This window comes from Pseudomonas sp. B21-053 (assembly GCF_026016365.1).
GTDB lineage: Bacteria > Pseudomonadota > Gammaproteobacteria > Pseudomonadales > Pseudomonadaceae > Aquipseudomonas > Aquipseudomonas nunensis.
This window is the reverse complement of the sequence record NZ_CP087205.1, coordinates 3,384,958-3,442,628: the sequence shown is the minus strand read 5'-3', so window position 1 is coordinate 3,442,628 and position 57,671 is coordinate 3,384,958. Positions and strand designations below refer to the sequence as shown.

Below are 57,671 nucleotides of genomic sequence, written 5' to 3'. Positions count from 1 at the left end.
CTGGCGACCCAGGCGCGGATGCTGCGCCCCGAACTGCCGATCCTGTTTGCCAGCGGCTACGCCGAAAGCATCGACGTGCCGGCGGGCATGCAGGTGATTGGCAAACCGTTCTCGATTGACCAGTTGCGCGATAAAGTAAAACAAATGCTCAACCCGTAATACGCGCTTGAAGGCCTCTCCAGTAATATCACAGGAGGGGCTTTTATCATCAAAGACTATTAAACCCGCAACAACCAACCCTCGCTGATCAGCCCCCTCGAAACACATACTCACAGACACACACTTGCGACACTGTCGACATTAAAAGACCATAATCCTGCCAAAGAACATCAGCCTCTGTGCGCACTTAGACAAATGAGCGCCCCTCATCAGCCTTAATTCAAATTCCTGCCCTTATCAATCAAATGAAAGGATTCATTGATGCCACAAGTCACCTGTCACACGGTAAAAAAACTACAGCAAACAACCATTGACGCCGACCACATCGCCATTGAACTCAATCGACAATCGGCTGACCACGTGGATAAAGCCGCCGTCATCGAGGCTATTCAAACCTATTCAAAGTTTGGAATGAATTACCTCAAGGCTTACATCTCCTGCCATCCAGAATCCAGTTTCAGCCTGGCCTACGAACCCGCACAGAGCATGCTCGCCGAGACCATGCAGACCCGCGCGTTTATTGAGTTGCGACACCGCTATGACGTGGACTCCCGCCATGTCTTTGCCGTTTATGACGATGGTCTTTTATGCGCTTTGATTCCAAACTGGCACCCCGACGAAGGCAACTCTGAACTGGAGATCGATCTAAACCTCGACGCCGAAGAATTTTCCGACTTCAAGAATGATATGTATGCTATTGCCGGGCTCGCTGCTATGACAGGTGGCGCGGTTTATTCCAATAATTACGTTAAAGTCGAACAATGGCTTAAATTCCATGACTACTATGTTCCCAGCAACGAAGCTGAGACACTCAACTTATTCAAGTTCTTGTCCATGGCGCCCATTGAAAGTCCACCACTCGGAAACTATTGGGAATTACTCTCGCCCCCTGGGCCGCAGCCTTTCTCCCTGACGGATGCAAACAAGGCCAATATTCGCGAGGTAACCCTTGATCTGGTTAATGGCCCCAATAGATTGCTCCAAACATTAAGCCGAGGCTTGTTGCACTCGAAATCTGCTGACTACATTCGCAACAACGCCGATGCCCTGTTGCAAAAGATGGTGTCGAGCGAAGCAGCCCGGCAATGGTCCCAGGAATATCTTGATGCACTGGGTTGGTATGGCGCACATGAAGGTGAATCTGTCGATGTAGTGCACCTGGACCAGTTGTTGCTCACTGCCCTGCTGCTTGATCAAACAACCTTGATCGACACCCACCTCGCTGAAAAACACATCGCGGGCTATAACCTGTACTCGCCGGATAACGTAGAAAAGTCGCTCCAGAGGGTACGGATCGAGCTTGAGTACCACCTTGTTGCAACGCATCAGTACCCCGACACGCTTGCCCCCTTGATCGCTCACCTGCTATTGGCGGGCAATGCTCCCGAGTTTCTGGTCAAGGATGCGCCGTCTTCGCTGTTGCTGGGTACAGAGCAATGGGTCGACTTCCGGCAAGGCGTGTGTCTGGCAGAACTGAACGCCGCCGGTTCCAGCCGCGTGATGACCTTTCCACAACTCCAGATTCTCGGGCAGATTCAACCAGTCACGCCATCGCAGGAATCGATACACGGATTGATTGCCAGAGAAATCATCATGGACTGGGCCCTGTTGCACGGCGCGATTGATCAGAAAGACCTGGGGGCCCCGGAGAAAACCGCATTCGCAACGGCCCTGAAGGCATTCAGAAGAAACGCTGATCTGCTGGCAGAAGCGGCACAGACACTGGCGAGCCCCATGCCCACTCGCCGTGAAGCGGCTCTCAAAATGCTGCAACACGCCGCTCCCGCCCCTGATTTCCTGCAAAAGGAAGTGCTCTACCTCAAGAAGGGCCGCGGTGAGGACTTTTTCAACGAACCGTTGGCCATGTCCATGCTCGACCTGCATATGTCCAATGACCTTGGCACCCAAGAGTGGGATGTCAGGAAACCGCAGATCAGTGTTTACCAGCGATTCCCGAAACTGCTCTCCAATCTGGCTTCGCCACACGGCGTCTTTGATATCGAATTCAAGCGGGCACATAAACAGCATGAAAACGCAGTGGCCACCACGTTAAAACTGGCCATGGCCGCGCTGCCTCAGCACGACCGAAACAATTTTCAGCGCGGCAAGATCAACGTTTTCACTATTCGCCCTTCGGTTGTGAAGCAAGACAAACGACCGAACTTGCCTGTCCATCCAATCCTGGCCATGCTCCATCCGGACTTTTCAATTCTCCCGAGGCACCCGGACCCGGTAGAGAACCAACGCGACAAGGATGCCGCTACCGGACGATACGGGGTGTTGCTTGGCGTCGAAGTAGATAACCAGTTCTATTGCTACGAACTGTTCACCCTGTACGGGGAATGTCGCAAGAACCAGGAACTGGCAAAGCTGATCATCGACAACAATCTGCTGAACATGCCTTCACGGCTGGCATTCACCGGCAACCTCACCACTTACACTGCGCCGACGACTCTATATGAGTTGCCGCTGAACGTTGAAAGCTATACCCATGGCGTTCAACCGGAGAGCGGCAAGCACAGTAAAGGCGTCATAGAAAGACTGGGGTCGATAGCGGCACCTTCGGTGACGGAGCACTATGCCAGCAGTTATCAAAGTTTCTATTCCCCGCATATTCAGACAATCGCCGATTTTGTGGTGAAACACCGCCCCTTCGTGACCGGGCAAGAGCTGCATGCCGACGCGTGGGGCCAAACTAAATGGGAAGAAGCCATTCAGAAGTCCGACGACAGGCTGGCAACGCTCGTCAACATCATTGTCCCGTTCAAAGCCTGCATCGCGGACCTTTCCTCTGACGACGCTGATCGCAAGCTGGATGCCACCAGCAGTTGCTCGCTGGAAGTCGTAGGGTCGCTGTTCATGGTGGTTGGTGCCGCTGCCAAACTGGCCAGCATCGCGGCCAAATCTGCCTCCACCGCGGCAAAAGCCGCGAACCTGGCACGCGCCGCGTCCGCCTTGGTGATTTCGGCGGTGAACCCGCTGGATGGCGTCCCGGAACTGATCACAGGTGGTTTCAAACTGCTGGGCAAAGGCGCCTGGCGCTTGAGCAAGGCCGGCCAGGAATTGCTTGATTCAGGCACAGATCAACTGCGCAGGCTAATCAACAATCCAACCCGGGAGTTGATTGAAGCAACACGGCACATGGACATGTCGCGCGGCACCTGGAAGGCCATGGGTCAGTCGGGCGAGACCTCCGCATTGTGGGCCGTGCGCAACGTTGACGACTGGTACGCGCTGAACCTGCGGACCGGCAAGCCGTGGGGACCTCGGCTCACCGCGTTGCAACGCTCAAAAATGGCGCTGTCGCGGGTGTGGCTCAAGTTAATGCCGGACAGCTTTGCTTTCTCGTATGTCCGCAAAAGCCTTCCTATTGCACAACAAAAAATCGACACGGCGCTGGCCCAGCTTTTAACGCAAAGCGATCACGTGGAAATCAGGTCGCTACTCAAGTCTATCTTCGGCGACGACTCCACCGTCGCGGCCACTCTTGTCAGCGATGTTCTGACCAAGATGCGAAAAGACATGAGTCATGTCTCAATCAAAAACATCCACTTTGAAAAAATCCCGAACGAAGGCGCTTTAGCCGAGATGTACATCGACCGCTTTGCCAAATGGAAAGCCGGCAACTATCAGTCAGATGCTTTCAACAGCAAATTTATGACCATCTACACCGCCGAAATGAGTGATTACTTTCAAACGACGAAGTTTGATCGGGGCAGAATTGCCGATGGCATCGTGCATGAAATGTCGCACGGCTCGCAGCATACCGCGGACTTGATGTATGCAGGCCTGCGAACCGCAGGCGAGGTTGATGTAAACCCGTTGATGAACCTCGCTGCACATCCCTGGAACTCAGGCATCCCTCAAGCCGAGCTGGACCATTTCATGAAGATCAAGGCAAGCCTGCCGGGCGTGGTTTCCAGGCATCCTGCTTTGCTGAACGCTGATTCTTATGCCGTGGCGGTGTCTTTGTTGAATCAACGCTCAACCAATCCACCACTGTTTATCAAAAACCTGCTCGCCATGGAGCTAATGCGTGCCGGGGCCGGTACTGGACTCTTCAAAGGCTCCGTCATTGTGGATCTTTCTACGCTGGCTTAGATGCAACCGCGTTGACGGACGCCTTTGAGATGACCGTCCGGGCCGGAGGGGATCGAGCGAAAGACCGCCACGCCCGGTTGCTGTGGTTTAATTGCGGCCTTTTCGCCTGCCCCTCACTTGTCGCCAAGGAACACGTTCATGAGTCAGCCCCGCGCAACCAAAGTCCTGGTCATTGGTTACGTCTGGCCCGAACCCCGCTCTTCGGCGGCCAGTGGGCATGTGATGCAGATTCTCGAGACGTTTTTGCAGGAAGGCTGGGACATCACGTTCAGCAGCCCGGCGGGTGTCGGCGAGCACAAGGCCGACCTCGCCGCGCTGGGTATTCGTGAATGCGCTATCGAGCTGAATAACAGCAGTTTCGATGCTTTTATCAGCGAGTTGGCCCCGGATATCGTGCTGTTCGACCAGTTCATGATGGAAGAACAGTTCGGCTGGCGCGTGGAGAAATACTGCCCCGACGCGTTGCGCGTGCTTGAAACGTCCGACCTGCAAAGCCTGCGCCACGCCAGACACCAGCGGCTCAAGGACCGTTTGAAGGCCAGCAGCGACGAAAACGACTTCAGCGATCTGTTTGCTCCGGCATTGCGCGAGGAGTTCGAGTTGATGGCTGGCACGGACCTGGCCAAACGCGAGATTGCCGCGCTGTATCGCTGCGACCTGAGCCTGATGATTTCAGCGGTGGAAATCGAGTTGCTGGTCGACCAGTTCAATTTGCCACGGGACTTGCTGCACTGGTGCCCGTTAATGCCCGACATGCCAACAACTGCCCACACAGCGTTTGAGGATCGTGCGCACTTTCTCAGCATCGGCAACTTCCGCCACGCGCCGAACTGGGACGCGGTGCTCTGGATGAAAACCTCGGTCTGGCCGTTGATCCGTCAACAGTTGCCCGGTGCGCAACTGCATATTTATGGCGCCTACACCCCGCCCAAGGCCACGGCTCTGCACAATCCGGCACAGGGATTCCACATCATGAACTGGGCGGAGGATGCGTTGCAGGTGATGTCAGCCGCGCGAATCTGCCTGGCGCCGCTGCGGTTTGGCGCGGGGATCAAGGGCAAAATCGTCGACGCCATGCTCTGCGGCACACCCACGGTGACTACGCCGATTGGCGCTGAAGGCATGAGCGATGGGCTGCCGTGGCCGGGTGTTATTGCTGAATCGGCCGAAGCGCTTGCCACTGCTGCTGTTGCGCTGTATCGGGACAAGGCGTTATGGACCGAGGCTCAGCAGAATGGCGACCAGTTGCTCGCGGCCCAATACAGCCAGTCAGAGCACGGACCGGCCCTGACCGAGCGTTTGCAAACCTGTCGTCGCGAGCTGGCCGAACGGCGTCGCGACAACTTCACTGGGGCCATGCTTCGCCATCATGCGCATAAAAGTACGCAATATATGGCGCAGTGGATCGAGGCGAAAAATCGCCACAGCGAGTCATCCGCTTCTGATTCTCGCGGGTGATTTTTGACGTGAGATAGCTGGCTTAACGCTATGTTTATGTGGATGTTTCCGCACATTGATTAATCCATAGCCGTCTTCTAGGCTTTGGTCACGAATCAATCAAACCTCGCTCCCACGGATGGGGAGCCGAGCCACAGGCAGGAGCCTTGAACATGCCCAACAGCCCCACGTCCAATGTCGACAAGCAACGTTGGATGAGTAAAGTCCCCGACATTGACCGCTTGAAACTCACCGACCTTATCTGGCCCGGCACGCACAACTCGGGCATGGACAAGAAAGCCCGAAACTACGAGGTCGTCCTGGGCAACTGGACCACCTGCCAGAACGATTCGTTTGCCTGGCAACTGGCCAACGGGGCCCGCGCCTTCGATCTACGCCTGGGTTACCGCGCGGGCTCCCCCCTGGGCACGTTCTATTTTCATCACAACGGCTATCAATCCTTGCGGGTGCTCGGTGAACTGATCGACGCGGTGAATGACTTCCTGGATCGCAACCCGGATGAATTCATCATTCTCGACTTTCATCAGTTGCGCGACGGTAACCGGTACTTCGATTTTGCGCAGTTCAATGATTTGCTCACGCAAAGCCTCGGGGCGCGAGCCATCTCCCCCGAAGACGAAGACAAGACCCTCGGCGAACTCAAAGCCGCCAGCAGTAAAAAACGCGTGATTATCGCTGCCAGTGGCTCCGTGGAGCTGGACATTGACGTGTTCTGGATACGGGTTCCCCATCACTGGAGTGGCACGCGACTGACTGACATCAGCGAATTGCGCTCGCACATCGTCCGGACCCTGGAAGCGCCGCGCCGCGACGATTACTTCTGGTCACTGACCGCCACCAGCTACTCGTTTCTCGGTGGGCCGGTGGACATCAAGCAGCACATCAATGAATGGTTTCATTCATCGCTGGACTGGGTGACCCGCTGCAGCATCATCAGCACCGACTTTTTCGATGAGTCCGAGATCGTCGGTTATTGCTGGGTTGCCAACAGCATGAAGGCAGCGCCCAGGGTGTCTTGAGTCGAGATGCTGGCGCTTTCGGCCGTGAAAGAGGCATCATCAAGTCGCAAAAACAATAACAGTGCGGTGCCATGAGCCGATCAGCCAGAATTACCGATCCTTCCTACGAGTTGATGGACGATCACAACGGGTTGTCCATCATCTATCGCCAGCATGGTTTTCCCTGCCCGCTGGTGCGCTGGCATTTCCACAAGGAATACGAACTGCACCTGATCGTAGCCAGTTCCGGCAAGGTGTTCATCGGCGACTATATCGGCAACTTCTACCCGGAAAGCCTGTTCCTGACCGGCCCCAATCTGCCGCACAACTGGATCAGCCAGGTGGCCGAGGATGAAGTGGTGCCCAAGCGCGACATGCTGGTGAACTTCACCGACGAGTTGTTCGATAGCGGCCATCTTGTGTTTGCCGAACTAAAGACCCTGACACCGCTACTGGAACGTGCGAAGTACGGCATCGAGTTTCGCTGCAAGCGCACGATCCGCCAGGCCATGACCCTGATGCAGCGTATTGCCGACACCAAAGGTGTGACCCGGCTCGGGCATTTCTTCATTTTGCTTGAGTTGCTCGCGGCGTCCGACGATTTCCAGTTGCTGTCCGGTGCGACGACGGGGCAACTGGCGGATGAGCACAACGTTGACCGCACTAACCGGGCGGTGGACTACATTTTTGCTCACTACGCCCGCGAGCTGCCGCTGGAGGAAGTCGCCGAGCATCTGGGCATGAAGCCGACGTATTTCAGCCGGGTGTTCAAACAGGCCACCGGGCGCTGCTTTATCGAATTCGTCAATCGCCTGCGGATCAGCAAATCCTGCGAACTGCTGGCCGATGGCGACAAACCGGTAACCGATGTGTGTTTCGAGTCGGGCTTCAACAATATTTCCAACTTCAACCGGCGCTTTCAGCAGCTCAAGGGCATGACGCCGTCGCATTACCGGCGGCTGGCGGTGCAGCGGTTGACCGAGCAAAACCTCGGTTAGGCGTAAAAAAGATCAAAAGATCGCAGCCTTCGGCAGCTCCTACAGAGAAACGCGATCCCAGTAGGAGCTGCCGAAGGCTGCGATCTTTTGATTTTGGCCCTTCAAAACCAATACGGAATCCATACCGGCCAATCGCCAGATAACCGTCCCATACGCCTTCCCCTCCAAACACCAGTGCAAAAAAGTATCGATTCGAGTGTTACGGATGATTTGTCACGTCCTCAATTGAAGGCTGTAATCAGTGCACATTCTTCCTGCCGTCGGAAGACACAAAAACAATAACCGTCCTTCTGTCCCTCCCGGGCTCAGAAAAGGAGTGCACGATGCAACCTTCTGTAAAAGCTCTGCTTGCCCTCACCTGCATGACCCTCAGCAGCGTCAGCCTCGGCGCTCAGACCCTGACCATCGCCACCGTCAACAACAGCGACATGATCCGCATGCAAAAGCTCTCGAAAACGTTCGAGACCGAGCATCCGGACATCAAGCTCAATTGGGTGGTGCTCGAAGAAAACGTCCTGCGCCAACGCCTGACCACCGACATTGCCACCCAGGGCGGACAATTCGATGTGCTGACCATCGGCATGTACGAAGCTGCACTCTGGGGCGGTAAAGGCTGGCTGGAACCGATGAAGGACTTGCCGGCCAGTTACGCCCTCGACGACGTGTTCCCGTCGGTGCGTGAAGGTCTGTCGGTCAAGGGGTCGCTGTACGCCCTGCCGTTCTATGCGGAAAGCTCGATCACCTATTACCGCACCGACCTGTTCAAGGACGCCGGGCTGACCATGCCAGAGCATCCGACCTGGACCCAGATCAGCGAATTCGCCAGCAAACTCACCAACAAAGATAAAGAGCAGTACGGCATCTGCCTGCGCGGCAAGGCCGGTTGGGGCGAGAACATGGCGCTGATCACCACCGTCGCCAACTCCTTCGGCGCACGCTGGTTCGATGAGAAGTGGCAACCGGAATTCAACGGTCCAGAGTGGAAAAACGCCCTGAACTTCTACGTCAAGACCATGAAGGATTCAGGCCCACCGGGCGCCTCCAGCAACGGTTTCAACGAAAACCTGGCGCTGTTCAACAGCGGCAAGTGCGCGATCTGGGTCGATGCCAGCGTCGCCGGTTCGTTTGTGACCGACAAGACTCAAAGCAAGGTCAGCGAGCACGTCGGCTTCACTTACGCACCGCACGAAACCACCGACAAGGGCTCGGCCTGGTTGTACTCCTGGGCACTCGCAATTCCGACCAGCTCCAAAGCGAAGGACGCAGCAAAAACCTTCAGCGCCTGGGCCACTTCCAAGGAATACGGCGCACTGGTTGCCGAGAAAGACGGCATCGCCAACGTACCGCCTGGTACCCGGGCTTCGACCTACAGCGACGCGTACATGAAAGCCGCGCCGTTTGCCAAAGTGACCCTCGAGTCGCTGAAAGCTGCTGACCCGAGCAAGCCGAGCATCAAGCCTGTGCCTTACATCGGCATCCAGCTGGTGACCATTCCTGAATTCCAGGGCATCGGCACCCAGGTCGGCAAGTCGTTCTCGGCAGCGCTGATCGGCCAGACCACGGTCGATCAGGCCCTGGCCGCCGCCCAGCAAACCACCGAACGTGAGATGAAACGCGCCGGTTATCCCAAGTAACCCGCGCCCTCTGTAGGAGCGAGGCTTGCCCGCGAAAGCGGTGTGTCAGACAAGCCGCCTTCGCGGGCAAGCCTCGCTCCTACAGTTGATCTTCACCTGCCTGTTCCCAATCGGTTCTTTCGCCATGAATATTTCAACTGCCAAAGCTCAAATGGACATTCCCCAACCGGTGCGTAAAAGCCGGTTGTCCAACCCCGGCTGGTTTCTGGTCAGTCCTTCGGTAGCGATGTTGCTGCTCTGGATGATCGTGCCGCTGGGCATGACCCTGTACTTCTCGGTGATTCGCTACAACCTGCTCAACCCCGGCGAGAACGAGTTCGTGGGGCTGGAGAACTTCACCTATTTCCTGACCGACTCGGGCTTCCTGCCCGGCGCCACCAACACCTTGTTACTGGTGGGCAGCGTGTTGCTGATCAGCGTGGTGTGCGGCGTTTTGATCAGTGCGTTGCTGGAGGCCAGTGAGTTTCTCGGTCGCGGCATCGTGCGGGTGATGCTGATCTCGCCGTTCTTCATCATGCCCACCGTCGGTGCGCTGATCTGGAAGAACCTGATTTTCCATCCGGTGTCGGGGATTCTTGCTTACGTCTGGAAACTGTTCGGCGCGCAGCCGGTGGACTGGCTGGCCCATTACCCGCTGCTGTCGATCATCATCATTGTGTCCTGGCAATGGCTGCCTTTCGCGATCCTGATCCTGATGACCGCCATGCAGTCCCTCGACCAAGAACAGAAAGAAGCCGCACGCCTCGACGGTGCAGGCCCGGTCGCGATCTTCTGGCACCTGACCCTGCCGCACCTGGCACGGCCGATTGCAGTGGTAGTGATGATCGAAACGATTTTCCTGCTATCAGTGTTCGCCGAAATCTTCACCACCACCAACGGTGGCCCCGGCTACGCGTCGACCAACCTCGCCTACCTGATCTACAACCAGGCACTGGTGCAGTTCGACGTCGGCATGGCGTCCGCCGGTGGCTTGATCGCGGTGGTGATTGCCAACGTCGCGGCCATCGTGCTGGTGCGCATGATCGGCAAAAACCTGACAGACAAAGCCTGAGGCCCGCGCCATGACTCTTCAACAATCCCGCCGTCTGCAAAGCCTGCTGCTCGGCACCCTGGCCTGGGCCATCGCGATCCTGATCTTTTTCCCGATCTTCTGGATGGTGCTGACCAGTTTCAAAACCGAAATCGACGCGTTCGCCACGCCGCCGCAGTTCATCTTCACGCCGACGCTGGAGAACTACCTGCACATCAACGAGCGCAGCGACTACTTCAGCTTCGCCTGGAACTCGGTGGTGATTTCGTTCAGCGCTACCGCACTGTGCTTGCTGATCGCGGTGCCGGCGGCCTACTCGATGGCGTTCTACGAAACCAAGCGCACCAAAGGCACGCTGCTGTGGATGCTCTCCACCAAGATGCTGCCGCCGGTGGGCGTGCTGATGCCGATTTACCTGCTGGCCAAGAGTTTCGGCCTGCTCGATACCCGTATCGCGCTGATCGTCATCTACACGCTGATCAACCTGCCGATCGTGGTCTGGATGATTTACACCTACTTCAAGGACATCCCGAAAGACATCCTCGAAGCCGCGCGCCTCGACGGGGCAACCCTGTGGCAGGAAATGGTCCGGGTGCTGCTGCCAATCGCCAAGGGTGGCCTGGCGTCTACGGTGCTGCTGTCGCTGATCCTGTGCTGGAACGAAGCGTTCTGGTCCCTGAACCTGACCTCGTCCAAAGCCGCGCCGCTGACCGCATTGATCGCCTCGTACTCAAGCCCCGAAGGTCTGTTCTGGGCCAAGTTGTCGGCCGTATCGACCCTGGCGTGTGCGCCGATCCTGATCTTCGGCTGGATCAGCCAGAAACAACTGGTTCGCGGCCTGTCGTTTGGCGCTGTGAAATGAATTGCTCCCTGTAGGAGCACGGCTTGCCGGCGAAGGCGTCCGTCAAATCGCCTTCGCCGGCAAGCCTGGCTCCTACAAAAAGCGCGCCCGGCTCAACTGAATAAAAACATTTGGAGGCCCATCACCATGGCCAACCTGAAAATCAAGAATCTGCAAAAAGGCTTCGAAGGCTTTTCCATCATCAAGGGCATCGACCTGGAAGTGAACGACAAGGAATTCGTGGTCTTCGTCGGCCCGTCGGGCTGCGGCAAGTCCACCCTGCTGCGCCTGATCGCCGGCCTGGAAGAAGTCAGCGGCGGCACCATCGAACTCGATGGCCGCGACATCACCGAAGTCAGCCCGGCCAAGCGCGACCTGGCGATGGTGTTCCAGACCTACGCCCTGTACCCGCACATGACCGTGAAAAAGAACATGTCGTTCGCCCTCGACCTGGCCGGCGTACCGAAAGCCGAAGTCGAAAAGAAAGTCGGTGAAGCGGCGCGCATCCTCGAACTCGGGCCGATGCTGGAGCGTAAACCGAAGCAACTGTCTGGCGGCCAGCGTCAGCGCGTGGCCATCGGCCGGGCGATTGTGCGTAACCCGAAAATCTTCCTGTTCGACGAACCGCTGTCCAACCTCGACGCCGCCCTGCGGGTGCAAATGCGTCTGGAGCTGTTGCGTCTGCACAAAGAACTCAAAGCCACGATGATCTACGTGACCCACGATCAGGTCGAAGCCATGACCATGGCCGACAAAGTCGTGGTCCTGAACGGCGGCAAAGTTGAACAAGTGGGTTCTCCGCTGGACCTGTATCACCAGCCGGCCAACCTGTTTGTCGCCGGGTTCCTCGGCACGCCAAAAATGGGCTTCCTCAAAGGCAAGGTTACCCGCGTCGAAAGCCAGAGCGTAGAAGTGCAACTGGACGCCGGCACCCGCATCACCCTGCCATTGAGCGGTGCCAACCTGAGCGTCGGCGGCCCGGTGACCCTGGGGATTCGCCCGGAACACCTGAACCTCGCGCAACCCGGCGACTGCACCTTGCAGGTCACCGCCGACGTCAGCGAACGCCTGGGCAGCGACACCTTCTGCCACGTCGTGACCTCGTCCGGCGAAGCGCTGACCATGCGGGTTCGTGGCGATCTGGCCAGCCGTTATGGCGAGTCGCTGAGCCTGCACCTGGACGCCGAACACTGCCATTTATTCGATGCCGACGGCGTGGCGCTAACCCGCCCGCTGCGCGCCGCTGCCTGACGAGACTATGCGATGAAACTCAATAAACAGAACCTCAATCGCCTCGCGCCTGAGGTGGTGCTGCCCGCCTACGCCCTGAGCGATACGCGCCAAGGCATCGCCCACATCGGCGTCGGTGGTTTCCATCGGGCGCATCAGGCGTATTACACCGATGCGTTGATGAACACAGGCGAAGGCCTGGACTGGGCAATTTGCGGAGTCGGCCTGCGCGCCGAAGACCGCCGCGCACGGGACGATTTGAAGGAACAGGATTACCTGTTCACCCTGTTTGAATTGGGCGACAACGACGACGCCGAAGTGCGGGTGATCGGCTCGATTCGCGACATGTTGCTGGCCGAAGACGGCGCCGATGCGCTGATCGACAAGCTCGCCAGCCCCGAAATCCGCATCGTTTCGCTGACCATCACCGAGGGCGGCTACTGCATCGACGACAGCAACGGCGAGTTCATGGCTCACCTGCCGTTGATCCAGCACGACCTCGCGCACCCGGCAGCACCGAAAACCGTGTTCGGCTTTCTCTGCGCCGCGCTGGCCAAACGTCGCGCCGCCGGCACGCCAGCGTTCACCTTGATGTCCTGCGATAACCTGCCGCACAACGGCGCGGTGACTCGCAAAGCCTTGCTGGCCTTCGCCGCCCTGCGCGATGCTGATCTGCGGGACTGGATCGACCAGAACGTGAGTTTCCCTAACGCCATGGTCGACCGCATCACGCCGATGACCAGCACCGAACACAAGCTGCAATTGCACGACAAACACGCGGTCGACGATGCCTGGCCGGTGGTCTGTGAACCGTTTGTGCAATGGGTACTGGAAGACAAGTTCGTCAACGGTCGCCCAGCCTGGGAAAAGGTTGGCGTGCAGTTCACCAACGACGTCACGCCTTACGAAGAGATGAAGATCAAGTTGCTCAACGGCAGCCACTTGGCCCTGACATACCTGGGGTTTTTGAAGGGCTACCGTTTCGTCCACGAAACCATGAACGATCCGCTGTTCGTGCAGTACATGCGTGCTTACATGGACCTCGATGTCACGCCGCAACTGGCGTCGGTACCGGGCATTGACTTGACCGACTACAAGAACACCCTGGTGGCGCGGTTTTCCAACCAGGCGATTGCCGATCAACTGGAACGGGTGTGTTCGGACGGTTCGTCGAAGTTTCCGAAATTCACCGTGCCAACGATCAACCGCTTGATTGCCGATGGTCAGGAGACCAAGCGCGCGGCGTTGGTGGTGGCGGCCTGGGCCTTGTATTTGAAGGGCGTGGACGAGAATGGCGTGACCTACGCGATTCCCGATCCGCGGGCGACGTTCTGTCAGGCGCTGGTGGCGGATGATGCGTTGATCACCCAGCGGTTGCTGGAGGTTGAAGAGATTTTCGGCACCGCGATCCCGCGCTCGGCAGAGTTTGTTGCGGCGTTTGAATGGTGCTGCAACAGCTTGCGGGAAGTGGGGGTTACGCGGACATTGGAGCGGGTGTTGGCGTAAGTGCTGCGGTGAAATGACCGCCGTCTTCGCGGGCAAGCCTCGCTCCTACAGGTATGTCGCCGGCCTCCCGATCGACACCAAACCTGTAGGAGCGAGGCTTGCCCGCGAACAGCTTCACCCAGAACGACCTGACACACCAAGGATCAACCATGGCAAACCAACAACTATTCCTCGGCATCGATTGCGGCACCCAAGGCACCAAAGCCATCATCCTCGATGCCGTCAGCGGTCAGGTGCTGGGCCAGGGTGCCGCTGCTCACACCCTGATCAGCGGCGCCAACGGTCGGCGTGAGCAAGACACCAGCCAATGGCTGGACGCCTTCACCCTGGCCACCCGCCGCGCCCTGCTCGCGGCCAACGTCAACGGCCAGGACATCCTCGGCGTCGGCGTCTCCGGCCAGCAACACGGCTTGGTGCTGCTCGACGACCAAGGCCAGGTCCTGCGCCCGGCCAAGCTCTGGTGCGACACCGAATCCACCCCGGAAAACGATCGCCTGCTGGCCCATCTGGGCGGCGAACAAGGCTCGCTGGAACGCCTCGGCGTCGTCATCGCGCCGGGTTATACCGTGTCCAAACTGCTCTGGACCAAAGAACAACACCCGCAGATTTTCGCCCGCATCGCACGCATCCTGCTGCCCCACGACTTCCTCAACTATTGGCTGACCGGCCGCAGTTGCAGCGAATACGGTGATGCGTCGGGCACCGGTTATTTCAACGTGCGCACGCGCCAGTGGGACTTGCAACTGCTGCGCGACATCGACTCCACCGGACGCCTGCAAGCATCGCTGCCCGAGTTGATCGATGCGCACGAAGCGGTCGGCACGATCCTGCCGAGCATCGCTGAACACCTGGGCATCAACCCGCAAGCGCTGGTCTCCAGTGGCGGTGGCGACAACATGATGGGCGCCATCGGCACCGGCAATATCCAGCCCGGCGCGATCACCATGAGCCTCGGCTCCTCGGGCACGGTTTACGCCTACTCCGAACAGCCGAAAGTCAGTCCGGACGCCTCGGTCGCCACGTTCTGCTCCTCCAGCGGCGGCTGGCTGCCGTTGATCTGCACCATGAACCTGACCAACGCCACTGGCGTGATTCGCGAACTGTTCGAGCTAGACATCGAACAATTCAACAACCTGGTCGCCCATGCACCGATTGGTGCGGACGGCGTGTGCATGCTGCCGTTCCTCAACGGCGAACGCGTCCCTGCCCTGCCCCACGCCACCGGCAGCCTGCACGGCCTGACCATGACCAACATGACCCAGGCCAACCTGTGCCGCGCCGCCGTCGAGGGCACGACCTTCGGATTGCGTTACGGACTGGACCTGCTGCGCCAGAATGGCTTACAAAGCCGCAGCATTTGCTTGATCGGAGGCGGCTCGAAAAGTCCGGTGTGGCGCCAGATCGTCGCCGATATCATGAACACCCCGGTGATCTGCACCGAACAAAGTGAAGCCGCGGCCCTGGGCGCGGCGATTCAAGCGGCATGGTGCAAATCCTGGTCTAACGGCCACGAAAGCACCCTGGCGGATTTGTGCGAGCGTTGCGTGAAGCTCGATCTGGCCAGCGAAACCTTGCCGATCGCCGAGAATGTCGCGGCGGCGCAACAGGCCTACGAACGCAATCAACAACACGTCGCAACCCTTTAAAGAGCGAACAATTATGTATCTGGTGTGTGGCGAAGCGCTGTTCGATTTCTTCAGCGAAGACGATGCCAGCGGTCTGGCTTCAAAAGTGAATTTCAAGGCAATTGCCGGTGGCTCGCCGTTCAACGTGGCCGTGGGTCTGCGCCGTTTGGGCGTGGACGCGGCGCTGTTTGCCGGGTTGTCCACCGACTACCTCGGTCGTCGCTTGCAGCAAGTACTTCAGGACGAAGGTGTACGCCCGGATTACCTCGTCGACTTCGCCGCGCCAACCACGCTGGCGATGGTCGCGGTCGGGGCCAATGGCTCGCCGCACTACAGCTTCCGTGGCGAAGGCTGCGCGGATCGGCAGTTACGCCTTGAGCATTTGCCGGAACTGGGCCCTGAGGTGCGCGGTTTGCACATCGGTTCTTTTTCGCTGGTGGTGCAACCGATTGCCGACACGCTGCTGGCGTTGGTGGGCCGGGAAAGCGGCAAACGCCTGATCAGCCTTGATCCGAATGTGCGCCTTAATCCAGAGCCAAACATCGACTTGTGGCGTTCGCGGATTGCTGAACTGGTGGAATTGGCCGACCTGATCAAAGTCAGCGATGAGGACTTGAGCCTGCTGTACCCCGAACAGGATCCACAGCGGGTGATCGAAGGCTGGCTGCAGCATCGTTGCCAGTTGGTATTCCTGACCCGTGGCGGCGAAGGCGCGACGGTGTTCAGTCGGGCCCATGGCTCGTGGTCGGTGCCGGCGTGTTCGGTGAAGATTGCCGATACGGTTGGCGCCGGCGACACCTTTCAGGCCGCGCTGATTACCTGGTTGACCGAGCATCAGCTGGATTCGGTGGACGGTGTGCAAAGCCTGAGTCGTGAGCAGATCGACGCCATGCTCAAGTTCGCCGTACAAGCCGCAGCACTGACATGCAGCAAGACGGGGCCGGATTTGCCGTATCGCAAGCAGTTGGATTTGCGTTGAATGTGAGGGCCTCTTCGCGGGCAAGCCCGCTCCCACAATGGATTGTTGCCGAACACCAAACCTGTGTTCGCTGAAGATCCACTGTGGGAGCGGGCTTGCTCGCGAAGGCAATCTATCTCATACCGCCAACTCCAAAGCCATCACCCACAATCCCCCCGCCATGGCTTTGAGTCGGTAAACTGTCGCCCTTTTAAGCGCATGACAGGAAGACAGGCTTTTGAACCCAAGGCAAACGGCTGGACTGTTACTACTCACCACGCTGCTGGCCGGTTGCAGCACCTCGCCCCCACGCTCTCCCAATGATCTCTGCGAAATCTTCCGGGAAAAGAGCGACTGGTACGACGCCGCGCAAGTCACGCAAAAGCGCTGGGGCGTACCGATCCAAGTGCCGTTCGCGATCATGTATCAAGAGTCCGGCTACCGTTACGACGCCAAGACACCGCGCAAATACCTGCTCTGGATAATCCCGTGGGGCCGGGTGTCGACGGCGTCCGGCTACGCCCAGGCCAAGGATGAAGTCTGGTCCGACTATCAGAAAAGCACCGGCAGACACGGCGCCGACCGCGAGGACTTCGATGACGCCATCGACTTTGTCGGCTGGTACATGGACAAGACTGCCACCATCAATGGTGTTTACAAATATGACGCCTACGGCCAGTACCTGAATTACCACGAGGGTTGGGGTGGCTATCGTCAGAAAACCTATGCCAGCAAAGGCTGGTTAGTGGCGACGGCGGGCAAGGTGCAGGGGCGTTCTGATATGTATGCGCAGCAATATGCCGGGTGCAAAAACGATTTGGGTCGGGGATTCTGGAGCCGGTTCTGGCATTGGTTGTAAGGCAGCACTGCGAAGGCGTCGCCCTTCTAGCAGGTGACATTAGTCTGAAAATGACCGTTAGTTCTTCGGTGCAGCCTTGGTCCCGGGCAACCCGGAACCTGACGATATGCTGGTAAGCCCCCGCATTCACTGGCCGAAACCCCGCCCTTAGGGGTTTTCCCCAGGCAATAGGCAGTCAGCAGCTAAGGCATTTGCGCCTTGAACGTGCCCGGTTAATCCTGCACCATCCGCCCCAGCTTATTCAAAGGACGGAATTCAAGGCATGCTGGACGCGAACGCAACCCATATTACCCTCACGCTGGACGGTGTTTCCGCCGACCTGCAAGTGCTCAGTTTCGTCGGTCGCGAAGCCCTCAACCAGCCGTTCAGTTTCGACATCGAACTGGTCAGCGCCCGCCCCGACCTGAAACTCGAAGAGCTCCTGCACAAGCCTGGCTGCCTGACCTTCGGCGCCACCGGCAAAGGCATCATCCATGGCCTGGTCTATCGCATCGAGCAGGGCGATTCCGGCAAGAAGCTGACCCGCTACAGCATCAGCCTGGTGCCGCAACTCGCCTACCTGCGGCACAACCACGACCAGCAAATCTTCCAGCATCTGACGGTGCCGAAGATCATCGGCCAGGTCCTTGAAGCGCGGGGCATTCTGTCCGACGCCTACAGTTTTCAGCTCGGCGCGATCTACCCGGAACGCGATTACTGCGTGCAGTACGACGAATCCGACCTGCATTTCATCCAGCGCCTGTGCGAAGAAGAAGGCATCCACTTCCACTTCCAGCACTCGGCCAGCGGCCACAAACTGGTATTCGGCGACGACCAGACCGTATTCCGCAAGCTCGCGCCCGTGGCCTACCAGCAGGATTCCGGCATGGCCGCCGAGAAAACCGTGATCAAGCGCTTCAACCTGCGCCTGGAAACCCGCACCACTCGCGTCAGCCGCCGCGACTACGACTTCGAAAAACCACGCATCCTTCCTGAAGGCAGCGCCAAAAGCACCTTCGCCCCGGACCTCGAAGACTACGACTATCCCGGCCGCTTCACCGACCGTGAACGCGGCAAGCAACTGGCGACCCGCGCCCTTGAACGCCATCGCAGTGACTACAAACTCGCCGAAGGCAAAAGTGACGAACCAATCCTCGTCAGCGGCCACTTCCTGGCCCTGAGCGAACACCCGCGCGCCGAGTGGAACGACCTCTGGCTGCTGCTAGAAGTCGTCCACGAAGGCAAACAGCCACAAGTGCTCGGCGAAAACACCACCAGCGACGTCACCGATAACAAAGACGATTTCCACCAGGGCTACCGCAACCGCTTCCTCGCCACGCCGTGGGACGCGCACTTCCGCCCTGCCCTCGAACACCCGAAAGCAAAAATCCTCGGGAGCCAGACCGCCATCGTCACCGGCCCCAAAGGCGAAGAAATCCACACCGACCAGTACGGCCGCGTCAAAGTCCAGTTCCACTGGGACCGCGAAGGCCAGGCCGACGACAACACCACCTGCTGGCTACGCGTCGCCACCGGCTGGGCCGGTAATGCCTACGGCGGCATCGCCATCCCGCGCATCGGCATGGAAGTGCTGGTGTCGTTCATGGAAGGCGATCCAGATCAGCCGCTGGTCACCGGCTGCCTGTACCACAAGGAAAACGTCGTCCCCTACGACCTCCCGGCGAACAAGACCCGCAGCACCTTTAAAACCCTGAGTTCACCGGGCGGCAAGGGCTACAACGAATTCCGGATTGAAGACAAGAAAGGTGCAGAACAGATTTATCTGCACGCCCAGCGGGACTGGGATGAAAACATTGAGCATGACCAGAAGATTCGCGTTGGCAACGAGCGGCATGACACCGTCGAGGCCAATGTTCTAAGCGAATTCAAGGTTGAAGAACATCGCATCACCCACCTCGACCGCAAGAGTGAAGCACGGGCGGATGACCACCTCACGGTTGGCGTGACTCAGCATGTGAGGGTCGGGACTGGGCAGTTTGTCGAGGCTGGGACAGAGATTCACTACAACGCTGGGGAAAAGGTAGTGGTTGAGGGCGGCATGGAGCTCACGGCCAAGGCTGGTGGGAGCTTTGTGAAGGTGGATGCGGGGGGCGTGACGATCAGTGGCGCGCAGGTGAAGGTCAACTCGGGCGGTGGTCCGGGATCGGGGACGCCGGCTGCTCCGTTGTTGCCCGGGCCTATGAAGGTGGCTGATGCCGATGTCGCGGGCAAGGCCCCGCTTCCGAGTCGCCTCAATGAGTCGGGCATCACGCCGTTGTGCGGCAAACAGAGCAACGGCGCTTGCAGCCGTAAGGATTGCACATGCATGTAACCGCCATGAATACCCTGCTGGCCGCACCTCGTTATGCATTCGAGTCGTTGCCCAGGGGACAGTCCAGTCAAGTTCTGTGCTTCATCATCGATCGCACACGGCAACCCGAGGCGATGTCTCGCCTCTATCGCGTCGGCGAACCAATGAACGCGCAGGCATTGTTCAGCAGCACTGAGTTTGCCGAGATCGCCAACGAGGGACCGCTCTGGCTTACCGCGCCTTGGGGTAGCCGCTTGGCAGCCGAAGCCACGCGATTGTGCGAAGAAAACCACTCGGGCATTGCCCTGACCTCGGAAGATGCCACCAAAGCCCTCGCCCACGCGCGCTGGTTATTGAAAGCCAACGACGGATCCGGCGGCCAAAGCTTGTTGAGCTATCACAAGCCCAGCCTGTGGGCCGCACTGGCCTACACCGCCGGTGATAAGTCCATTGAACTGTTCGGCCCGTGGCAAGCGGTCTACAGCCCTGCCCCGAGCCACTTTGGTAAAGACCGCGGCGCATGGCTGGCGTGGACAGCGAACCCGGAACCGAAATGGCGTGGCGATGGCCCAGCCTTCAACCTGCCCGACAACGCCGTAAAAATCCAGGCGCGACTGGGATGGCTGTACTGGGTCGATGAGCAATATGTGGCATTCGGTAAACCGGGTGACGACCGGATCGAGGAAATTACCGAGAACCTGGACCTTTTGCTGCAAAACAACATCTACGAAGGTGACCATTTGCTCAAGCTCGCCCCCGTCGTCGACGGGCCGTTGCTTGAAACCCGGCCCGAAGCCATGGCCATCCTGCAATCCAGGGAAGAGTCGTTCATCAAGGTCGAACAGCTGATGCAAATCGCATCCGCCAATCCCCAATGAACCCGACGCAACAACAGAACGGAAGCACCATGGAAACTATCAATCATTCAGTCGTTCTTGATGAAACCCTCAGTGAGATCGCAGTTCGCTACAACACTACGGTTGCCCAGTTGCGCCAGATGAATCCTTTTATTGCCAACCCGGATGAGATTAAACCGGGTTGGAATCTTAGCGTCCCCAAAAGCGCTCAGACTGAAGTCGCTGCGCAACCAGCCGCTGCGCCTGTGGAGCCTGCTCAACCGACTCAAAAGACTGAAACCCCAAGCACTCCAGCCACAAAGCCTATCGACTTGGGCCCCAAAAAAAGACTTTACAGAAACGTGTGCCCCCAGCTTCAAAGATCAACCAAAGCCTTGTTCCAGCACATTTGGCACCGCCATTTATGCAACCGACGAACAAGAGTTTTGGTTACTGCCCGAGCGGGCGGCTTCCTCGATGAAGGAGGCAATGCACGCACTCGAGAATCAGATCGCACCGAGTAAATCCCGCGATGAGCGCTTGAAAGGGTTGGACGACAGCGGATTACTGAATTACTTCCTTGAGCCAAAACTAAGTAATTTCCTCGCAGGCGATGAGCGCCAACGAATGGAGGAGATTGAAGCCCAGGAGCCAAATATCGAAATGGACCCGGGGATGGTCCTGCGCAGCCGTCAGGAAGTAAAACGCGCGAAAGAAAAGGATGTTCCCGCGGCAGGAGCGCCGCCAGCCGATACCCAGCGCTCACGGATAGATCAACTTCAGGCAGATGCCGACACGCAAAACCGCATCCGTAACGATTACAGCGAACTGCATAAGTTACGCCGCGAGTGGTTGGCCCTCAAAAAAACTGCGATTGCCGCTGCGGTGAAGAAGGGGCATACCTACGAGAACGGTACGCTGTTCGCGCCCGAGGCAATCGAAGCCCGTGCCCGCGTCCAAAACTATCTGGAAAAACGCAAGGCGTTAATCAGCGAGGGCGGCATCAAGCCACAGGCGCTGGAAGATATTGCCAAGCTCCTGGATACCGACAAGAAAAAGCGCGATGAACTGCAGAAGTGTCTTTACACCTGTGAAGGTGATACCTACGCCTATGTGGCATGGAAGCAAGGCGAAGCCAAGTCGTTTGCCTACCACGAATACACTGACGCGATTATCAAAGTAGCCGAATACGGAATTGCGCTGCCTGAGCACGCACTCATCAGTGGCAGTGACATCACGTCAGGTATCGAGCAGTTCAAGTTGTACCTCGATACAGAAAAGCAACAGTCGGAAATCAACGAGCGTCTTCGTACAAAGTACAAAAACTGGATCGAAGCTACGGGTCAAAACGCCCAGGCACCTGCCGGTCTGGTTGAATCCGAACGCACCGAATGGGACCGGCTACAAGTTGTGAAGCAAGGGCTATATGAAAAGGCCAAGCAAAAAGTCGCCGCTGACGAGATTCGGCGTCACTTGCTTTGGGAACCAGAGCAGTTTGAGCCTCAACCAATTGATCGCCTTGTGAAGGAGGGTTTTCCGCTAAGGGAAGTCAGCACGCTCGGTGCAGGTGGCGCGCCATTGAAATGGTTCAGTTTACTGACCCTCAAAGGTGCGCCAAAACTGCTTGAGGAAGACTTGAAAAAAGCCGGCAAGAGCATAAGCAAAATTCTCGACGGCATTCCAGCGAATGGAGACGGTGGCGCAACTAAAAACAGCGCACAGAAGGTGTTTGGCCAATGGTTGGAAAGCCAAGGCGCACTGAGAATTGGAGATCAGGTCGGCGATTGGTTTGATACTAATGGCTGGTTCAATATCGACAAGTTCTATAGCTACCTGCAAAGCAATGGCCATAAAGTGACTCAGCTTGAGGATGCCGGCGCACGCAAAGAATGGGGCGAGCATCTCAAGCAGGTAGTCTTCAAAAAGAGTGTTCGTGGTGAAGTGCGGCTTTTTGACAAGAGCCCGCAAGCGCAATTCGTCCGCTGCCTGGCGCCGCCACAGAAAAAGCTGCATGGCGAAGGGAAGATGGAAGGCCCCTCATTCTCTGCCGCTGAAGGTTTCAAGACATCCGCCAGCGCATCGCTGAGCTTTGATTATGCGCGAGGTGAAGTCGAACTGCTCAAAGTCGACATGCCGACGCGCGAAAGCGCCAAGGACGTAACTGTCGATTACTACCTTGAAGGCAATCCTCAACTACAAACCTTGAACCTCGGCCGCATGTCCTTCCACTTCGGTGCCCGTGCATGGGGATACGCCGGCGCATCGCTGATGCTCGCCGGCAGCATTGAGCTGTCTCCCATAAACGGCAACGCCAAATATGGCGCGACACTTAGCCCGGTCAAAAAGGCACAACGCGAAGATGCCGAAGCCAAGGCAGAGCGCAAGACCCACGAAGACACGATCGCCGCCAAAACCGCCAGCGGTGATACCAGCCCTACCCCAGACCTTGTGTACCAATCAAAAGCTCCGACAGTTGTCGACACCAAATCAAGTGGCCAAGTCCTGTCCGGCAGAGCCGCCAATGTGCAAATTGAAAATGGCATGAAGGCCAATTTCAATTTGTTCGCAGGCGTACAGGCAGGCATCGAACTGACAGGGGCTCTGAATTGGGCTCCGCCGAAAGCGCTGGCTGCGTTGCGTTCCGCTCCTTCAACCGGCGTTAACAACAGCAAAGAGGCCACAAGCGCCAGCCAATGGCTGACGCTTGCCAACCTTAGTGGCTCGTTAGGCGCAGCCTATGGTGCGGGCTTGCAGGGTAATGCTGGAGTTTCGCTGGACAAGGGAAAATTCATCCTGAATCTTAAAGCAACTGTTGTTCTTGGACCGGGCGCAAGTGGCAGCTTCAAATTTGAAGTGGGCTATGAGGCAGTAGTCGAACTTATCAATATTTATCGTCGTGAGTTGTATAAGGCTAAAGGTGCTTCGATTAGTTGGATTACGCCGGAGGCGGCTGAGCAGGCTTCCAATCTGAATGCATTGGGCGCGATAGGGCTTGATGTCGGCATGATCTATTTGATGGGATTAAATGCCATTATGAATCTCTACGAAGCCATGATGAGTAGTGGCAAAGGTGGGGTTATTGCTGACACCATACTTGAATATCAAAATCAGGATGAGCTCAAGAAATGGTTTGTTGAAGCGACGCCTGCCGCATTAGGCCCAATTCTCATGACCCTTATTTGCGCCCCTGAAGAATTCTCTGTCAACACGCTAGCAAAAGAAGGCGAGGCAGATAACAACAAACGTACATACACAAGAGATATGTCCCACGCACTTCAGCAACGAGCCATTGAGAGAGTTCTATCTTGGATATGTAACAGCGCCAAGGAGAAAAATGTTTTGCCGCAAGCCCAAGAACAGTTCGAGACAGCATGCAGCAGCATGAACAAATTCGGAGTAAAGCCCGCAGACGCAGGGCAAAAGTACTGTGAAAACCGATACAAACTAGACACCTTCATGGCAGTTCCGGTGCTGAAAATGACTGAGTCTCGAGGGGAATTGGCGAGAGAACGTTACAAAGATGTTGTGGAGCTACTAGGCGCACGGATGAAAGACACCTGCAAGGTAGTAATTCATCAGAACAGCTACTTCCCTACAAGCTCAATAAAATATGTTGGCACCTGAGAGCACTCGCAATGAATAATCTGAAAATCTTTAACCGTTATGTTATTTGCTTTGCACTCCTATTTTCATGCTTTGAAACCAGAGCATCCATTACTGCAGAGCAATCAGCCGCCAAAGAAAAAGGCATTGAGCTTTACAATCAATTTAAAGCGATTTCTGCGCTTCCCTTTCTACAAGTCGCCGCCAAGGCCGGCGACAGTGAAGCTCAGTACTATCTTGGCGAGGCAATAAGAAAAAATAAACGATATATAGACGCAGAAGCGAAAGAAGCCTACGAAGACGCAGCCAAACAGGGCAGCATTTATTCAATGATTAGACTTGGCCAAATGGAGAGTGATCTCTGTGCAACCATGAATAATTGCCCAAAAAGCCAAAAGGCGCCGAAGGAATGGCTTGCTAGTGCAAAAGCATTAGCAACTGCAGAAGCGGCACAAGGTAACGCCGAGTCAATGTATCTATTGTACGAGATTACCGGCGATAAAAAATGGCTAGAGCAGTCAGCAGAAAACGGGTTCTCTCTCTCGCAGTATTTATTGGCAACTGAATATCGTGAAGGTGGCGGATTTTTTCTGTTGCCTTCAAATCGGATGGATGCGGTAGAACGCTGGATGAAGGCGTCCGCGGAGGGTGGTTATCCTAGGGGCATGAGTGGACTGGCAGCGGTCTTGCTAGAAAAAAAGGACCCAGAAGGCGCTAGAGAATGGACAAAACGTGCTGCTGCCACGGGATATGTAGAGGCCATTTTTAACTACGGATACTATTTAGCGGGAAAAAATACCGAATTCGGATTTCCCGTAGACTTTGTGAAGTCATATGCCCTGCTGTCGCTTTTTCTCGAGCTCGACGGTGGTGGCGGTGCTAAAGATGATGCCGAATACGTCATATCCAAAATCAAAGAGAAGATGAATCAAGCTGAACTGGATGAGGCAGATAAGTTTGCTGTCAATTGGAAAAAAACACACCCACCGCTCTCCTTTTTCCCATTCAAACTAAGCCGCTAAGTACGCGATGAAAAAAGGGTTAGCCTTTTCTATTACTTTACTGCTTTCATTTAATGTATATGCGCAGTCCCCCATTGAGCCACAGCGCTCGAAAACCCAAGGACTGACGCTATACAATCAATTCAAAGCCATCTCGGCAGTACCGTATCTGGAAATAGCTGCTGACAGTGGGGATCATGAAGCTCAATACTATCTCGGCGAAGCTTTACGAAAAAACAACAAACACATGACACTTGAAGCTCAAACTGCATATGAAGCGTCAGCTCTCCAAGGAGATATATATGCAATGATAAGGCTCTCTCAGCGAGACAACGATCTTTGCGCAGCAATGAGCAACTGTCCAGCTGAGAAAAAATCACCCAGCGAGTGGTCGAAAAGCGCATTGGAGACGGCAACTAAAGAAGCTGAAAAGGGTGATAGCGAGGCGATGTATTTGATGTACCGGATCACCGGCGATGATAAATGGCTTGAAAAGTCAGCAGAAGGTGGTTTTGCATTATCACAATATTATCTAGCGGCAGAATATCGTGAGGGCAAAGGTTTCTTCCTGACACCTTCAAAACGAGCTGATGTCGTCGAACGCTGGATGAAAGCTTCTGCAGAGGGTGGCTATCCTCCTGGCATGATGGGGCTCGCTGCAGTTTCAATAGAAAAAAAGGATCTTGAAAGCTTCCGAAACTGGAACGAAAAAGCAGCTGCTTCAGGGTATGTAGAGGGAGTATTTGGTTATGGCTCTTACTTAAGAGAAAATCCATCCAACTACGGATTCAAACCTGACCTTGTTAAATCTTATGCCCTACTTTCTCTCCTTTTCGAACTTGACGGGGGTGGTAATGTACGACGAGATGTAGAGGATGTGCTACCGAATATTGCAAAAAAAATGTCACCTGAGCAAATAAACGAAGCCAAACGCTTTTCAGAGGGTTGGAAATCTAGCCATCCGCCACTTTCTTTCTTCCCTGATAAGCTATGAAAAACTGACACTATGAGAATTTATTTTTTGCTCATGTTCCTCATAATCGCTCCCCTTTCAGGTTTTGGTGCTGAGCTTACTGTTGAACAACAGACCGCAAAAATGCAAGGCGTCAGACTTTATAATCAATTCAAAGCCATCTCGGCAGTACCGTATCTGGAAATAGCTGCTGACAGTGGGGATCATGAAGCTCAATACTATCTCGGCGAAGCTTTACGAAAAAACAACAAACACATGACACTTGAAGCTCAAACTGCATATGAAGCGTCAGCTCTCCAAGGAGATATATATGCAATGATAAGGCTCTCTCAGCGAGACAACGATCTTTGCGCAGCAATGAGCAACTGTCCAGCTGAGAAAAAATCACCCAGCGAGTGGTCGAAAAGCGCATTGGAGGCGGCAACAAAAGAAGCTGAAAAGGGTGATAGCGAGGCGATGTATTTGATGTACCGGATCACCGGCGATGATAAATGGTTTGAAAAGTCAGCAGAAGGTGGTTTTGCATTATCACAATATTATCTAGCGGCAGAATATCGTGACGGCAAAGGTTTCTTCCTGACACCTTCAAAACGAGCTGATGTCGTCGAACGCTGGATGAAGGCATCCGCCGAGGGCGGCAACCCGCAGGGTATGCTGGCATATGCGGCAATTCAGGGTCGGAAAAAGGACTGGGAACAATTCAGGCACTGGAACGAAAAAGCTGCGATGACAGGATATGTCAGCGCTGTTTATGGCTATGGATCCTATTTAGCAGGGCAATCACCGGAGTACGGCTTCAAGGAAGATTTAGTCACGGCTTATGCCTCTATCTCCTGGGTACTTGAACTAGATGGTGGGGGCGGCATGAAAGAGTTTGCACAGGCTGACCTTCCTGTAATTGTCGCCAAAATGACTCCAGAACAGATTGAGAAGTCAAAAAAGATGCTAATGGAATGGAAAGCGAATCGCCCGCCGTTGTCATTTTTCCCTGACAAGCTATGAGAACTAGTACTTTGAGAGCGTATTTTATTATTGCCCTCCTGATGCTCGCCCCTCTTTCAGGTTTTGGTGCTGATCTTACTATTGAGCAACAGACCGCAAAATCTCAAGGCATCGTACTTTACAATCAATTTAAAGCGATTTCCGCAACGCCACTACTTAAAATTGCTGCAGACGCTGGCGATCCCGACGCCCAATATTATCTCGCTGAAGCCATTCGTAAAAACAAGAAATATATGACTGCCGAAGCGCTTGGCGCTTACGAAGCATCAGCCCTCCAAGGCAACATATACTCAATGATAAGGCTTGCGGGGGATAAAAATGATCTTTGTGTCGCCATGGGGAACTGTCCAAAAGGCAGAAAGGAGCCCGAAGCGTGGGGAAAGATGGCCTTAGACACTGCTAGTTTAGAAGCAGCGAAAGGAAACGCAGAAGCGATGTATTTGATGTATAGAGTTACTGGCGATGATAAATGGTTAGAAAAATCTGCTGAAAAAGGATTCGCATTTGCGCAATATTTTTTAGGGATTCGTTACCGTGGAGGACACGGCTTTTTTTTGCTGCCTTCTAGCCGTGCGGAGGCCGTCGAGCACTTAATGAAGGCTGCAGCTGAAGGCGGTTACCCTCAAGGTATGTTGGAGTATGGTGCGATCCTGGCGGAGAAAAAAGACCTGCAAGGATTCAGACTCTGGAACGAGAAGGCCGCAGAAACTGGCTATGCAACCGCAGTGTTTGGATATGGATCGTACCTAGGAGAGGAACATTCGGAGTTTGGCTTTCCTTACGACCCCGTAAGATCCTATGCTTTACTCCATTTATTACTAGAGTTAGATGGCGGAGGTGGAATGCCGGACTATGTAAACTTCGCACTACCTGACATTTCTGCACAGATGACAGTTGAACAAATAGAAAAAGCAAAAAAACTTTCTCAAGAATGGAAAGTGTCGCACCCACCACTGTCATTTTTCCCTGACAAACTCTAGATAAAGAATGCTAACAAAATGTATATTTGTATTTCTCGCACTTGCAGAAATGTATTTCCGAATTAACGCAAAGCCTGCTCTAGCTGAAAAACCCGCGAAGGCGCAAGAAATTACATTCTATAGGCAATTCCAATCAACTTAGAACTACCTTTGTGGGAGTCTGCGGCGCAAGCAGGAGAATCGGGCGTTCAGTACTATCTTGGCTAGGCAATAAGAAACAATCGATATATAGATGCAGAAGCCTAAGAAGCCTACTAGGACGCTGCCGAAGCTGCTGGAAGTAGAGCCCGTTAAGCTCAACAACATCGAATGAAGAGAATTTTCAACGCCATGGAATTGCAATTCACCATTACTCCCGAGCACACACAGCTCAGAGTCAACGAACAGCTTGAGCAAGCAATGCTCAAGGATGATCAACTGCAGGCCCGGCTGTTGGGCCATGTGGCACGTGTTCAAGACCGTTTGCTCGCGCCACTGTTGTTTATCCTGGGCTTGGCTGGCGGCATGCTGGCGATCTATTTTCCTGCGCGCGAGTCAAGTCCCCAGAAACTCATCTCCATGGCTCTGTTTGGGGTGATCTTCGTGGTGTTCTGGTGGTGCTTCACCGCTCGCCTGCTAAGCCATTTACGCAACCGTATCGCCGACAATCGTGCGAAGCCGCGCGCGCCATTTCGCCGTACGAATCAGCGTCTGATCGAAATGAAACTGCGCATTCCCCTCAAGGCGGCTGAAGGCGCTTATCGTCTGCAATTCGACGACGAGGGCTTCACTCTGATTAATACCAAGGGCGCGAAAGGCGGGTTGGCCTGGGGGAAGATCGTGCGTTTCAAGGAAACGCCTGACTTTTACTCGGTGGCCTGCGCCGAGCTGGATCGCAAGGACAAGGCCTATCACATCCCCAGGCACAGCGATGTCATGGATGCGGAACAGTATCAGCAAGGTTTGGAACTGTTCTTGAGCCGGGTGCCCGCCTCTGCCGCTTTAAAACCTGCCTCATAGGAGGCAGGTGTGTATCAGCAGGCGTCAGGCCGGCGCTGTCCAACCCAACATCTGCTGTTGCGCGACCTGCAATAGGTCGCAGCCGTCTTGCGTCAGCAGATACAGCGCGTGGGTGATGTGCGGAATGTCCTGGACATCACCGTTCTTGAAGCACTGGCAATGGAGCGTTTCGAGCAAGTTGCTGGAGGCACGGATGCGCTGTAGAGCGGCTTCGAGAATGTCTTGGGGATTGGCCTCGGTGTCGATGACCATGGGGTTTGTGTCGGTAACGTTGCTTTTGATTGAACGATAACGACCGGGAACAGGATTTAACGTTGGCATAGTGATTACTCATCTGTTTTGAGGTAACCGCCAGCACCGTGACCAAACGATGGGAGGCGGACTGTGCACAGGCTTGGTCAACCGAGAACAGAAACTCAGCTCGCCCGAAGGCGTCCTGCACACAGCCGCCACAACAATGCGTCTTAAGGACATAGATGTCCGCAAGGCGAATCATGGCACACATGTGTGCACTGTTCTCAGGTGACCAAACCTGTTCGCTGATTTTGCAGCGAGGCCAAACAGTAAACGCTGCAGGCCTGCCGGCGAAAGTCGACAACACGCCCAAGCCTGTAGGAACGGTACGAAGCTTTCTTAGGATTTTTCACCCCGACCGGGTAGCGCTGTAGGACCCCACAACAGAATGGACTCACCCACAATGAAATCACCCTGGCCATACCTCTTCGCAGTGCTGCTAACCACCCCGGCCTATGCGCAACCACTCAAGACAATCCTCACCTGCCCTTTAGCCGGCCACTCCAAGGTATCGCTGCTGGCCGAGCCCGCCGAAGACGGCCATCGTCTTTTCATAAAACTCGACGGCAACACCCACATCGCCTTCACCGATATGCCCCAAGAGGACTTCATCGGCCGCATCGTCCTGGCAAAGTGCGTGTCCTCAACCCTGATGTTCGCCCTCGAATACGGCTCGCCCTATATGAAAGGCGTCGTGCTGCGCAAAAACCCGATCACGCACAGCGTCGAGCAAATCAATTTTGCCGAGAAGGCCCTGCCCCGTTGGCTCTATCTGGGGCCGCAGCAAATGCGCCTGGTCATGCCGAACGAAGGCTATGAGGTGCCGACGAAGTTACTGCTCTATGACTACGTGGCCGGCAAAGGCCAGGCTGAAACGGCTGTCGGCATTGACACGCTTCCCGAGACGCGCGGTTTTAAAGTCGTGCACTTGGAGAGGCGTTCTTATAACTAACTTACCGGTCCTACATGAAACCTCTGTCAGAAACCGCCTCACGACAGGTGGCATCAAGTCGCGTTAACCATCGCTTAACCCCGCGGTCCAAACCTGTACGGGACCGCACGCCTTCAGGCTCTCCTGATGCCCAGTGCGGCAGGTTCGACGCTTTCACGTCGAGCTGACTTCAAGCCTGCACCGGAGAACTTCCATGAACATACGCACGTTGCTGATCACCATCGCCGTCGCCTGCACCGCATTCGCCGGTGTGGCCCAGGCTGCTGACACTTCAACTTCCCAGGCTGTGCCGTACAAATACGGTATGCCGCTGAATGTGGGCAAGGTGATTGCCTTGACCGAGCCGTCGACCCTGGACTGCAAAGTGGTCAAGGCGGACATGAAGTACATCGACAGCGCCACGGGCAAGCCTTCTGAAATCACTTATCGGAAATTGTCTGACGCCTGCAGTTATCAAAACTGACGGAAGGCTCTGATTCGGCGTTTTGCGGTAGGCGTGTGAGGGTTGTGGCGCTATGCTTTGGGCGCCTCCCTCACTGCCGCAAGGATTCGCCATGCAGTTATCGTTTCGTACGTTATCGACGTTCACCGCCGCGTTGTGTTTCGCACTGGCGTTAGTGTGGGGTTTGATGCCGGATCGGTTGCTGGCGATCTGGAGTATTGAGTATTCGTCAGCGGCGGGATTGGTCGCGCGGCGCAGCGCGGTGTTGTTCGCAGCGCTGGGGGTGATGTTTTATCTGATTCGCAATGAAGCGCCCTCCTCAACCCGCAGTGCGTTGTGCACCGGGTTTATTGTCGGCTGCTGGGGGCTGGCGGCACTGGGCTTCGGCGAATGGCTGAATGGTCATGCCGGGCCAGGGATTTTGCTGGCGGTCGGGGTCGAACTGGCGCTGGGCCTGGGATTTTTCCAGACCCGGCGCGTGTCGGTGGAACTTGAAACAGCGGGCTAAAGCGCTTTTCGGTCAAGATGCAACGGCTGGACTTGCGCCCTGTGCTGCATGTCTGAACGAAGCTCGGCGATCAGGTCGTTGATTTCCCGACAACCATTCAAGCGTTTGGCGTTTATGCCGGTCACCAACAGATCGAGCTGATCGGTTTGCGTGTCGGCATAGACTTTGATGGTCATCGACAGGTCCGGCGACAGCGTGCATTGACAGCGCTTCGGCAGGAAGCTGCTTTCAATGATATTGCGAAGTTCCAAGGCAGATAGAAACATGGCGACCCTCTCCTTAATGTGAGACTGCCAATCAACATAAATATCGGTCTGTTCGGAGTGACCCGTTTGTCGTCCATGCGGGCCTGAATACTCCAGACTTGACCGTTCTCTCGTAGCGCCGCTGGCTCATTAAAATCACCGGCCAGCTAAAGACAGCTACAGCATAAAACATGCCTGTAATTCCGCTTTGCATCTCGTCGGCAAATCAAAGGTTTACAGAAGTTGCGGGCAAGATGCCTCATGCAATTTGCAAGAAAGACCGGTCGAAGCCCTGCAAATTGCAGGCATCCAGCGCGGGGTTGCATTTACCGGAAATGAACGTAAAAAATGCTACCCAATATTTCAGTATCCGCTGACCCCACTCACACGCAAGGAGGCATCATGGGTTCTTTGACCTTTATCACTACCGTCGGGCTAATAACTGCCGGGCTGTCGTGCGCCGTACATGCCGCAAAACTTGAAGATGTCGCGCCGTTCCCCAAGGCCGAAAGTGGTTTCACTCGCCAGGTGATTCATCTGGCGCCGCAACCCCAGGAAGATGGCTATCAGGTCGAAGTTCTGGCGGGCAAGACCTTGAACGTAGACTGCAATCGCCAGCGCTTGGGCGGGATACTTGAAGAGAAGAATCTCGAGGGCTGGGGTTATCCGTTCTATCGCCTGGAAAAGGTGATTGGCCCGATGAGCACGATGATGGCTTGCCCGGATGGCAAGACCAAAAAGGACTTTGTGCCGGTGGTCGGCGACGGGTTCATGTTGCGCTATAACAGCAAGTTGCCGATCGTGTTGTATGTGCCCAAGGATGTTGAGGTGCGTTATCGGATCTGGTCGGCGTCGAGCAAGGTTGAGAAGGCTGTTCAGGAATAAGCCACCGCAGCCAGCTCAGGCACAAAACCCTGTGGGAGCGAGCTTGCTCGCGATGACGGACTGACATTCAACATTGATGTTGGCTGACAGATCGCTATCGCGAGCAAGCTCGCTCCCACAAGGGAATTGCGGTATTCCATCCTTCATTGTCTGGCATTAAACACGGGAGCTGCCTTTTGATTACCTGCCACGTCAAATATGTGATCGACCCCTACCAACTCAGTGAATTCGAATCCTACGCCCAGGCCTGGCTCGGGATCGTCGAGCGTTTGGGCGGGACGCATCACGGGTATTTCCTGCCATCCGAGGGCGCAAGCAATATCGCCTACTGCCTGTTCAGTTTTCCGTCGCTGGCGGACTACGAAAGCTACCGCCACATCGCCATGACCGACCCGGAAAGTACGGCGCTGGTGGCCTCTCTGGTCGAGAAGAAGTTTATCGTCAGCTACGAGCGCACGTTCCTGCGTCCGATGTTGCCCTGACCTGCGTTCACGCCGGCGCGCCACAAGCAGCGGCGCGCTCGGCGACATGGCGCAGGCTGTCGAAATTGATATTCGCGCCCGAGTCGATGGCCACCAGGGTCTGACCGCGAGCGCCGGTTTGAGCCACGTACTTCTTGATCCCGGCCACGGCCAATGCGCCGGAAGGCTCGGTTATCGAGCGGGTGTCGTCGTAGATGTTCTTGATCGCGGCGCAGAGTTCGTCGTTGCTGACGGTGATCACCTCGTCGACACAAAACCGGCAAACCTCGAAGCCATAAGCGCCGATCTGCGCCACCGCCACGCCATCGGCGAAGGTGCCGACGTTGGGCAAAACCACCCGTTCACCGGCCTGCAACGCCGCCGCCAGGCACGCGGAATGTTCCGACTCGACGCCGACGATGCGCACCTCCGGCCGCAGGTATTTAACGTACGCAGCGATGCCGGCGATCAGGCCTCCGCCACCGACCGGAATGAAGATCGCGTCCAGCGGGCCCTGATGCTGGCGCAGGATTTCCATGGCGACGGTGCCCTGCCCCGCGATCACGTCAGGGTCGTCGAACGGCGAGACAAAGGTGCGACCGGTTTGTTTGGCCAGGTCCAGGGCGTGTTCCAGCGCGAACGGAAAACTCTCGCCATGCAGCACTGCGTCGGCGCCCCGACTTCGCACGCCCAACACCTTCAACTCGGGCGTAGTGCACGGCATGACGATGGTCGCGGCGATCCCCAACTGACGGGCCGCATGCGCCACGCCTTGGGCATGATTGCCGGCTGAAGCAGTGATCACGCCGCGCCCCTTTTGCTCAGCGCTGAGCTGCACCAGTTTGTTGTAAGCGCCGCGGATCTTGAAGGAAAAGGTCGGCTGCAGGTCTTCGCGCTTGAGCAGGATCTGATTACCCAACGCCTCGGACAATGCAGGCGCCGGTTGCAGCGGTGTGCGCACCGCCAGTTCATACACTGGTGCGGCGAGGATCTTTTTTACGTAGTGCTCAAGCAAACTCTGTTGGGCGTCGGCGCTGTTCATACTCATCTCTCCTGTTCTACACGCCCGGCGTAGGAGCTGCCGAAGGCTTCGATCTTTTGCTTTTTGAAGATCAAAAGATCGCAGCCTTCGGCAGCTCCTACACCGGGCGTATTCCGGTTCAAGACCCAGGAGACAGAAAGTAAAAACCCGCCTCTAGGGCGGGTTGGGTGCTGCAGTCGTGAGCTAGCCCGCCAAATAAGGAATGGCGGTAATAATGCTTGGCTGGCAGCGCAATACGGTGGAAGTCATGGCTGGAAATTAGCCGGGCATTGGTGGCAAGTCAATGGCCAATTTTGTCGGGCCTCTGTAGGCTGGCGATTCTGCTCATTGTCCCCAAGGAAGGAAACCATGAAGTCTGTCGCCCTGCCCCTGATTGCCCTGATCGCGTTTGCCGGCTACACCGTTTCGGTGATGTTGCAGGCGGAACAGTCGTTGATCGAGTTTGGGATCAGCCTGATGTCGCGGCCGGATACAGCGCAGGTGGTGATTGATCTTTATCTGTTGGCGACGCTGGCTGGGGTTTGGATGTACCGGGATGCTCGTCAGCGTGGTCGGTCGGGGTTGTCGGTGATGCCTTATCTTTTGCTGACGGCTGTTTTTGTGTCGATTGGGCCGTTGTTGTATTTGGTGGTTCGGGGGGTTCAGGATCGCAAAGATTCGGTCAGGTCAGCTCAAGAGGTCTGATCCTGGACTAGCGGTGTTGTTGGGATCGCTATCGCGAGCAAGCTCGCTCCCACAGGGGATTTGTGAACACCACAGAACCAATGTGGGAGCGAGCCTGCTCGCGATGGCGGCCTGAAGAGCGCCACCATCACCTGGCCAAGCGCCTGAGCCCCAACACCATCACCCCGGCGCCAAGCATCATCGCCGTCAGGAACAGCGGATAGGACACCCACCACGGTGTCCCCGCCGTCATCATGCTGAACTCGGACATGCCGCCAATGCTGGCAATCAGGTTCAGCGGCAAAAACACCACGTTGATCAGCGTCAGTTTGCGCAGCAGGTTGTTCATGCTGTTGTTCATCAGGTTGCCCCGGGCGTCGATCAGCCCGGAGAACACCGTGGAGTAGATTTCCGCCTGTTTGTAGCACTGGTTGTTTTCGATGATCAGGTCGTCGATCAGGCCGATGGCCTCGGCGCTGAAGTGCTCCTTTTCCGCGTGGTTGCGCAGGCGGGTCAGCACGGCGCCGTTGCTGTGGATCGCGTTGATGTAATAAATCAGGCTCTCGCTGAGGTTGAACATCTGGATCAGGTGCTGGTTTTCCATTGAGGCGTTGAATTTCTGCTGCAACTCCCGGGCAACCAGTTTGATCACCTTCAGGTGGCCCAAGTAGTGATGGATGTTGTTGAACAACAGATCCAGCAACACATCCAGCGGCGTATTGAGCCGCTGACGGGTGCCGAGGCCATGCAGCGGCGAATCGTCGGTGGCGATCACCAGCAAGCGGCCCGGCGAGAACAGCAAGCCGCAGGACGACACCTCGAAAGCCAGGCTGCCAGCGCCGGAATAGTTTTCCGGACGTTTCCAGATCAGGAACAGGTTGTCGGGGTGAAACTCGATGCGCGACACCTCGTCGGGGTCCAGGGCCGAGGCCAGGGCGTGTTCATCGAGCTTGAAATGGCTGTGCAGCAAATCGCGTTCAGCGGCGTCGGGGTTGCTGAACAGCATCACCTCGGCGTCCAGCCGTTCGACGGTGTGCAGGGCGCCGTGGGTCAGTTGAAAACTCTTGATCATCGGCCGCTCACCAGGCCTGGCCGCGACGTTTAAGCTCCAGGCGGCGCACGAACTCTTCCAGCACCAGCGAGTACAAATCGTCCTGCAAATAGGCGTCTTCGATGCCGGCGTCCATGTTCGGGTTGTCGTTGACCTCGATCACCACCACTTTGTCGCCGGATTGCTTGAGGTCGACGCCGTAGAGGCCATCGCCGATCAGGTTGGCAGTCTTCACCGCCAGCTCCACCACGGCGCGCGGCGCTTCGTGGACCGCCAAGGTGCGGCATTCGCCGTTGATGTCTTGGCCCTTGGCCTTGTGGTTGTAGATCTGCCAATGGCCCTTGGACATGAAGTACTGGCAGGCGAAGATCGGTTTGCGGTTGAGCACGCCGATGCGCCAGTCGTACTCGGTGTAGAAGAATTCCTGCGCCAGCAACAACACCGAATGCTCGAACAGTTCAGCGGTGGCTTCAAGCAAGGCTTGTTGGCTTTCGACCTTGATCACGCCTCGGGAGAAACAGCCGTCAGGGATCTTCAACACCAGCGGAAAGCCCAAGCGCTCGCCGACCCGCTCGAAGTCTTCCGGTCGTTCCTTGTAGAGAATTTCAGTGGCGGGCATGCCGAGTTGATGGCTTTTCAGCAAGTCAGTCAGGTAGACCTTGTTGGTGCAGCGCAGGATCGACGTCGGGTCGTCCATCACCACCAGCCCTTCGCTTTCGGCTTTTTTGGCGAAGCGATAGGTGTGGTTGTCGACACTTGTAGTCTCGCGGATCAGCAGCCCGTCGTATTCGGCGATGCGCGCGTAGTCCTTGCGCTCGATCAGCTCGACGTCGATGCCCAGGGTTTTGCCAACCCGGACGAAATTGTCCAGGGCCTTGGCGTTGGATGGCGGCAACGCTTCCTGCGGGTCATGCAGGATCGCCAGGTCATAACGGGCCAAACGCCGGGAACGCGGCACACGCCAGATCTTGCGACTGAAACTGTCCAGGGAGTTAGCGAACTGGTCTTCCTGATCTTCGCGCAACTTATGTAACGCGCCGAACTTTATACCTTCGATGTGCCAACCGTTAGTTCTTCTAAACTCAACCAGCAATATCGGACACGGAAACACTTCAAACAATTGTCGCGCCAGATCCTGCAAAGGTTCGATATTTGTCTTACCGAAATACAGGGTTAGCGTGAACCCCTCTGTATCGCTGTAAAGATGATTACTGAGGGCTTTTTCCAGGGGTTTGTCCAGATCATCCAGGGCCAGCCCGTAAAGGGATTTACGCGTCAGCTCGCTAATGGTTCGTACCGACGGTATGACCTTGTGTCCCCGGGCCTCGGCCAGCAGCGAGCAGTAGTAGCCGTGCCCCAGGTACTTGTAGCTTCGGCACAGGTTGATCACCTGGACCCGTTTGCCCTGCTCGTTGTCGCGGGTTTGTTCCAGATATTCCTGGGCCGTGACGATGTCCTCGCTGGGGAAATACGACGCCCAGTCTTCCTTGCGTTCTACGATGATAATCAACTGACTTGAAGTTCTGACTGCATCATTTAAATAAGTTGCCGCCGGCAAAGTTTGCTCGGATACTTCGCGCCAATGACCTTGTACCGCTGACATAGTGATTGATCCGTTGGAGAACAAGACCTTTCCTATTAAGCACGAACTTTTTCGAAAGTCCCGTTTCGTTACGCAACTTTTACGGCGGTCATATGAATCCTGTCTTTCGCTTGGCGGTAGTTGAAGACTTACCCGCGTTGCTCCAACTCGAAGAGCAATGCTTCACCACGGACCGGCTCACCAGTCGCAGTTTTCAATGGATGATCACCCGCGCTCATGGGCAGTTGCTGATTGCCCAGCACGGGGAGCAACTGGTCGGCTACGCCGTGGTGCTATTCCACCGGGGCACGTCCCTGGCGCGGCTGTATTCGATTGCCATCGCTTCCGAGGCCAGAGGCAATGGCTTGGGCAAGCAACTGCTGGAGCGGATCGAAGCCTGTGCGCTTGAGCACGATTGCGCCTATTTGCGGCTTGAGGTGCGTATCGACAATCCAGCGGCGATTGCTCTGTATGAGCGCAATGGTTACCGGCGTTTCGCGCTGATTCATGACTATTACCAGGACCACGCCGATGCGTTGCGACTGGAGAAACGCATCCTGCAGCACCGCGATTCGCGCAATATCCAGGTGCCCTGGTATCGCCAGACCACCGACTTCACCTGCGGCCCGGCCTGTTTGCTGATGGCCATGGGGGCATTGCAGCGGGATCGGTTGCTGGAACGTCGGGAAGAACTGCAAATCTGGCGTGAGGCGACCACGGTGTTCATGACCTCGGGCCACGGTGGTTGCAGCCCTCAGGGCCTGGCGCTGGCGGCGTGGCGACGCGGGTTTCGTGTGCAATTGCAACTGAGCATGGCCGGACCGTTGTTTCTCGATGGCGTGCGCGATGAGCATAAAAAGGACGTAATGCGCCTGGTGCACGAAGAGTTCACTGCGCAGTTGCAGGACACCGATGTGGAACGGGTGATTGGCGGGACGCTCGATCTGCCTCGATTACTCGACGCGGGTGGTCAGCCGCTGGTGTTGATCAGCAGCTATCGCCTGACTCGCTCCAAGGCGCCGCACTGGGTAATGGTGACGGATTGCGATGAAGAGTTTGTCTACCTGCATGACCCGGATGTAGATCACAGCCAGCATCGCCAGCCCATGGATTGCCAGCATTTGCCGGTGAGTCATGGGGAGTTTGAAAAGATGTGCAGTTTTGGGCGGGGGAAATTGCGGGCGGCGGTGATTCTCTATGTTCGTAGATGAAAGGAGCCTAGAGTTGTGTTGGCTTTGAGGCCGGCTTCGCGAGCAAGCCCGCTCCCACAGGGGAATGCATTCCAAGTGTGGGAGCGGGCTTGCTCGCGAAGGCGGTGGATGGGTTTCACTTCAACCCGACTTTGTAAATCGCGCCATCATCCTCATCCGTCAAAACATACAAATACCCATCTGGCCCCTGCCGCACATCGCGGATCCGCGCTTTGAGCTCGCCCATCAAACGCTCTTCATGCACCACTTTGTCGCCGTCAAACTGCAACCGGATCAGTTCCTGACTCCCCAGTGCGCCGATAAACACGTTGTGCTGCCAAGGCTTGAAACGATCGGCGTCATAGAACGCCATGCCGCTGATGGCCGGTGAGACTTCCCAGACATGGTGCGGCGGCACAGTGCCCTCGGCGGTCTTGCCCGTGGCTTCCGGGATCGGCTGGCCGGAATAGTTGATGCCGTTGGTTGCCAGCGGCCAGCCATAATTCTTGCCGCGTTCGATCACGTTGATCTCATCGCCGCCCTTGGGGCCGTGCTCGTTTTCCCAGATCGTCCCGCTCCACGGATTCAGCGCCAAACCTTGGGGGTTGCGCTGGCCGTAGGACCAGATTTCCGGACGCACACCAGCCTGACCGACAAAGGGGTTGTCATCCGGCACCTTGCCGTCCGGGTAAATCCGCACGATTTTGCCTTGCAGCTTGTCGAGGTCCTGGGCGGTCATGCGGTCATTGTTTTCGCCAAGAGAGATGAACAGATAACCGTCACGATCGAACACCAACCGCGAACCGAAGTGGTTACCGACCGAGAGCTTCGGCTCCTGGCGGAAGATCACCTTGAAATCCTTGAGCGTCGTCAGGTCATCGGACAAACGCCCGCGCCCCACTGCGGTGCCGGCCTTGTCGCCTTCCCCGCCACCTTCGGCGTAAGACAGATAGACCATGCGGTCCTGCTTGAAGTCCGGCGACAACACCACGTCGAGCAAACCACCCTGCCCCTTGGCCCAGACCTTCGGCACGCCGCTGATTGGCGCCGAGCGTTTGCCATCGGCAGTAACCACCCGAAGGTTGCCGGGACGTTCGGTCACCAGCATGCCCTGGCGATCCGGCAGAAACGCCAGGGCCCACGGGTGCTCCAGGCCTTTGGTGATCGGCGTGACCTCGAGGGTGCCTTGTTCGCTTTTCAGTTCCTGGGTGGGCGCCGCGAAAACAGGCGCGGCGGAGGTGATCAGTGCGCTGGCGCAGAAGGTGGCCAGGAGGGTTTTACGCAACATGCACGCTTCCTTTTGTGGTTCGAATGGCTGACAGAACCTCAGTTCTGCCGTTCAACGGTTGCTGCTGTCCGAGTCCCGGGGTGGTGGATTGGGAATGAATTTCGGTGGCGTACTGGGGGCCGCTTTGTTTTGCGGATAGCGATTGCCAATACCGCCGTTTTCCACGGTCGGCGGACGCGGCACGGGGGCGAATGTCGGTTGCCGGGTGGCCGGTTGCGTGCCTTGCATGCTGTTGGGGTTGGCCCGGTGAATCGGGCTGTTGTAGGGATTGTTATTGCTGCTGCCGGTCGGGCTCTGGGCCAGGGCCACCGGGCCGAGCAAACCGCTCAAGGCCAGCACGGTGCAGCCGAACACAAATCTGTTCATGGAGAGCCTCTCTACGGATACTGGAATAGAGTCTTCGATGCCACGCTACGCCCGACGTTCGGATTTGTTAACTGAAACCTCCTTCACAGATGTAACACCCGTTTGCCGCACCGCTTATCCCCCCGCCAGGCCTGGGCGAAAGCCGCTGAAACTTTTGCGCCGGGCCACGGGTCACCTGATCATCACTTGCGAGTAGACGAAGATGGCCCGAGCAATCTGGAAAGGCGCAATCAGTTTTGGCTTGGTGCACATCCCTGTGGCACTGGTGTCGGCGACTTCATCTCATGGGGTGGATTTCGACTGGCTCGACAGCCGCAGCATGGACCCGGTGGGCTACAAACGCGTCAACAAAGTCACCGGCAAGGAAGTCACCAAGGAACACATCGTCAAAGGCGTCGCCTACGAAAAGGGCCGCTATGTGGTGCTCAGCGAAGAGGAAATTCGTTCGGCGCACCCGTTGTCGACCCAGACCATCGACATCTTTGCCTTTGTCGACAGCGAGCAGATCCCGCTGCAAAACATCGACACACCCTATTACTTGGCGCCGGACAAACGCGGTGGCAAGGTCTATGCGCTGCTGCGTGAAACCCTGAGCAAAACCAACAAGGTCGCCCTCGCGCATGTCGTGCTGCATACCCGGCAACATCTGGCGGCGCTGATGCCGCTGGAATCAGCGATGGTTTTGGTGATGCTGCGCTGGCCGGCGGAAGTGCGCAGCCTTGATGAACTTGAATTGGGCAGTGAAGTGACCAAACCCGAGCTGGCCAAGGGTGAACTGGACATGGCCAAGCGCCTGGTCGAGGACATGAGCGCCGACTGGAAACCCGAGGATTACCGCGACAGTTTCGAAGACAAGATCATGGCGCTGGTGGAGAAAAAGGCCAATGAAGGCAAGATCGAGGACGTCGAGAGCACCGCCGGCGAAGAGGAACGTAAAACTGCGGATGTCATTGATCTGACCGAACTGCTCAAACGCAGCCTCGGTGGCAAGGCAGCCAGCAAACCGGCGGCCAAGCCGCGCAAAGCCGCCGCCGAACCGGCGCCGGCGAAAAAGGCCACGAAGAGTTCTCGTGGCTGACCGCCCGAGAAATCGCCGCACAAGGTAGTACGCCATGGCTAAATCGGTGAGTGAATACACACGCAAACGCAACTTCGAGATCACTTCGGAGCCTCCTGAAACAGCGCCGGCCAAGCGCGGCAAAAAATCGCCTTCGGCCTTGCGTTTCGTGATCCAGAAGCATGATGCGCGCAACCTGCATTACGACTTTCGCCTGGAACTCGACGGCACCCTGAAAAGCTGGGCCGTGCCCAAAGGCCCGAGCCTCGACCCGACGCAAAAGCGTCTGGCGGTGCATGTCGAGGACCATCCGATCAGTTACGGCACCTTCGAGGGCAGTATCCCCGAGGGTCAGTACGGCGCCGGGGATGTGATTGTCTGGGATCACGGCGTCTGGCAACCGATTGGCGACCCGCAGGAAACCTACAAGGCCGGCAAGCTGAAATTCACCCTGATCGGTGAAAAGCTCTCCGGCGACTGGGCATTGGTGCGCACCCATCTGCGCGGCAGTGGCGACAAGGAACAATGGCTGCTAATCAAGGAAAAGGATCAACAAGCGCGGCCGATCAGCGAGTTTGACGTGGTCGCCGAGTTGCCCAAAAGCGTCTTGAGCGATGCGACCGTGGGCGACAAAACCAAGAAGGCCAGCAGTAAATCCGTCAAAAAGCCCAAAGCAGCCAAACCCAAGCCAACTGCCCTGCCCGAACAATTCAGCCCGCAACTGGCCACGCTGATGGACAAGGCCCCGGCCGGCGATTGGCGCTATGAAATCAAGTTCGACGGCTACCGGATCCTCGCCCGGATCGACAACGGCGAAGTGCGTCTGCTGACCCGCAATGGCCATGACTGGACGGCCAAACTGCCCCTGCAGGCCAAGGCCCTGGCCGAGATGAAACTCGACGGCAGTTGGCTCGATGGCGAAGTGGTGGTGCTCAACGACAAAGGCTTCCCGGACTTCCAGGGATTGCAGAACGCGTTCGAGATCGGCCGCTCCGTGGACATCATTTATTTCCTGTTCGACGCGCCGTTCCTGCATGGCGTCGATCAGCGTGAGATGCCGGTAGAAGACCGGCGTGCGGCGCTGAAAAAAGCCCTGGGGCGCAAGTCCCGGCAAATCCTGCGCTTCTCCGAGGCTTTTACCGCCAAACATCAAGACATCGTCGAGAGTGCCTGTGCCTTGTCGCTGGAAGGCGTCATCGGCAAACGCGCTGGCAGCCCTTACGTGTCACGCCGCAGCCCGGACTGGATCAAGCTCAAATGCCGCTTGCGTCAGGAATTCGTGATCATCGGTTATACCGCGCCACAAGGTTCGCGCAGCGGTTTCGGCGCCCTGCTGCTGGGGGTTTACGACGATAAGGGGCTGCTCTATGCCGGGCGCGTTGGCACCGGGTTCAATCAGGCCAACCTCAAGCTGTTTCATGGACAGTTGCAGAAGATCGAGCGCAAGACCTCACCGCTCGACAAACCGTTAACCGCTGCTCAGGCCCGGGGAGTGCACTGGGTCGAGCCGACGCTGGTGTGCGAAGCCGAGTTTGCCGAGTGGACCCGCGAAGGCGTGGTCCGGCAAGCGGCGTTTATTGCCATGCGCACCGACAAACCGGCGACGGAGATTGTGCGTGAACAGCCGCAGTCCCCCAAGGCGAGCAAACCCGTGACCGAGAAGAAAACCAGCAGCAAGGACAGCAGCGTCGCCGGGGTCAAGATTACGCACCCCGAGCGTGTCATCGACAAGGACAGCGGCACGCAGAAACTTGAACTGGTGCAGTTCTACGAAAGCATCAGCCAATGGATACTGCCGTTCCTGCGCGACCGGCCGGTTTCACTGTTAAGGGCACCGGAAGGCGTCGAAGGCGAACAGTTCTTCCAGAAACACGCCGAGCGCCTGGCGATCCCCAACATCAAACATCTGGACCCGAACATCGACCTTGGCCACGCGCGCCTGATGGAAATCGACTCCGTGCAGGCACTGATCGGCGCGGCGCAAATGGGCACCATCGAGCTGCATACCTGGGGCGCGACCACGGACAAGATTGAAACCCCGGACCTGTTCGTCCTCGACCTCGACCCGGATCCGGCGCTCCCATGGAAAAGCATGGTTGAGGCCACGCAATTGACCCTGTCAGTGCTGGATGAAATAGGCCTGGAGGCGTTTTTGAAAACCAGCGGTGGCAAAGGCATGCACATCATCGTGCCGCTCGCGCGCAAGGATGACTGGGACACGGTCAAGGCGTTCGCCAAAGCCATCGCGCAGTTTATGGCGCAACAACTGCCGGAGCGGATCAGCGCGACCATGGGCCCGAAAAACCGGGTCGGCAAGATTTTCGTCGATTACCTGCGCAACACCCGTGGGGCCAGTACGGTGTCGGCGTATTCGGTGCGGGCACGCCCGGGGTTACCGGTGTCGGTGCCAATTGCGCGGGATGAGCTGACGGCGCTGCACGGTTCGCAGGAATGGACGGTGGCTAATTTGCTGGAGCGGCTGGAGGGATTGAAAGAGGATCCGTGGGCGGGATATGCGAATCGGCAGAAGATTACGGCGAAGATGTGGAAGCAGTTGGGGGCCAAGAAGCCTTAAGTGTTGTGTTGAATGTACCGACGTCTTCGCGAGCAGGCTCGCTCCCACAGGGGAATGCATTCCAAATGTGGGAGCGAGCCTGCTCGCGAAGGGGGCCCTACGGCTTCGCGCAAAAACTCAGATCAATACGAAAACCGCCAACAACCCACCAAAAATCGCCCACTTCTCAAAGTAGTACCGGGCACGGTTACGCTTCTTCAGCTCCTTGCCGCGCAGCCGAACCTTGTAGATTTTGGCGAACAGGCGATTGATGCCGCCCGTCTTGTCGCCCGCATCATTCGGTGCGCCCGCCGCCGACATGACATTACGGCTGAACCAGGCATTGAACGCCGCCGCCCAGCGATACTTCATCGGGCGCTCGACATCGCAAAACAGAATGATGCGGTTCTGATCAGTGGTGTTTTCCGCGTAGTGAATGAACGTTTCATCGAACATCACCGCTTCGCCGTCGCGCCAGTGGTAGTTCTCACCGTCGACGTTGATGTAGCAACCGGCATCGTTGGGTGTTTCCAGGCCCAAGTGATAACGGTAGGAACCGGCATACGGGTCGCGGTGGCGCACCAGTTTGGAACCCGGTGGCAGTTCGGCAAACATCGCGGCCTTGATCGAGCCGATGCTTTGCACCAGTTCGGTGGTGCGCGGGCAGAGTTTCTCGGCAGAAGGATGACTGTCGCCGTACCACTTCAGGTAGAAACGCTTCCAGCCGCTCTTGAAGAACGAGTTGAAACCCACGTCGTCGTATTGGTTCGAGCGCTTGATCTCCCCGGCCCGGAGCAGGTTCTGCCCTTCGGCGCGGATTTCTTCCCAGTGAGCCTGCAACGGGCTCAAGTCCGGGAAGTCAGCCGGGTTGAGGTAAGGCTTGCTCGGGAGTTTGGAGAACAGATAAAGGAAGCAATTGATCGGCGCCAGAAACGTCGAGTGATCGCTCAGTTGACGGCCCAATTTGTGGCGCACGCGTCCGCGCAGGTGAACGTACGCGATCGAGATAACATAAATAGCGGCAATGATGAGTTTCACGGCAATCGTCACACGTCAGGAGTGAACAAACTGCGCAGCCGGCCAAGCGGTCTGGCGCAGTATCTGAATACGAAACAGCGGTCCCGGTGGCACGTCCTTGAGCTCATGCCAACAGCGGCATTGGGTGAATAGATGGCATTTTAGCCACGGTTTGTAACAAATAGTTAGCTAAGAACTGTGAAAATGTGTCCGCTGATGCTGCCAAAGTGCCCGCGCAGGCTCAACGCCCTATCGTTTAAAGAGCCAGACCAGTACAATCGCCGCCAAACATTACGCGCCCCCCTTGGTTGATGACGGGAATGAACCCCGCCTCAGCGCACTTCGACTCGGGCCAAGCGCTCCATTGCTGCTGTCCACTTATTGCCAGATGGACCTTCCGCTTCTGACCGGGATGCATTTCCCGTGGTTTGAATACCGGAACCAGGTACTGAATCGGTACTGCCGCACCTTTAGCTACTCTGAATGCTTCGCAGGAAAAACCTTTGATCTCTACAGCTAACATCACGATGCAGTTCGGCGCCAAGCCGCTATTCGAAAACGTTTCGGTCAAATTCGGCGCGGGCAACCGCTATGGCCTGATCGGCGCCAACGGTTGCGGCAAGTCGACCTTCATGAAAATCCTCGGCGGCGACCTTGAGCCATCCGGCGGCCAGGTCATGCTTGAGCCGAACGTGCGTCTGGGTAAATTGCGCCAGGACCAGTTCGCTTACGAAGAATTCACCGTGATCGACACCGTGATCATGGGTCACGAAGAGCTGTGGAAGGTCAAGGCCGAGCGCGATCGCATCTACTCGCTGCCGGAAATGACCGAAGAAGACGGCATGGCCGTGGCCGAGCTGGAAACCGAGTTCGCTGAAATGGACGGCTACACCGCCGAATCCCGTGCCGGCGAACTGTTGCTGGGCCTGGGTATCGGCATCGAGCAGCACTTTGGCCCGATGAGCGAGGTTTCCCCAGGCTGGAAACTGCGCGTGTTGCTGGCTCAGGCGCTGTTCTCCGATCCTGAAGTGCTGTTGCTCGACGAACCGACCAACCACTTGGACATCAACACCATCCGCTGGCTGGAAAACATTCTGACCCAGCGCTCCAGCCTGATGATCATCATCTCTCACGACCGTCACTTCCTGAACAGCGTGTGCACCCACATGGCTGACCTGGATTACGGCGAGCTGCGCCTGTTCCCGGGCAACTACGACGAGTACATGACCGTGGCGACCCAGTCCCGCGAGCAACTGCTGTCGGACAACGCCAAGAAGAAAGCCCAGATTTCCGAACTGCAATCGTTCGTCAGCCGCTTCTCGGCCAACGCCTCGAAAGCCAAGCAGGCCACGTCCCGCGCCAAGGCGATCGACAAGATCCAGCTGGCCGAGGTCAAGCCTTCGAGCCGTGTGAGCCCGTTCATCCGTTTCGAACAAACCAAGAAGCTGCACCGTCAGGCGGTCATCGTCGAGCGCATGGCGAAAGGCTTCGACGGCAAAACCCTGTTCAAGGACTTCAGCTTCCAGGTTGAAGCCGGCGAGCGCGTGGCGATCATCGGCCCGAACGGTATCGGTAAAACCACCCTGCTGCGTACCCTGGTCAACGAACTGACCCCGGATGCCGGTACCGTGAAGTGGACCGACGCCGCGGAACTGGGCTACTACGCCCAGGACCACGCGCACGATTTCGAAGACGACTGCAACCTGTTCGACTGGATGGGCCAATGGACCCAGGGCGGCGAGCAGATCGTTCGCGGCACCCTCGGCCGGATGCTGTTCTCCAACGACGAGATCCTCAAGTCGGTCAAGGTCATTTCCGGTGGTGAGCAAGGTCGCATGCTGTTCGGCAAGCTGATCCTGCAAAAGCCGAACGTGCTGATCATGGACGAACCGACCAACCACTTGGACATGGAATCCATCGAGGCGCTGAACCTGGCGCTGGAGAACTATCCGGGCACGCTGATCTTCGTCAGCCATGACCGTGAGTTCGTATCGTCGCTGGCCACCCGCATTATCGAGCTCAGCCCTAGCGGCGTGATCGACTTCAGCGGCACCTATGACGATTACCTGCGTAGCCAGGGTGTTGTGTTCTAAATAGCGGTTGAAAATGAAAAGCCCTGTCCTGGTGACGGGGCTTTTTATTGCCTGAAGATCAAAAGATCGCAGCCTTCGGCAGCTCCTACGGGGCACGCATTCCAAAGTAGGAGCTGCCGAAGGCTGCGATCTTTTGATCTTATCGTTAGCCTGCTTCCTTTTATTTCCCACCCACGCCATGATGCAGATCTCCCACCGCCGCCCGCGAACGAGCCCTTCATGTCTGCGCAGCAACTGCCCCCGCAAAGCTCCATGGCGATCACCCTGCAGATCGTCTCCATCGTTTTCTATACCTTTATTGCCTTCCTCTGCATCGGCCTGCCGATTGCGGTGATCCCGGGGTATGTTCACGAGCAGCTGGGTTTCAGCGCGATCATCGCGGGGCTGACCATTGGCTGCCAATACCTGGCCACCCTGCTCAGCCGCCCGATGGCCGGGCGCATGTCGGACAGCGTTGGCACCAAGCGCGCGATTATTTATGGCTTGTCGGGGATTGTGTTGAGCGGTGTGCTGACGCTGCTGTCGACGTTGCTGCAAAGCTTTCCGTTGCTGAGCCTGTTGATCCTGATCGCTGGCCGGCTGCTATTGGGGATCGCCCAAGGCTTGATCGGCGTCGGCACCATCAGTTGGTGCATGGGCCAGGTCGGCGCCGAGCACACCGCGCGCTCGATTTCCTGGAACGGGATTGCGTCCTATGGCGCCATCGCCATTGGTGCACCGCTGGGCGTGGTGATGGTCGCCGAGTACGGCTTCGAAAGCCTGGGGATTGTCCTGTCGGTGCTGGCGTTGGGCGCGCTGTTGCTGATCCGCAACAAACCGTCGGTGCCGGTGATTCGAGGGGAACGTCTGCCGTTCTGGAACGTTTTCGGGCGTATTGCACCGTTCGGCGCGAGCCTGAGCCTGGCGTCCATCGGCTACGGCACCCTGACCACTTTTATTACCTTGTACTACCTCAACCGTGGCTGGGCCGGCGCGGCGTATTGCCTGACGGTGTTCGGCGTGTGTTTCATTTTGTCGCGGCTGTTGTTCATTTCTGCGATCAGCCGTTTCGGCGGCTTCACCTCGGCCATCGCCTGCATGACCATCGAAACCGTAGGCCTGATGCTGTTGTGGCTGGCACCGTCCACCGGTTACGCGTTGATCGGCGCCGGATTGACCGGGTTTGGCCTGTCGCTGGTGTATCCGGCGCTGGGGGTCGAGGCGATCAAGCAGGTGCCCAACTCCAGTCGCGGCGCGGGGTTGAGTGCTTATGCGGTGTTTTTCGATCTGGCGCTGGCGATTGCCGGCCCGCTGATGGGCGCGGTGGCGTTGAACCTGGGGTATTCGTGGATTTTCTTTAGTGCCGCGTTGTTATCGGTGACCGGGCTCGGCTTGACGCTACTGCTGAAACGCCGCGCAATCACCTGACAACCACGATCCCCTGTGGGAGCGGGCTTGCTCGCGAATGCGCTGTGTCATTCAACATCAATGTTGACTGACTGGGCCCCTTCGCGAGCAAGCCCGCTCCCACAGGGGTCATGCGGTGTTGATCAGATTATTGATCCGCCGTCTGCATCCCCGCCCGACTCGGTTTGCCCAGCGCATGCGAGAAGAAGCGCCCTGCTTCGGAGATCAAATTGCGGTGGATGTCTTCGCGATCAACCCCATCCGCATCGGTACACAGCGCCGGCATGGCGATGATCTGTTCTTCATTACACGGCGCCATGAACACAAAGTGCCCTGCCCCGGCCAGTAATTTGAAGTCCGGCGCGATCGGCAGTTTGCGCGCCAGCGCTGCGGCGTTTTTGTCGAAAGCCACCAGTTTGTCGCCGTCGCCGCTGTACAGCAGCACCGGCACATGCACATCCGCCAACGTATGACGACCGAACTTGAGGCTCAGCGGCGCCATCAGCAGCAAGGCATGAACACGTGGGTCGGCCACTGGCTGCAGATCATCACGATCGACAATCAACTCGCCCTGGGTGTTGCAGGCATCACGGTCATCCGGGCGTTCCTGGCAATAGCGGCGCAGACGATCCAGATCAGGCGTGGCACCGGACAGGATCAACGCGGTTTCACCGCCCGCCGAGTAACCAATCACCCCGACCTGATCCGCATTGACGAAAGGCGCCAGCATCGCGTCGCCCAAGGTGGCGGTGATCGCTTCAGAAATTTGCAGGGGCCGGCCGTACAGGTTGCTCAAGGTGCCGAGACGGCTGTGATCCTTGGAGTTGTCGCCGGGATGAATCACCGCGACAACCACAAAACCCTTGCGGGCCAGCGAGGTAGCGAGGTCGTGCAAGGCCAGCGGGGTGCCGACGTTGCCGTGGGACAGCATCAGCATAGGGAAACGCCCGATGGCAACGCGGGCGTCTTCACTGGCTTCGACGGTATAGCCTTCGAGATTGCTGGTGTGATCCTTGTCGCTGGACGGATAAAAGGCGATGGCGCGCATCGGCTGCAAATCCAGCGGATCGAGGAACGTCATCTCGTGATAACCGACGCCCCAGTGGGAATGCAGGCCAGGCGCAGCGTGCACTGAAATCAGGCTGCTGAGCAGGCACATCAGTAACGTTGCACAAAGACGCACCATGGGATGCCCCACCTTTGTTACTAAACTGAAAAGCCCGTAGTGCTCCGGGGTACGGAGAACGCGGCCTTGTGCCAGTGTCTGCGGCCACCAAGGTCATTGCGCAACGGGGACGTTAACCCTCGACTGCATAACCTGGGCCACAACATAAAAAACCGTCAAAAACAAAAAAACTCTGTAACTGATCATTACGATAATCAGAATACAGAGTTTTTCGGGTATTGCCTGAGCCGTTTAGTATTTTTTACGCAAGCCTTACACAGGCCTTATGCCGCAGCGAACAGTTGCTCGCTGATTTGTGTGTGAGCATCGCTCAGGGCTTTGGTGCGCACTTCGTCGCCGTAAGCCAGGCCATGGGCGCGAACGAACTCAATATCAGTGATGCCCAGAAAACCGAACAGCAATTTCAAATAGTCTTCGTGAGCAACACCGGTGGCTTGACCGGCGTGCAGGCCGCCAGCAGTCGAAACGATCACCAGTTTCTTGCCACCGCACAGGCCTTCAGGGCCGGCTTCGGTGTAGCGGAAGGTCTGACCGGCAACGGCGATGCGGTCGATCCAGGCTTTAAGTTGGGTTGGAATGGTGAAGTTGTACATCGGCGCGGCAATCACGATGGCATCAGCGGCGATGAATTCGGCCAGGGTCGAAGCGCTCAGCTCGGCTTCATGCTGTTGTGCGGCGTTGCGCAGTTCAGCGCTGGTGCCGGCAGCGACCAGGGTCGTGGCGGAGAAATGGCTGATGGCGTCAGCGGCCAGGTCACGGTAAGTCACGACGGCCGAAGCGTCAGCGGCTTGCCAGGCTTTGACCACTTCGCCACTCAGCTGACGGGAAGCCGAGTTGTCACCCAAAATGCTCGAATCGATATGCAACAGTTTCATAAAGGATCTCCAGGTGAGGATCGCCACTGGGGCGATCTGATGGAGTTGATGCTACAGATGAAACCAATAGCTGATTAGCCCGCAACAATGCGATAGTTCGTCTCACTGATAGAACAATCGAGTTCACGCCATGCAAGACCTGAATGACCTCTACTATTTCGCCAAGGTGGTTGAAGCCGGTGGTTTCGCCGCGGCTGGACGGCTGCTGGGGATTCCGAAGTCGCGGCTTTCGCGGCGTATTGCCGAGTTGGAAGAACGCCTGGGCGCACGACTGCTGCAACGCACCACCCGGCAACTCAAGCTGACGGCCGTGGGCGAGCGTTACTTGCGGCATTGTCAGGCGATGCTGCTGGAAGCGGAGATGGCCGACGAAGCGGTGGCCAGTATGTCCAGCGAGCCTCGGGGAAGATTGCGGGTGTCGTGCCCGGTGGGCCTGGCCCATCACATGTTGCCGACAGTGATCAGCGATTTCCTGGAGAAATACCCGCAGGTCCAGTTGGAAGTCTTGCTGCTCAACCGTCGGGTGGATCTGGTCACCGAAGGTGTCGATGTCGCGCTGCGGGTTCGTGAACTGGGGGATGAAGACCCGTTGCTGGTCACCCGGCGCTTGCGTCAGGCGCAAACGATGATCGTCGCCAGCCCAGCCTTCCTGCACGGCCGGGAGATCAATCACCCGGAAGACCTCAAGGGTTTGCCGGTGCTCGGCGCGCTGGAGCCGGACCGCATGGTGCATATCCGCATGCTCGATCAGCAGGGCAAAAGCTATGATTTGGCGCTGGAGGCACGGTTGGGCATCGACGACTTTATTGTGCGCCGGGCCTGCGCCCTCGCCGGCCAGGGCTTTACGGTGCTGCCAATGATGTATTGCGAACAGGAAATCGCCGACGGCTCGCTGATCCAGTTGTTGCCCGACTGGTCATTGCCTGGCGGCTGGCTGCAAGCGGTGTACCCTCATCGGCGCGGGGTGATGCCGGCGGTGCGCGCGTGGCTTGACCATTTGATCGAATCATTCAATGCCTGTGGGGACCGTTTGATATGAAGGCTGGACGCATGAGCGAAGCGGATGTCGCAGACTTTTGCCTGGGGCTGCCCGGGGCGCGGGAAGACTACAAATGGGGCGGCGTGCGCGTGTTTTCGATTGCCGGGAACAAGATGTTTGCACTGCAAAATTTGCGGGGCGACTCCCTGGCGTTCAAGGTCGACAAGGATTTGTTTCTCGGTCATTGCGACCGTCCGGGCATTCACCCGGCGCCGTACCTGGCTCGGGCGCAATGGATCATCATGCAGACGCCCTACCCGCTGGGCGCCGAAGAACTGCAAGCCTTGCTGCAACGCTCCCACCAATTGGTGGTGAGCAAATTGCCCAAGCGCACTCAGGTCGGGTTGCTTCTCTAAAAACTGCCAAGCCTGCGTTCGGCTCATGTAGCAGCTGGCGAAGCCTGCGTTCGGCTGCGAAGCAGTCGTGAATCCAGACGACGCGGTGTATCAGAAAAACCTCGTGCTCAGGTTTTACGACTGCTTCGCAGCCGGACGCTGCCTCGCGGTGCTCGACAGCTGCTACATGGGCCTGTGGGTGTTTAGAAGAGGGTCGTTACATTGGCTCCAAGGAACAACTGGTCGATCCAGAACACCTGGTGCAGCAGCACGATGAGCCAGAACACCAGTTGGAACGAGACTTTGCGGGTCTTGTGTCGGAACACTTGCTGGGCCAGCAATGCACCCGGCCAGCCACCGGCCAGCTCCACTGCGTGCAAGACGTTTTCCGGGGTGCGCCAGGTGTCGGCGCGCGCCTTGCGCTTGTCGCTCCAGTAAAGGAAAAACGCGATCAGGCTGACCACCCCGTAAGCGGCCAGCACAATCACCGAATTCCCGCGCAGCCACAACATCAACGAGCCATATAGCGGCAGCGCGCAGAGAACAGCGAACACCAGCAACTTCAAGCGAGGATGCTGGATCTGCCCTCCGGACGGTTTGCCGGGATTGTTCCGCGCGCTGGAATCACTCATGGCTTGGCGGCAGCCCAATCAACCCAACCGAACTGCCAGGTCGCCAGGATCACCAGGCCGAACGCAATGCGGTACCAGGCAAACGCCGCATAGCTGTGGCTGGCAATGAACTTGAGCAACGCCTTGACCGCGATCATCGCGAAGATAAACGCGGTGATGAAACCGATAGCGAACACTGGAAAGTCGGCCGGCACGAACAGGTGACGGTATTTGAATCCCGAATACACCGCCGCTGCCACCATGGTTGGCATCGCCAGGAAGAACGAGAACTCGGTTGCAGTCTTGCGCGACAAGCCAAACAGCAGGCCGCCAATGATCGTCGAGCCGGAACGCGATGTCCCCGGGATCATCGCCAGGCATTGGGCCAAGCCGACTTTCAGTGCGTCCTTCCAGGTAATGTCGTCGACCGTTTCGGCATGCACTTCATGCTGACGTTTCTCGGCCCACAGCATGACGATCCCGCCCACGACCAGCGCCGCAGCCACGGTAATCGGGTTGAACAAGTAGTGATGGATTAAGTCGGAAAAAATCACCCCCAACACCACAGCCGGCATGAATGCGATCAACAGGTTCGCGGTAAAGCGACGTGCACTTGGCTCGGTTTTCAAACCGGTCACCACATCGAGGATCTTGCGGCGAAACTCCCAGACCACGGCCAGGATCGCGCCCAACTGGATAATGATGTTGAACGCAATGGCGCGCTCACCACCGAAGTCGAGCAAGTCCGCGACGATAATCTGGTGTCCGGTACTCGAAATGGGCAAAAACTCCGTCAGCCCTTCTACAACTCCTAGAATCAGTGCCTGAAAGGCGGTCCAAAGATCCATCAATCCCCCAAAGACAGTGCGCAAAGGCCTGCCCCGTTAATATTTTTAGTACGTCCACCGCGCTGAGCGTAGCTGAAGTCCGGCGCGCACAGGATCCCTACGAAACCGTAAAAATTCCGTGAAAAATCAACTTGGATTCAGGTTTTCCCGCGCGAGGCCGAAATCCTATCAGAGATGCCTGATTAACGCGGCTGCGTTATTGGACTTGCGTCGCATGGTACTGGCCGGCAAAGCGTGTTTGGATGCTGGCGGTCGTTTATGACAAGAATAAGAATTCGGAGTGACAGCGTTATGAACAGCTTGCGCAGTGTGTCGATCAGCCGACGCTTGTGGCTCATCTTGATCGTGGCCATCGTGATGTTATTGACCTTGGGCATGCTCATGCTCAAACAGATCCACGATGACCTGTACCACGCCAAAGTGCAGAAAACCCAACATGTGGTGCAGACCGCCAGTGGCATTCTGACGTACTTCCATGACCTGGAAACTGCCGGCACCCTCACCCGTGAAGCCGCGCAGAAACAGGCGCTGACGGCGGTGCGCGGCTTGCGTTATGACCAGAACGACTACTTCTGGATCAACGACCTGACGCCGGTGATGATCATGCACCCGGCCAACCCGAAACTCGAAGGCCAGAACCTCTCGACGATCCGCGACCCGGACGGTTTTGCGCTGTTCAACGAAATGGTGGTGATCGCCAAGGCCAAGGGCGCCGGCATGGTCGATTACCGTTGGCCGAAACCGGGCGCCAGTGCGCCGGTGGAAAAAACCTCCTACGTCAAACTGTTCGAGCCTTGGGGCTGGATCATCGGTTCCGGCGTGTACATCGATGACATGCAGGCCGAGTTCTACGGGCAGGTCTGGAAAGCCTCGTTCATTGGCTTGGCGATTGCGCTGATCATGGCACTGCTGGTGATCATGATCGCCCGCAGCATCGTGCGCCCCTTGCAGGAAACCGTGAACGCCATGGCCAACATCGCCAGCGGCGAAAGCGACCTGACCCGCAGCCTCGATACCCACGGCCAGGACGAAGTCACGCAACTGGCGCGGCACTTCAATGCGTTCACTGCCAAGTTGCGCCTGGTGGTCGGCCAGTTGCAGGAGTCCGCCAGTGCTCTGGGCCAGTCGTCCAGCGACCTCGGCAACGACGCCGCCCAAGCCCAGCAACGCAGTCAGCAGCAGTCCCAGCAAATGGAACTGGTGGCGACGGCGATTAATGAAGTGACCTACGGCGTGCAGGACGTGGCCAAGAACGCCGAGCACGCGGCCAGCGAAATGCGCGATGCCGAGTCCCAGGCGCAGCAAGGCCAGGTCAACATCGATGGCAGCTTGCAACAGATCGACAAGCTTTCCGGGACGATCGATCAAGCCGTCGAAGTGATTCGCACCCTGGCCGCCGAAAGCAACCAGATCGGCAGCGTGCTGGAAGTGATTCGCTCGATTGCCGAACAAACCAACCTGTTGGCGCTCAACGCCGCGATTGAAGCGGCCCGGGCCGGCGAACAAGGGCGCGGGTTTGCAGTGGTAGCCGATGAGGTCCGCCTGCTCGCGCAGCGTACCCAGAAGTCCACGGCGGAAATCCAGGCGATGATCGAACGCCTGCAAAACCATTCCGAAGCGGCGGTCAAAGTGATCGGCGACAGCAGTCGCGCGTCGCAACTGACCATCGAACAGGCCGGCCTCGCCGGTGCGAGCCTGAGCGCTATCGGCCAGGCCTTGCGCAACCTGAATGGGCTGAACACTTCGATTGCCAGCGCGACCCTGCAACAAGCCCATGTGGTGGAAGACATCAACCAGAACGTCACCCAGGCCGCCGGTTTGTCCCACAGCACGGCATTGGCGGCGGAGCAATCGAGCCTGGCCAGTGTTCACCTCAGGGAGTTGAGCGAACAGTTGAATGGGCTGCTCAAGCAATTCCGCGTGTAAACGATCCCGTAGCAGCTGCCGAGCAGCGCGAGGCTGCGTTCGGCGGCGAAGCCGGCGCAAACCCTGCAATCAAGGTCTATCTGACACACCGCGATGGCTGATTTTACGACGGCTTCGCCGCCGAACGCAGCCTCGCGCTGCTCGGCAGCTGCTACGTGGGTTTGCGCTGGCCGGTCCTACGGCTACAATCCGCTCCTCTTTTAACTCCCCCAAGGTACCGCCATGTCCGGGCTTGAACTGTTTGCCGCCGCCCTCGGCGTGATCGCCGTCTGGCTGACGGTCAAACAGAATCCCTGGTGCTGGCCGATCGGCCTGGTGATGGTGCTGCTTTATAGCTGGATCTTCTTTGAGGTGAAGCTGTATTCAGACATGCTCCTGCAGGTGATCTACGCCGCACTGCAGATCTATGGCTGGTGGCAATGGACCCGCGCCGGCGATGCCCATCATGGCCGCCAAGTGACTGAACTGGATACGCGCTCAATTCTGCTCGGGCTCGCCGCAGGTGCGGTCGGCAGCCTGCTGCTGGGTGCAGCCATGGCCCACTGGACCGATGCCGCGCAACCCTGGCTCGATGCCGCACTGACCGGTTTCAGCCTGGTGGCGCAGTTATGGATGGCGCAAAAACGTGTGCAATGCTGGCCACTGTGGATCGTCCTGGATGTGATCTTTGTCAGCCTGTTCATTTATAAAGGCCTGTACCTGACCGCGGCTCTCTACGGATTATTCACGTTGATTGCCGTGCAAGGCTGGCGTGAATGGCGTGCCGATCCGGCGTTGCACGCATGAAAGTGCTGGTGCTTACAGGTCCCGAATCCAGCGGAAAGAGCTGGCTTTCGAGTGAGATTCTCGCCAATTTTGGCGGCATTTTGGTCAATGAATACGTTCGGCACTTTATCGACAGCGAAGCCCGCGAAACCCGCTACGATGACATTACATCCATCGCACTCGGGCAACTGGCCTGGGAAGATGAAGCACGGGCGAAACGTCCGTCATTGTTGATTCTCGATACTCATCTTTTGAGCAATATCCTTTGGAGTCACACCCTGTTTGGCGCTTGCCCGTCATGGATCGAGCAAGCCTTGCTGGCGCGTCACTACGACCTGCATTTGCTGCTCAGCCCTGAAACCGTGGAGTGGCATGACGACGGACAGCGATGCCAACCGCAACTGGCAGAGCGCCAGGCGTTTTTCCAGGCCAGCCACGATTGGCTAGACCTGCATCACCAGCCTTTTCAGGTTCTGCAAGGTGATTGGCAACAACGCAAGGACGCAGCATTCGACATTGTCACGCGCTTGCTCGAGGCCTGACAGAAGTCCCCCAGCCCCGTCACAACTGTCCACTTATGAAACACTCCCTCCCGAGCGGACCCGCGCATTAAAGCGGTCCGCGCACTTCAGAACAAAAATGTTAAATCACTGATACACCCCTCCCTTTCACCGCCCTGGCAAGCTCTGCCGCCTGCATTGGTCGCGTTTTCGCGTGGCTCTGTCTCAGCGGCGTTACATAATTTTTTTGATTATCTCGATAAATAAAGTCAACCCACTGGTTTTAAAGGAAAAACCAAAACCGGCACACCTTCTGCTCTCTTCCTCGCAACGCGGATAAGGGCCAGCGTTTAATCACAGAAGGAATTGCCGCCGTGGGGAAATTTGATAATCGCATCTATAGCCTCCTGCTGATCGGATGCGCATTGGGCTCAGGTGTCAGTCTGCCTGTCCAGGCTGACAACGGCATCATCACGATCAAACGTGACGTCCAAACGCGCAACGCGACGATTCCGCCGCTGATCCCCGATCCCAACCCCACCACTGTCAACGCCAACCCGGCCAAACAAATCCTCAATCAAACAAACGAGTTGAGCGACGGCGACTTTGCCAGTGTCGCCAGCGGTGCGGGCATCAGTCGCCTGGTGACTCAGAACACCAACAACCTGGGCGGCAATATCAGCAACCAGCAGCAACTGTCCAACCTCCCCGCCGGACGTTCGGGCAACTCGGGCAGCGGCATTGCCAACATGGTCAATTCGAACGTCCAGCAAGGCCTGGGTGCTCTGAAAATCATAACGGGAGACCGTTAGAATGAATCGTTCACTGCTGATTATCGCCATGTTTTGCAGTGCATCGTCCTTTGCCCAACCTCCCGTCATCAATAACGCCGACATCGACGGTTCGGGCGCGCAGTACCAAGGCAACGTTGGAGTCAACCAGGCTGCTGGCGATCAGCAGCAACAGGCCAACGCCCGGGCCATTGCGATTGGCAACAACGCCAATGCAACGACACAAATTCGCCAACGCCTGCGTTCACACGCAGACCCCAGCATCGATGCCACCTCCAGCATTCAAGGCAACTCCTTCAGCCACGGCAACGGCGTGCTGGGTGTCAACCAGAGCTCGGGCGCCAGCAACCAGCAGGCCAATGCCCTGCGGATAAGCATCAGCACACAGCCGCAAAGTATCGACGACAGCGTCCTCCTGCAACAGAACGTGGCGCTGATCAACAACTCCGATCCAACTGACTCCGCACCAGGCTATCGCCGGGTCGCTACCAGCGATCAGGCCTTCACCGGTAGTCGTGGGGTAATTCAGTTGAATCAGAGCGCCGGGGTGGGAAACCGAACGGCCAACACCGTGAGCGTACGGGTCGCGGATTGACCCAAACAGGTAAAAACAACACTTAACCTAAAATAAGTACGGA

51 protein-coding genes and 2 pseudogenes (1 of these 53 running past the window's edge) are annotated in these 57,671 nt (G+C 57.0%); 41 read left to right on the top strand and 12 right to left on the bottom strand.

The window, feature by feature from the left end:
* The 22 genes from LOY68_RS15810 to LOY68_RS15705 all read left to right on the top strand — a co-directional run.
* Window positions 1-159 carry the 3' portion of a response regulator gene (locus tag LOY68_RS15810; protein WP_163910050.1) on the top strand. 204 nt of this gene lie to the left of the window's left edge, so only the last 159 of its 363 coding nucleotides appear in the window; the start codon falls outside the window, past its left edge; its stop codon occupies window positions 157-159.
* Between the two features lie 261 nt (window positions 160-420).
* On the top strand, window positions 421-4,260 hold the full coding sequence (locus LOY68_RS15805) for a hypothetical protein (protein ID WP_265045672.1): 3,840 nt from the start codon (window positions 421-423) through the stop codon (window positions 4,258-4,260).
* Window positions 4,261-4,398: 138 nt separating this feature from the next.
* Complete coding sequence (locus LOY68_RS15800; RefSeq protein WP_265045671.1) at window positions 4,399-5,718, top strand: glycosyltransferase; 1,320 nt, start codon at window positions 4,399-4,401, stop codon at window positions 5,716-5,718.
* 152 nt (window positions 5,719-5,870) lie between these two features.
* Window positions 5,871-6,737, top strand: a complete 867-nt coding sequence (locus LOY68_RS15795; protein WP_265045670.1) for a phospholipase — start codon at window positions 5,871-5,873, stop codon at window positions 6,735-6,737.
* A gap of 71 nt (window positions 6,738-6,808) precedes the next feature.
* Window positions 6,809-7,714 (top strand): AraC family transcriptional regulator, encoded by a 906-nt coding sequence (locus LOY68_RS15790; RefSeq protein ID WP_163910046.1) that lies wholly within the window; start codon window positions 6,809-6,811, stop codon window positions 7,712-7,714.
* A 323-nt stretch (window positions 7,715-8,037) separates the two neighbouring features.
* Window positions 8,038-9,348 (top strand): ABC transporter substrate-binding protein, encoded by a 1,311-nt coding sequence (locus LOY68_RS15785; RefSeq protein WP_054046217.1) that lies wholly within the window; start codon window positions 8,038-8,040, stop codon window positions 9,346-9,348.
* Between the two features lie 151 nt (window positions 9,349-9,499).
* Window positions 9,500-10,399, top strand: a complete 900-nt coding sequence (locus LOY68_RS15780) for a carbohydrate ABC transporter permease (protein WP_265045790.1) — start codon at window positions 9,500-9,502, stop codon at window positions 10,397-10,399.
* Window positions 10,400-10,409: 10 nt separating this feature from the next.
* A complete protein-coding gene (locus tag LOY68_RS15775; protein ID WP_054046221.1) occupies window positions 10,410-11,240 on the top strand; it encodes a carbohydrate ABC transporter permease in 831 nt (276 codons plus the stop codon).
* 126 nt (window positions 11,241-11,366) lie between these two features.
* A complete protein-coding gene (locus LOY68_RS15770) occupies window positions 11,367-12,470 on the top strand; it encodes an ABC transporter ATP-binding protein (protein WP_054046223.1) in 1,104 nt (367 codons plus the stop codon).
* Window positions 12,471-12,482: 12 nt separating this feature from the next.
* On the top strand, window positions 12,483-13,955 hold the full coding sequence (locus LOY68_RS15765; protein ID WP_265045669.1) for a mannitol dehydrogenase family protein: 1,473 nt from the start codon (window positions 12,483-12,485) through the stop codon (window positions 13,953-13,955).
* A gap of 149 nt (window positions 13,956-14,104) precedes the next feature.
* Window positions 14,105-15,601: a xylulokinase gene (gene xylB / locus LOY68_RS15760; RefSeq protein WP_265045668.1), complete on the top strand. Its 1,497-nt coding sequence runs from the start codon at window positions 14,105-14,107 to the stop codon at window positions 15,599-15,601.
* Window positions 15,602-15,614: 13 nt separating this feature from the next.
* Window positions 15,615-16,559, top strand: coding sequence for a carbohydrate kinase family protein (locus LOY68_RS15755; RefSeq protein ID WP_265045667.1), 945 nt, complete (start codon window positions 15,615-15,617; stop codon window positions 16,557-16,559).
* A 217-nt stretch (window positions 16,560-16,776) separates the two neighbouring features.
* Window positions 16,777-17,397, top strand: a complete 621-nt coding sequence (locus LOY68_RS15750; protein ID WP_054046231.1) for a hypothetical protein — start codon at window positions 16,777-16,779, stop codon at window positions 17,395-17,397.
* A 262-nt stretch (window positions 17,398-17,659) separates the two neighbouring features.
* A complete protein-coding gene (locus tag LOY68_RS15745) occupies window positions 17,660-19,708 on the top strand; it encodes a type VI secretion system tip protein VgrG (protein WP_265045666.1) in 2,049 nt (682 codons plus the stop codon).
* On the top strand, window positions 19,699-20,565 hold the full coding sequence (locus tag LOY68_RS15740; RefSeq protein WP_265045665.1) for a DUF4123 domain-containing protein: 867 nt from the start codon (window positions 19,699-19,701) through the stop codon (window positions 20,563-20,565). The genes LOY68_RS15745 and LOY68_RS15740 overlap by 10 nt, the downstream gene beginning before the upstream one ends.
* 29 nt (window positions 20,566-20,594) lie before the next feature.
* On the top strand, window positions 20,595-21,047 hold the full coding sequence (locus LOY68_RS15735) for a LysM peptidoglycan-binding domain-containing protein (RefSeq protein ID WP_265045664.1): 453 nt from the start codon (window positions 20,595-20,597) through the stop codon (window positions 21,045-21,047).
* Window positions 21,013-24,147, top strand: a complete 3,135-nt coding sequence (locus LOY68_RS15730) for a peptidoglycan-binding protein LysM (protein ID WP_265045663.1) — start codon at window positions 21,013-21,015, stop codon at window positions 24,145-24,147. Before LOY68_RS15735 ends, LOY68_RS15730 begins: the two co-directional genes overlap by 35 nt.
* An 11-nt stretch (window positions 24,148-24,158) precedes the next feature.
* Window positions 24,159-25,148: a tetratricopeptide repeat protein gene (locus tag LOY68_RS15725; protein ID WP_265045662.1), complete on the top strand. Its 990-nt coding sequence runs from the start codon at window positions 24,159-24,161 to the stop codon at window positions 25,146-25,148.
* A 7-nt stretch (window positions 25,149-25,155) separates the two neighbouring features.
* Complete coding sequence (locus LOY68_RS15720; RefSeq protein WP_265045661.1) at window positions 25,156-26,121, top strand: tetratricopeptide repeat protein; 966 nt, start codon at window positions 25,156-25,158, stop codon at window positions 26,119-26,121.
* 12 nt (window positions 26,122-26,133) lie between these two features.
* On the top strand, window positions 26,134-27,102 hold the full coding sequence (locus tag LOY68_RS15715) for a tetratricopeptide repeat protein (RefSeq protein ID WP_265045660.1): 969 nt from the start codon (window positions 26,134-26,136) through the stop codon (window positions 27,100-27,102).
* A complete protein-coding gene (locus tag LOY68_RS15710) occupies window positions 27,099-28,082 on the top strand; it encodes a tetratricopeptide repeat protein (RefSeq protein WP_265045659.1) in 984 nt (327 codons plus the stop codon). Before LOY68_RS15715 ends, LOY68_RS15710 begins: the two co-directional genes overlap by 4 nt.
* Window positions 28,083-28,412: 330 nt before the next feature.
* Window positions 28,413-29,081, top strand: coding sequence for a YcxB family protein (locus LOY68_RS15705; protein WP_265045658.1), 669 nt, complete (start codon window positions 28,413-28,415; stop codon window positions 29,079-29,081).
* Window positions 29,082-29,105: 24 nt separating this feature from the next.
* Here the strand turns inward: LOY68_RS15705 and LOY68_RS15700 are convergent, their stop codons facing one another.
* Window positions 29,106-29,402 carry a hypothetical protein gene (locus LOY68_RS15700; protein ID WP_082356617.1) on the bottom strand — a complete coding sequence of 99 codons (297 nt, stop codon included), beginning with the start codon at window positions 29,400-29,402 and terminating at the stop codon, window positions 29,106-29,108.
* A 376-nt stretch (window positions 29,403-29,778) separates the two neighbouring features.
* On the opposite strand from LOY68_RS15700, the gene LOY68_RS15695 reads away from it, so the two are divergent.
* The 3 genes from LOY68_RS15695 (at window position 29,779) to LOY68_RS15685 (ending at window position 31,277) form a co-directional block, all read left to right on the top strand.
* Window positions 29,779-30,327: a hypothetical protein gene (locus tag LOY68_RS15695; RefSeq protein ID WP_265045657.1), complete on the top strand. Its 549-nt coding sequence runs from the start codon at window positions 29,779-29,781 to the stop codon at window positions 30,325-30,327.
* A 193-nt stretch (window positions 30,328-30,520) separates the two neighbouring features.
* Entirely contained in the window at window positions 30,521-30,790 is a 270-nt protein-coding gene (locus LOY68_RS15690) for a DUF2790 domain-containing protein (RefSeq protein ID WP_265045656.1), read from the top strand.
* Between the two features lie 91 nt (window positions 30,791-30,881).
* Window positions 30,882-31,277 carry a hypothetical protein gene (locus tag LOY68_RS15685; RefSeq protein ID WP_265045655.1) on the top strand — a complete coding sequence of 132 codons (396 nt, stop codon included), beginning with the start codon at window positions 30,882-30,884 and terminating at the stop codon, window positions 31,275-31,277.
* Here LOY68_RS15685 and LOY68_RS15680 read toward each other — a convergent pair.
* On the bottom strand, window positions 31,274-31,543 hold the full coding sequence (locus LOY68_RS15680; protein WP_054046253.1) for a DUF1652 domain-containing protein: 270 nt from the start codon (window positions 31,541-31,543) through the stop codon (window positions 31,274-31,276). The two genes, LOY68_RS15685 and LOY68_RS15680, sit on opposite strands and share 4 nt — an antisense overlap.
* 381 nt (window positions 31,544-31,924) lie before the next feature.
* Here LOY68_RS15680 and eco point away from each other — a divergent pair, with 381 nt between their 5' ends.
* Window positions 31,925-32,407 (top strand): serine protease inhibitor ecotin, encoded by a 483-nt coding sequence (eco, locus tag LOY68_RS15675; protein WP_163910033.1) that lies wholly within the window; start codon window positions 31,925-31,927, stop codon window positions 32,405-32,407.
* A 176-nt stretch (window positions 32,408-32,583) separates the two neighbouring features.
* Window positions 32,584-32,889 (top strand): NIPSNAP family protein, encoded by a 306-nt coding sequence (locus LOY68_RS15670; RefSeq protein ID WP_265045654.1) that lies wholly within the window; start codon window positions 32,584-32,586, stop codon window positions 32,887-32,889.
* Window positions 32,890-32,920: 31 nt separating this feature from the next.
* Here the strand turns inward: LOY68_RS15670 and ilvA are convergent.
* A pseudogene (gene ilvA, locus LOY68_RS15665) lies at window positions 32,921-33,916 on the bottom strand (threonine ammonia-lyase, biosynthetic); the annotation flags it as partial.
* A gap of 342 nt (window positions 33,917-34,258) precedes the next feature.
* On the opposite strand from ilvA, the gene LOY68_RS15660 reads away from it, so the two are divergent.
* Window positions 34,259-34,594, top strand: coding sequence for a DUF2834 domain-containing protein (locus tag LOY68_RS15660; RefSeq protein ID WP_265045653.1), 336 nt, complete (start codon window positions 34,259-34,261; stop codon window positions 34,592-34,594).
* A 127-nt stretch (window positions 34,595-34,721) separates the two neighbouring features.
* On the opposite strand, the gene LOY68_RS15655 is transcribed toward LOY68_RS15660, so the two are convergent.
* Both LOY68_RS15655 and LOY68_RS15650 read right to left on the bottom strand, forming a co-directional pair.
* On the bottom strand, window positions 34,722-35,645 hold the full coding sequence (locus LOY68_RS15655; RefSeq protein ID WP_054046260.1) for a magnesium transporter CorA family protein: 924 nt from the start codon (window positions 35,643-35,645) through the stop codon (window positions 34,722-34,724).
* 7 nt (window positions 35,646-35,652) lie between these two features.
* A complete protein-coding gene (locus tag LOY68_RS15650) occupies window positions 35,653-37,227 on the bottom strand; it encodes a RimK family protein (RefSeq protein ID WP_054046262.1) in 1,575 nt (524 codons plus the stop codon).
* 92 nt (window positions 37,228-37,319) lie between these two features.
* Between LOY68_RS15650 and rimI the strand changes: the two genes are divergently transcribed.
* On the top strand, window positions 37,320-38,417 hold the full coding sequence (gene rimI / locus LOY68_RS15645) for a ribosomal protein S18-alanine N-acetyltransferase (protein ID WP_265045652.1): 1,098 nt from the start codon (window positions 37,320-37,322) through the stop codon (window positions 38,415-38,417).
* A gap of 115 nt (window positions 38,418-38,532) precedes the next feature.
* On the opposite strand, the gene LOY68_RS15640 is transcribed toward rimI, so the two are convergent.
* Both LOY68_RS15640 and LOY68_RS15635 read right to left on the bottom strand, forming a co-directional pair.
* Window positions 38,533-39,684, bottom strand: a complete 1,152-nt coding sequence (locus LOY68_RS15640; protein ID WP_265045651.1) for a PQQ-dependent sugar dehydrogenase — start codon at window positions 39,682-39,684, stop codon at window positions 38,533-38,535.
* A gap of 51 nt (window positions 39,685-39,735) precedes the next feature.
* Entirely contained in the window at window positions 39,736-40,050 is a 315-nt protein-coding gene (locus LOY68_RS15635) for a hypothetical protein (protein WP_265045650.1), read from the bottom strand.
* A gap of 202 nt (window positions 40,051-40,252) precedes the next feature.
* On the opposite strand from LOY68_RS15635, the gene LOY68_RS15630 reads away from it, so the two are divergent.
* Together LOY68_RS15630 and ligD are read left to right on the top strand one after the other, a co-directional pair.
* Window positions 40,253-41,128 carry a Ku protein gene (locus LOY68_RS15630; protein ID WP_265045649.1) on the top strand — a complete coding sequence of 292 codons (876 nt, stop codon included), beginning with the start codon at window positions 40,253-40,255 and terminating at the stop codon, window positions 41,126-41,128.
* Window positions 41,129-41,162: 34 nt separating this feature from the next.
* Window positions 41,163-43,682 carry a DNA ligase D gene (ligD, locus tag LOY68_RS15625; RefSeq protein ID WP_265045648.1) on the top strand — a complete coding sequence of 840 codons (2,520 nt, stop codon included), beginning with the start codon at window positions 41,163-41,165 and terminating at the stop codon, window positions 43,680-43,682.
* Window positions 43,683-43,799: 117 nt separating this feature from the next.
* On the opposite strand, the gene lpxO is transcribed toward ligD, so the two are convergent.
* Window positions 43,800-44,699, bottom strand: a complete 900-nt coding sequence (lpxO, locus tag LOY68_RS15620) for a lipid A hydroxylase LpxO (protein WP_163910023.1) — start codon at window positions 44,697-44,699, stop codon at window positions 43,800-43,802.
* A 482-nt stretch (window positions 44,700-45,181) separates the two neighbouring features.
* Here lpxO and LOY68_RS15615 point away from each other — a divergent pair, with 482 nt between their 5' ends.
* Window positions 45,182-46,771 carry an ABC-F family ATPase gene (locus LOY68_RS15615; protein WP_080943075.1) on the top strand — a complete coding sequence of 530 codons (1,590 nt, stop codon included), beginning with the start codon at window positions 45,182-45,184 and terminating at the stop codon, window positions 46,769-46,771.
* A 219-nt stretch (window positions 46,772-46,990) separates the two neighbouring features.
* On the top strand, window positions 46,991-48,178 hold the full coding sequence (locus tag LOY68_RS15610) for an MFS transporter (protein ID WP_265045647.1): 1,188 nt from the start codon (window positions 46,991-46,993) through the stop codon (window positions 48,176-48,178).
* 127 nt (window positions 48,179-48,305) lie between these two features.
* Here the strand turns inward: LOY68_RS15610 and LOY68_RS15605 are convergent, their stop codons facing one another.
* Complete coding sequence (locus LOY68_RS15605) at window positions 48,306-49,343, bottom strand: alpha/beta hydrolase family protein (protein WP_163910021.1); 1,038 nt, start codon at window positions 49,341-49,343, stop codon at window positions 48,306-48,308.
* A gap of 263 nt (window positions 49,344-49,606) precedes the next feature.
* Entirely contained in the window at window positions 49,607-50,218 is a 612-nt protein-coding gene (locus LOY68_RS15600) for an FMN-dependent NADH-azoreductase (RefSeq protein WP_054614845.1), read from the bottom strand.
* 130 nt (window positions 50,219-50,348) lie between these two features.
* Between LOY68_RS15600 and LOY68_RS15595 the strand changes: the two genes are divergently transcribed.
* Both LOY68_RS15595 and LOY68_RS15590 read left to right on the top strand, forming a co-directional pair.
* The gene (locus LOY68_RS15595; RefSeq protein ID WP_265045646.1) at window positions 50,349-51,257 is read left to right on the top strand and encodes a LysR substrate-binding domain-containing protein; all 909 of its coding nucleotides are present in this window, start codon (window positions 50,349-50,351) and stop codon (window positions 51,255-51,257) included.
* Window positions 51,254-51,613: an MmcQ/YjbR family DNA-binding protein gene (locus tag LOY68_RS15590; RefSeq protein ID WP_054614846.1), complete on the top strand. Its 360-nt coding sequence runs from the start codon at window positions 51,254-51,256 to the stop codon at window positions 51,611-51,613. Before LOY68_RS15595 ends, LOY68_RS15590 begins: the two co-directional genes overlap by 4 nt.
* A gap of 182 nt (window positions 51,614-51,795) precedes the next feature.
* Here LOY68_RS15590 and LOY68_RS15585 read toward each other — a convergent pair whose 3' ends face one another.
* Window positions 51,796-52,224 carry a DUF1294 domain-containing protein gene (locus LOY68_RS15585; protein ID WP_265045645.1) on the bottom strand — a complete coding sequence of 143 codons (429 nt, stop codon included), beginning with the start codon at window positions 52,222-52,224 and terminating at the stop codon, window positions 51,796-51,798.
* Window positions 52,221-53,051, bottom strand: a complete 831-nt coding sequence (locus LOY68_RS15580; RefSeq protein WP_265045644.1) for an undecaprenyl-diphosphate phosphatase — start codon at window positions 53,049-53,051, stop codon at window positions 52,221-52,223. The genes LOY68_RS15585 and LOY68_RS15580 overlap by 4 nt, the downstream gene beginning before the upstream one ends.
* 258 nt (window positions 53,052-53,309) lie before the next feature.
* Between LOY68_RS15580 and LOY68_RS32255 the strand changes: the two are divergent.
* From LOY68_RS32255 to LOY68_RS15555, 6 genes and pseudogenes are all read left to right on the top strand, one after another.
* Window positions 53,310-54,119: pseudogene (locus LOY68_RS32255) on the top strand (cache domain-containing protein); the annotation flags it as partial.
* Window positions 54,120-54,242: 123 nt separating this feature from the next.
* A complete protein-coding gene (locus tag LOY68_RS32250) occupies window positions 54,243-54,977 on the top strand; it encodes a methyl-accepting chemotaxis protein (protein ID WP_413787195.1) in 735 nt (244 codons plus the stop codon).
* Between the two features lie 222 nt (window positions 54,978-55,199).
* Complete coding sequence (pnuC, locus tag LOY68_RS15570) at window positions 55,200-55,763, top strand: nicotinamide riboside transporter PnuC (protein WP_265045642.1); 564 nt, start codon at window positions 55,200-55,202, stop codon at window positions 55,761-55,763.
* Window positions 55,760-56,284 carry an AAA family ATPase gene (locus tag LOY68_RS15565; RefSeq protein WP_265045641.1) on the top strand — a complete coding sequence of 175 codons (525 nt, stop codon included), beginning with the start codon at window positions 55,760-55,762 and terminating at the stop codon, window positions 56,282-56,284. The genes pnuC and LOY68_RS15565 overlap by 4 nt, the downstream gene beginning before the upstream one ends.
* Before the next feature lie 332 nt (window positions 56,285-56,616).
* On the top strand, window positions 56,617-57,054 hold the full coding sequence (locus LOY68_RS15560) for a hypothetical protein (RefSeq protein WP_163910015.1): 438 nt from the start codon (window positions 56,617-56,619) through the stop codon (window positions 57,052-57,054).
* A 1-nt stretch (window position 57,055) separates the two neighbouring features.
* A complete protein-coding gene (locus LOY68_RS15555; RefSeq protein ID WP_163910014.1) occupies window positions 57,056-57,628 on the top strand; it encodes an adhesin in 573 nt (190 codons plus the stop codon).
* Window positions 57,629-57,671: the final 43 nt, after the last annotated feature.

Bases quoted from the DNA above. Each gene is read 5' to 3' on its own strand.
- LOY68_RS15805 (WP_265045672.1), top strand. From the start codon at position 421: ATGCCACAAGTCACCTGTCACACGGTAAAAAAACTACAGCAAACAACC.
- LOY68_RS15800 (WP_265045671.1), top strand. From the start codon at position 4,399: ATGAGTCAGCCCCGCGCAACCAAAGTCCTGGTCATTGGTTACGTCTGG.
- LOY68_RS15795 (WP_265045670.1), top strand. From the start codon at position 5,871: ATGCCCAACAGCCCCACGTCCAATGTCGACAAGCAACGTTGGATGAGT.
- LOY68_RS15790 (WP_163910046.1), top strand. From the start codon at position 6,809: ATGAGCCGATCAGCCAGAATTACCGATCCTTCCTACGAGTTGATGGAC.
- LOY68_RS15785 (WP_054046217.1), top strand. From the start codon at position 8,038: ATGCAACCTTCTGTAAAAGCTCTGCTTGCCCTCACCTGCATGACCCTC.
- LOY68_RS15780 (WP_265045790.1), top strand. From the start codon at position 9,500: ATGGACATTCCCCAACCGGTGCGTAAAAGCCGGTTGTCCAACCCCGGC.
- LOY68_RS15775 (WP_054046221.1), top strand. From the start codon at position 10,410: ATGACTCTTCAACAATCCCGCCGTCTGCAAAGCCTGCTGCTCGGCACC.
- LOY68_RS15770 (WP_054046223.1), top strand. From the start codon at position 11,367: ATGGCCAACCTGAAAATCAAGAATCTGCAAAAAGGCTTCGAAGGCTTT.
- LOY68_RS15765 (WP_265045669.1), top strand. From the start codon at position 12,483: ATGAAACTCAATAAACAGAACCTCAATCGCCTCGCGCCTGAGGTGGTG.
- xylB (WP_265045668.1), top strand. From the start codon at position 14,105: ATGGCAAACCAACAACTATTCCTCGGCATCGATTGCGGCACCCAAGGC.
- LOY68_RS15755 (WP_265045667.1), top strand. From the start codon at position 15,615: ATGTATCTGGTGTGTGGCGAAGCGCTGTTCGATTTCTTCAGCGAAGAC.
- LOY68_RS15745 (WP_265045666.1), top strand. From the start codon at position 17,660: ATGCTGGACGCGAACGCAACCCATATTACCCTCACGCTGGACGGTGTT.
- LOY68_RS15740 (WP_265045665.1), top strand. From the start codon at position 19,699: ATGCATGTAACCGCCATGAATACCCTGCTGGCCGCACCTCGTTATGCA.
- LOY68_RS15735 (WP_265045664.1), top strand. From the start codon at position 20,595: ATGGAAACTATCAATCATTCAGTCGTTCTTGATGAAACCCTCAGTGAG.
- LOY68_RS15730 (WP_265045663.1), top strand. From the start codon at position 21,013: ATGCACGCACTCGAGAATCAGATCGCACCGAGTAAATCCCGCGATGAG.
- LOY68_RS15725 (WP_265045662.1), top strand. From the start codon at position 24,159: ATGAATAATCTGAAAATCTTTAACCGTTATGTTATTTGCTTTGCACTC.
- LOY68_RS15720 (WP_265045661.1), top strand. From the start codon at position 25,156: ATGAAAAAAGGGTTAGCCTTTTCTATTACTTTACTGCTTTCATTTAAT.
- LOY68_RS15715 (WP_265045660.1), top strand. From the start codon at position 26,134: ATGAGAATTTATTTTTTGCTCATGTTCCTCATAATCGCTCCCCTTTCA.
- LOY68_RS15710 (WP_265045659.1), top strand. From the start codon at position 27,099: ATGAGAACTAGTACTTTGAGAGCGTATTTTATTATTGCCCTCCTGATG.
- LOY68_RS15705 (WP_265045658.1), top strand. From the start codon at position 28,413: ATGGAATTGCAATTCACCATTACTCCCGAGCACACACAGCTCAGAGTC.
- LOY68_RS15700 (WP_082356617.1), bottom strand. From the start codon at position 29,402: ATGCCAACGTTAAATCCTGTTCCCGGTCGTTATCGTTCAATCAAAAGC.
- LOY68_RS15695 (WP_265045657.1), top strand. From the start codon at position 29,779: ATGAAATCACCCTGGCCATACCTCTTCGCAGTGCTGCTAACCACCCCG.
- LOY68_RS15690 (WP_265045656.1), top strand. From the start codon at position 30,521: ATGAACATACGCACGTTGCTGATCACCATCGCCGTCGCCTGCACCGCA.
- LOY68_RS15685 (WP_265045655.1), top strand. From the start codon at position 30,882: ATGCAGTTATCGTTTCGTACGTTATCGACGTTCACCGCCGCGTTGTGT.
- LOY68_RS15680 (WP_054046253.1), bottom strand. From the start codon at position 31,543: ATGTTTCTATCTGCCTTGGAACTTCGCAATATCATTGAAAGCAGCTTC.
- eco (WP_163910033.1), top strand. From the start codon at position 31,925: ATGGGTTCTTTGACCTTTATCACTACCGTCGGGCTAATAACTGCCGGG.
- LOY68_RS15660 (WP_265045653.1), top strand. From the start codon at position 34,259: ATGAAGTCTGTCGCCCTGCCCCTGATTGCCCTGATCGCGTTTGCCGGC.
- LOY68_RS15655 (WP_054046260.1), bottom strand. From the start codon at position 35,645: ATGATCAAGAGTTTTCAACTGACCCACGGCGCCCTGCACACCGTCGAA.
- LOY68_RS15650 (WP_054046262.1), bottom strand. From the start codon at position 37,227: ATGTCAGCGGTACAAGGTCATTGGCGCGAAGTATCCGAGCAAACTTTG.
- rimI (WP_265045652.1), top strand. From the start codon at position 37,320: ATGAATCCTGTCTTTCGCTTGGCGGTAGTTGAAGACTTACCCGCGTTG.
- LOY68_RS15640 (WP_265045651.1), bottom strand. From the start codon at position 39,684: ATGTTGCGTAAAACCCTCCTGGCCACCTTCTGCGCCAGCGCACTGATC.
- LOY68_RS15635 (WP_265045650.1), bottom strand. From the start codon at position 40,050: ATGAACAGATTTGTGTTCGGCTGCACCGTGCTGGCCTTGAGCGGTTTG.
- LOY68_RS15630 (WP_265045649.1), top strand. From the start codon at position 40,253: ATGGCCCGAGCAATCTGGAAAGGCGCAATCAGTTTTGGCTTGGTGCAC.
- ligD (WP_265045648.1), top strand. From the start codon at position 41,163: ATGGCTAAATCGGTGAGTGAATACACACGCAAACGCAACTTCGAGATC.
- LOY68_RS15610 (WP_265045647.1), top strand. From the start codon at position 46,991: ATGTCTGCGCAGCAACTGCCCCCGCAAAGCTCCATGGCGATCACCCTG.
- LOY68_RS15605 (WP_163910021.1), bottom strand. From the start codon at position 49,343: ATGGTGCGTCTTTGTGCAACGTTACTGATGTGCCTGCTCAGCAGCCTG.
- LOY68_RS15600 (WP_054614845.1), bottom strand. From the start codon at position 50,218: ATGAAACTGTTGCATATCGATTCGAGCATTTTGGGTGACAACTCGGCT.
- LOY68_RS15595 (WP_265045646.1), top strand. From the start codon at position 50,349: ATGCAAGACCTGAATGACCTCTACTATTTCGCCAAGGTGGTTGAAGCC.
- LOY68_RS15590 (WP_054614846.1), top strand. From the start codon at position 51,254: ATGAAGGCTGGACGCATGAGCGAAGCGGATGTCGCAGACTTTTGCCTG.
- LOY68_RS15585 (WP_265045645.1), bottom strand. From the start codon at position 52,224: ATGAGTGATTCCAGCGCGCGGAACAATCCCGGCAAACCGTCCGGAGGG.
- LOY68_RS15580 (WP_265045644.1), bottom strand. From the start codon at position 53,051: ATGGATCTTTGGACCGCCTTTCAGGCACTGATTCTAGGAGTTGTAGAA.
- LOY68_RS32250 (WP_413787195.1), top strand. From the start codon at position 54,243: ATGGAACTGGTGGCGACGGCGATTAATGAAGTGACCTACGGCGTGCAG.
- pnuC (WP_265045642.1), top strand. From the start codon at position 55,200: ATGTCCGGGCTTGAACTGTTTGCCGCCGCCCTCGGCGTGATCGCCGTC.
- LOY68_RS15565 (WP_265045641.1), top strand. From the start codon at position 55,760: ATGAAAGTGCTGGTGCTTACAGGTCCCGAATCCAGCGGAAAGAGCTGG.
- LOY68_RS15555 (WP_163910014.1), top strand. From the start codon at position 57,056: ATGAATCGTTCACTGCTGATTATCGCCATGTTTTGCAGTGCATCGTCC.